Consider the following 56,841-nt stretch of genomic DNA (forward strand, 5'->3'; position numbering starts at 1 on the left):
GGAACGCCGCGCTGAACCATTTGTATTTCATTGCGTCCCTCCTAGAACCGGAAATAAATAAAGGGGTTGAACGTGCCCGCCGACAGGTTCAGCATACACAGCAAAAGCAGCGCCAATGCGCCGGCAAAGCTCCATTTTCCCCATTTTTCTTCAAACCTTTTGACCACGGGAGCACAGAGAATCAAGGCGAAAATCAGTGAAAATACGAACGCAGGCGTTAAAAATGAACAGACAGTCGCTGTTCCCAGCCATGCCGTGCCTCCCGTGAACATTGCCGCCAGCATCGCGCCCGCCTGCGGCAGTGTGTCAGCGCGAAACAGCACAAACCCCAGAACGACGACCAGCATCGTGTAGAGCCTGCCATACCATTTACCGCGCAGCTTGTCCGCCGGAATGGCCCCGCAATCCTCGAGCACGGAAAACAGCCCGTGCCACAGGCCCCAGAGTACAAAATTCCAGCTCGCGCCGTGCCACAGGCCGGTCAGGAAAAAGACGAGAAAACGGTTTGCCCAAGTGCGGGCCGCGCCTTTCCGGTTGCCGCCCAACGGGATATACAGGTAATCGCGAAACCACGTGGAAAGCGAAATGTGCCATTTGCGCCAAAACTCCTTGATGGTGGTCGCGGTATAGGGATAATTGAAATTTTCCCGGAAATGAAAGCCGAACATTCTGCCCAGACCGATCGCCATATCGCTGTAGCCGGAAAAATCGAAATAGATCTGCAGGGTGTAGCAAATTGCGCCTGTCCATGCGGCAAACGCGCCGATCCCGCCCGCCGGGAGCGCAAACACCGCGTCAGCCATCTGCCCTACAGCATTGGAAAGCAGCAGCTTCTTCGCAAGGCCGCAGATAAACCGGCGGATGCCCAGCGCCGTACCCTCGGGCGTAGCCGTGCGGTTATCGATCTCGTGCGCGATATCGTGATATTTCACGATCGGGCCCGCGATGAGCTGCGGGAAAAACGAGATATAGAGCAGCACCTTGGAAAACGAACGCGACGCCAGCGTGCGATCGCGATAAACGTCGATCACATAGGAAAGCCCCTGAAAGGTAAAAAAGGAAATGCCGATCGGCAGTGCGATCCCGGAAAGCGGCAGCGACAGGCCAAATGCCTGATTGACTGTTGCCAGCACGAAATCCGTATACTTAAATACGCTGAGCAATGCCAAATTTCCGGTGACCGCCAGTGCCACACCCACTTTGCGCCGCCTGCCCGCGGCCAGTAATCCACAGCCGAAATTCAGGCCGACCGAGACGAGCAGCAGCGCCAAGTAGGCCGGCTGGCCAAACGCATAGAAAATCAGGCTGGCTGTGAGCAGCAGCGCGTTTTTCGCTTTCTGTCCCTTGATGCACCGATCCAGTAGCAGAATGGCCGGCAGAAAGAAAAACAGAAAAATTGCCGAACTGAATACCATGGTTTTGATTCCTTTTTCTCTTTATTATGCCAGTATTTATCCGGTTTTACTCGCTTTTGTATAGTTTGCCGCCGCGATGCCGCCGCTGACCAGCACCAGCGCGGCCAGATTGCGCAGCGTAAACACCTGCTCGCCAAGCACCAGCGCGGAAAACAGCGCTCCGAAGATCGGGATGCAGAAGCCGAACAGCGCAACCTGGCCGACCGGGAACTTGCCTAAAAGCGCCGTCCAGACCGTGAATGCGGTCGCCGACAGCACAACCATATAGGCGAGCAGTGCTACACCGCCGGGTGTGACCGCGCCAAGAGCGCCGCCCCGCAGCGTCGCGCCGATGAGCAACAGCGCACCGCCGCCTGCAAGCTGCCAGCCCGTAAGCAGCATCGGGTCACGCCCGGGCGTGACAATGCGCGACACCAGCGCGCCCGCGCCCGCCGAAACCGCCGAAACGAGCACCAGCGCGTCGCCCCATGAAAAGCCTCCCAGCCCGCTGCTGTTCAGGTTCAAAACCAGCACTCCCGCAAAGCCGAGTGCACACCCGGCGGCTTTTCCTTTGGTAATTTTATCGTCTTTCAGCAGAAAATGAGCCAGCAGCACAGAAAAAAACGTCTGCGTGCCCGACAGCACCGACCCTTTGACCCCGGTGGTCTGCGACAATCCGATATAGTAGCAGATATACTGGATAACCGTCTGAAACATACTGAGCCCTGCGATCGGCACCAGTTCATCCCGCCGCGGCAGGATTCGGCGGCCTTTTATCCGTGCGGCAACCAGCACCAGCAGGCCTGCGAGCAGAAACCGCCAGCCCGCAAAAACGAGCTGTGCATAATAGTCCCCCGCGGCGACAGCAAACAGCCGGTATCCGGTTTTCACGCACGGCGCCGCACTGCCCCATAAGGCTGTGCACAAAAGCGCCGGGATATATAATTGACGTGCAAGATGGGTTTTCCGTTCCGTCATTTCCCTGTTCCCCCTTTATTTCACTGTGCGAATTATATCATTTTTTCTCTCCCCCCGCAACAGAGAGGTTTATGGGACAGTAAATCCGGTATGATACAAGCAAGAGGTGATAAATATGATCTATACCTGCATGCAAAAAGGCTGCCACTATACATTTATCGGCAGTGAACGCATCCGCCGCTGCCCGGATTGCGGCAAAAAACACGTCCGCCCGGCGACCCATGCCGAACGCGCCGATTATTTCCGCTACCAGACTGATGCGGTGCGCAAGCGTTCGGGCTGAGACACAGCAAAAGGCCTTCCGATTCCCGGAAGGCCTTTCACATGCTGGATTCACTTGTCATTTCCATACTCCTTCAGGCAGGCAGGGCTGCCGTAATTTCAACATTACTTGGCAGCGCGGCGCGCCTTCTTGGAAACATTCGACTTGACACGGCCCGCGTCCAGATCCATCATACGGGCGGCAACCAGTTCGTCAAAGAAACCCTTAAACATGTTATCATCTCCTTTCCGTATTTGAGGCTTTCCTTTGCCTCTGTCATTATCATACACGGAATAGTAGGAGATAGCAAGCGGCAGGTTTTATGAATCTGTCACAATATACATCAGATTATTTTGTGCATATTCAACATCGCTCATTTACACTTTGTACATATATAAACATCTCAATATGGATATTATGCACAGCGTTTCATCGATATTCTGCCGCCAATCTTTCAAACAGCGGCAGCGCGCGGCGGATGGTATCGGTTTGCACGCAATATGAGATGCGCATATGCCCGGGCGCACCGAAATCCGAGCCGGGCACGACCAGCAGATCGTATTTCTTCGCGCGCTCGGAAAACGCCGTGTCGTCTGCCTCCAGCGTACGGGGGAACAGATAGAACGCCCCGTCCGATTTGACGCAGGTGTAGCCCATCGCGGTCAGGCCATCATAGAGCAGCCTGCGATTCTCCGCATAAACGCTGAGGTCGGCCGTCTGTCCGGCGCATTTGGCCGCCACCTGTTGGAACAGGCTGGGTGCGCACACATAGCCGAGCACTCGTCCCGCGCCGCAGACCGCTGCATATAGGTCGGCGCTGTCAGTCGCTTCCGACGGCACCAAAATATACCCAATGCGCTCACCGGGCAGCGAGAGCGATTTGGAATAGGAATAGCAAACGATAGTGTCCTGATAAAAATGCGGCACAAACGGTACTGTTAAGCCGTCATAGACGATCTCCCGGTAGGGCTCGTCAGAAACCAGATAGATCGGATGGCCGAACGTCTTGCTCTTTTGTTCGAGCATCGCGGCGAGCGCACGCAACGTGCCCTCAGAGTATACCGCGCCCGACGGATTGTTTGGCGAATTGATCACGACCGCCTTGGTGTGTACGGTCAAGCGCGCCTCGAGCGCGTCAAAATCAATCTGGAAATCCTCGATGCGCGGCGGCACGACCACGCATTTTGCCCCCGCCCCGCTCTCGATAAAACAGCGGTATTCCGGAAAATACGGCGCGAACAGCACAAATTCATCGCCCGGACAGCTCAGCGCCTTGAACACAGCCGACAGTGCGGCCGCCGCGCCAGCCGTCAGATATAGGCAGTCCGCCGTATACCGCGTGCCAAAACGCCGGTTCAGCGAATCGGCCAGCGCGGCGCGCGCAGCCGCGTCTCCCTGCGCGGAGGTGTATCCATGCAGTCGCACCGGATCCTCGTCCACTAGCTCGAGCAGCGCCTGCCGCACCGCGTCCGGCGCAGGCACGTTCGGATTGCCAATCGAAAAATCGAAAACATTTTCCCGCCCAACCTCAGCCGCGCGGCGGTTTCCATATTCAAACAATTCCCGGATGGTCGAGCGCCGTTTGCCCAGCGCCGCCATGCTTTCTGACAGCATATTGTAAAACCTCCCATCGATTTGTTTATTATAGCACACCGGCAAAGCGCTTCGCAACCACGGCAGCAGAAAACCCGCTGTCGCAAAAGCGACAGCGGGTTCATTTTTTCTCATTTTGTGCTGAATGCTGCCGAAGCAGAGAAGTTTTTAGTAGTTTTCAGCCTTTACCTGGAAATATGCCTGCGGATGCGCGCAAACCGGGCAAACCTCAGGAGCCTGCTTGCCAACCACGATATGACCGCAGTTCGAGCACTGCCAGACCGCGTCGCCGTCCTTGGAGAAGACCAGCTTGTTCTCCACATTCGAGAGCAGCTTAAGGTAGCGCGCCTCGTGCTCCTTCTCAATCTCGGCGACCTGCTCAAACAGGAACGCAATGTCCTCAAAGCCTTCCTCATGCGCTTCCTTGGCAAAGGTCGCGTACATATCGGTCCACTCGTAGTTCTCGCCCTCGGCAGCCGCCTTCAGGTTGGTCGCCGTGTCGTCGATCCCGCCGTTGAGCAGTTTAAACCAGATTTTGGCGTGCTCTTTTTCGTTTGCAGCGGTCTCCTCAAAAATGTTGGCGATCTGGACGTAGCCATCCTTACGCGCCTTGGATGCAAAATACGTGTACTTATTGCGGGCCATGGATTCGCCTGCGAACGCGGTCTGGAGGTTTGCTTCGGTCTTGCTGCCCTTTAAATTTGCCATAATACATTCTCCTCACAAAATAGAATTTCAAAGACGGCGTCGGCCGTCTGGTTGACAGGTTACTTGCCGCGGCACGCCGCGCACACGCCCTCAAATAGAATCTCATACCGCTCGACCAACACGCCCGAAGCGTCCTCGACCTGGTCGATCAAATCGGAGAGATATGGCATCTGCACATCGTATACCGCGCCGCAGTGGGTACAACGAACATGATAGTGCTGCTCCAGGTTAAAATCAAAACGATCCGCGCTGTTCGGAATCGGCACGCGCTGAATCACCCCCTGCGCAGCCAACTGGTTCAGGTTGCGGTAAACCGTCGCCTTGCTGATCGAGGGATGCTCGCCCGCCACCGCTTCATAAACGGTTTCCGCGGTCGGATGATCGTGCATACTCTGCACCGCGCGCAGCACGATCTGACGCTGGACAGTATTACGGGTCTGCATAATCTCACCCACTTTCTAATTAGGAAGTTTTATTAATTGAGATTATACCCTCTTTTCCCTACCTTGTCAAGTATTCCCCGAAAAAAACTAAAAAAACCGTCTCCGCAGCATTGGAGACGGTTTTTTATCATGAATTTGCCGTAGCGTCCATCCAGCATTCCTGCAGACGGGACCAAAGCTCCCGATCGTCCACTGCCTCCGGATTATAACGGATGCGCAGCATCGGCGTTTTTCCCTTGATCAGGTTGAGCTCAATATCCGCGCCGCTGTTCTCTGTCATTAGATTGGCGAACAGTACCTCGGACAGCCTGGGCGTCCGGTAGCCGACAAACCGAATGCCCGCCTTTTCCTGATGGCGCGCCAACTCGGCGAGCTGGCTAATCGTTTCGCCGTGGCTGTTATCGTCCGCGATCGCGACGAGCACCACCCCATCTGCGCGGGCAATCAAACGGCTATCCGGCCACATTTCGCCCATGCGGCGCAGCACCGTTTTGGCAAAGCGGCCTTCGCCCTCGCCATCCCCCAGAATGACGGCAGCCGACATCCCCTCCAGCAGCGCGGTCATGGCGCGCGCCATCACACAGCTCGTTTCCTCATTATAAATCCGTGCCGACAGGACATATTCAGCTTCGCTGCCCGCGTCCAGCGTGCGCCACAGGTGCCACCCCTCACGCGTATCAGTCGTAATTTCCCATTCATTTTTTATCTGTATCGCTTGGCTCACAACGAACACTTCCTTTTCCCCAAGGGTTCCCAACATGGCATTTCCCAAAATGTTTCGTTCATTTTATCACAATTTTCCAACATTCTTCAATGCCTCTTGGGTACTTTTGGTAAGTTCGTCCTTTCTTTTTCAGCCAATGCCCTAAATATGGAAATTTTATTGTGCATCTTTGCCACTGCCTTGCGGTTTTTTCTCACGCTGATAGGATGTTTTTATCCGGTATGCGCCCTTCCTTTGTGGATTCTGCCGCCCCAAATACAAGGCGGCAATTGAAAGCGACCGCCAAACGCTAGCGGCCGCTCCTGTTCAAATTACATAAAGAAAGACCATGAGGTAATGGCACACACTGCCCGCGATCACGAATAAATGGAACAGCTCGTGAAAGCCGAGTGTTGCGCCCAGGTTGGGTCTTTTTGCAATATAGATGATGCCGCCCAGCGTATAGGCCACGCCGCCCGCCGCCAAAAGCGCGATTGCCGGCGTGGGCATCGACAGCACCACGTTGAAATCCGCCACAATCGCCCAGCCCAGCAGCAGGTATAAGACCGTGCCGAGAAAACGCGGCGCGTCGATCCAGAGCAGCTTGATCGCAATACCTGCCAACGCGATCACCCAGATAACGCCAATGAACACATATGCGCGCGGGTGCTGCATAAAGCGCAGGATAATCGGCGTGTAGCTGCCCGCGATGAGCACATAGATCATGCTGTGATCCAGCTTTTTCAGCCGCTTTACGATGGCGTCCCCCCTGCCGGAAAAATGATACACGCTGCTGGCGGAATACAGCGCGATCAGCGACAGGCAGAACACAACGGCCGCCGCGGCCATCTGGCCAGATACCGTGCTGTCGCACAGCAGACGCACCAGCATGAGCAGCAGGCCAATGCCGGACAGCACTGCACCGACAAAGTGCGAATAACTGGAAAACGGCTCTCGGGCTTTCAAAAACGCGCGGGGCATATCGATTTCCTCCTCAGATCATCAGAAGTGGTTTTCAAAACTACTTTATATCATCTATCATACTACATTCCCCATATATTGCAAGAGGGAATTTGTAAATTTATTGTTGCCAAGTTTACAAAAAAATACACCCGCCTTAAAGGCGGGTGCAGAAAATGCTTATGCCGTGACCTGCACGGTCTGCGATGACGGGTCCCAGTCCACGCGGAAGCCGCAGAGGTCGCCCAGACTGCGCAGTTTATAAAAGGTGCTGCCGTCGATGTTGAACGCCGCGACCATGCTGGCCTGATAATCGGCCACGGTTGGTTCGGTGACCGACTGCACCTGCTTGCTGCCCGCCGGGAGCGGTGCAAGCTCATTGCCGCGCGGAGTATAGGCGGAGAACGAAATCAGCTCGACCCGTCCCGCCTCGGAATTCCAATTGACCGAAAATTCGCTCGTCGTGCCAGCAAGCAGCTTCGCCACGTCGCGCACGCGCACATAGTTGTTGCCGTTAATATTATAGGCCGGCAAGCTGGCCTCCGCGCCGTTCACTGAAACGCGCGCGAGTGCAGGCGCCGCACGTTCGCTCTGCCGCAGCAGAGACGACACCGGGTTGTCCATCATGATCCGGTAGCGCGGCAGGCGGTGCAGGCCGTTTGAGATATCGGCCACCGCGCCGTTGGTCAGCGTACTGACGCGCACGCCGTTCTGATTTAAAAGCTGCTCCATCCATGCGTCGTAAGCGCCGAACGGATAGGAGAAATAATTCACCGTCTGCTGCCCTGTATACTGCCGGATCATCGTCAGCGCGTTAGTCAGATCTGCGCCGACGCGGGCATTGTACGCGCTCTGCGTTTCGCCCCGCAGACGCATCACGCCGTTGACGCCGTCGGGGGCACCGTTGCCGCCGTATTGCGGGTTATGCAGGTTATAGGTATGCGAGCCGATCTCTATAATGCCGCTGTTCGCCATTTCATAGATCTCGTCCCATGTGAGTGAGTGACGATCGTCCGACGCGAAAGAGCTTGGCTGCATATTGTAGGCGACGACCGAGATCACCGCCTTCATGCCGGTCTGCTGCAGCGTCGGGTAGGCGTAATCGTAGTTCGAGCGATAGCCGTCATCAAAGGTAATCATCACCGGCTTGTCCGGCATCTCCCGGGCGCCGCTCTGGATATCGATCAGGTCGGCAGGCAGCAGCGCGGTGTATCCAAACTGCTGTAAAAACTCCATGTCCCAGCGGAAACGCTCAGCGGTGATCGTCATGCTGTTCGTCGCCGCCGCATCGTCGGTCAGGTCATGGTACATCAGCACGGGCACCTTGCCGCCTGCCGCCTGTGCGGCGCAGGAGGCGGCCATCACCCCACAGCACAGCACCGCGCAGATTATTTTTCGCAGTTTACATCTCATTGAAAATCTGTCCCCTTTTCATTGCTTTACAGTATAACACCGTTTGCCCTTTCTGTCCACCCGCTTGCGCCTGTCCGGCCGATAGGGTATAATGTGTAAGAAACGAGGTGAACGTTATGCCCCTCAAGGCTTTGATCGACGAAGTGTTTTCCGACCGGGACATCGCCCCCGGCGACGTGCCACGGCTCGACCTTTATATGGATCAGGTGCTCGCGCTGTTTGAGGACGGCTTTTCGGATGAAAAGCGCGCGCCCGAGGACAAGCTCTTGACCAAAACCATGGTGCACAATTATGTCAAAGAAGGCCTGCTCACGCCCGCCAAGGGTAAAAAATACACGCGCCAGCAGATCATGCAGCTGCTGTGCGTCTACCATCTCAAGCAAGCGCTGCCGCTCAGCGATGTAAAAGCGCTTACCGGGCGCAGCGATGTGGATTTTGAAGCTTGTTACGGACGGCTTCTGTTTGCCAAGGCGCGCACACGCGAGCTGATCCCGCCGCTGCTGCTCGAGCACCTGCCGGATGACCCGGCGGGCGATCCTGACGCGCGGCTGTCCATCTGCCTCGCGCTCTCCGCGATCTCGACCTATATGCGCCGCCTTTGCGAACAGCTCATCGACCACGCGCAGCCCTGATATTTCGCCACTGTTTTGGAGGGAACCCGCTATGTCTTTGGAAAAAGCAAAAAAGCATCTGGCCGCGTTTGGCGCGGAAAGCCGGATCCTTGAATTTTCCGTTTCGTCCGCGACCGTCGAGCTCGCCGCCGAAGCCGCCGGGTGCGAGCCCGCCCGCATTGCCAAAACGCTCTCGTTCCAGACTGAGGGCGGCCCCATCCTGATCGTTGCCGCGGGCGACGCCAAGGTGGATAATCAGAAATATAAGGCGCGCTTTGCCTGCAAGGCCAAAATGCTGCCTGCCGCTGAGGTCGAATCCCAGATCGGCCACGCCGTCGGCGGGGTCTGCCCATTTGGCGTGAACGAGGGTGTGACCGTCTATCTCGATCAGTCGCTGCGCCGCTATGAGACCGTGTTCCCCGCCTGCGGCACGTCCAACTCCGCCATCGAGCTGACGATCGGGGAGCTGGAGCGTTTTTCGGGTTTTGCCGGCTGGGTCGACGTATGCAAGGGCTGGGAATAAATGCTTATCTCGATCGCACAGTTTGCCGCCGCCGCGGATAATACGCAAAATCTTGCCGTGATCGCGCGGCTCGTGCAAAAGGCCGCGCAAAGTGGCGCGCGCATGCTGCTGCTGCCGGAATACAGCATGTTTTATGCCGTTTCCGGCCAAAAAGCGCGGTTTTCTGCCGCCGCAGAGCCGCTCGACGGCCCCTTTGCTGCCGCGCTTTCTCAGCTCGCGCAGCAGCATGGCGTCTGGCTCGCTGCGGGGCTGTTCGAGCGCGCGGACGCAGGTCTCCCTTATAACACCGTTGTACTGTTCGACGATACCGGAACGCTCTGCGCGCAGTACCGCAAGCGTCGCCTGTTTGACAAGGGTGTGATCCGCGAATCGGACGCATGCCGCGCGGGAGAACAACCGTTTGCGCCGGTCGAGACCCCGGCTGGAAAGCTCGGCATACTGACCTGCTACGAACTGCGTTTCCCCGAAGACGCCCGCCTGCAAGCGTTAGACGGCGCGGCGCTTTTATATGTTCCAGCCGCCTGGTTCGACGGGCCGCACAAAGCGCTGCAATGGCGTACCCTGCTCGCCGCGCGCGCCATTGAAAACCGCATCCCGGTTTTCGGCGTCACGCAGAACACCCCCGGCCTGTTCACAGGCTGCTCGGCTGCCTTTTCGCCCACAGGCGAAACGCTGGGCGACCTTGGACGGGATGGAACGCTACTCACCATCAAGCTTTGAAAGAGGAAATTATGATGCAATTCGACCCCACCCTATATGTCATCACCGACAGCACCTACCACACGGCGGACAGTCTTCTGGACACGGTCGCTGGCGCGTGCGAAGGCGGTGCGACGCTCGTCCAGCTGCGCGAGAAAGATGCAGGCGGCCGCGCGTATCTGGAGCTTGCGCAGCGCGTCAAGGCTGTGACCGACCGCCACGGCGTGCCGCTCCTCATCGACGACCGCGTCGACGTCGCGCTGGCGTGCGGCGCGGCGGGCGTGCATGTCGGCGCGGACGATCTGCCGGTCGCCGCCGTGCGCAGGCTGCTCGGTCCGGACAAGATCGTCGGAGCAACAGCCAAGACGGTTAATGCGGCTTTGGCCGCATGGAAAGACGGCGCATCCTATCTCGGCACGGGCGCGATCTTTCCGACCACCACCCACGTAACGACCAAGATCACGCCGGTATCGACGCTGAACGAAATCTGCGCGGCCGTGCCCATCCCGGTCGTCGCTATCGGCGGGCTGAACGCGGACAACCTTTCTGTGCTGCACGACAGCCCTATTGCGGGCATTGCCGTCGTATCCGCCGTGATGAAAGCGGACGAACCGTGCCTCGCCGCACGCCAGCTCCGCGAGCAGGTGCTGGCGATGAGAAAGAGGTAATCCCACATAGGGGAACTGTCGGACGCCAGAGCCATGCTTACAGATTCTTGCAATTCCCACAAGCTATCAAAAAGAGCCAGCCCCCAAAAGGGCTGGCTCTTTTCTCTGGCTTTCTCAGGAGGTATAACCCATTTCGAGCGGGCTGTCGTATACCTCATGCCCGCTTTCGAGCGGGTTCCCGTCCACATTAATCTGCACCTTGTCCACGCCGCGCGCCTGTGCAAACGTGTTGACCAGCGCGTAGACCAGCATGGTCTCGCCCGCCGTGCCGCTTGAACGCACAGCGTTGCCGTAGACCGCGTTCATATCGAGCGTCAGCACGCCGTCGGCCTCGCCCGACGACTGCACCTCGACGCCTGCCGGCAGCGCGCCCATTTCGATCAGCGCGTCGACCAATGCTTGGTCGGAATCGTCCTTTGCCTGCGCACCGACTGGCGTGAGCGTTTCGCCCTGTTCGTCAGGCACGTAAACGACGACCGGCTGCGGTTCCTCCTGCCCTGGCTGTGGCTCGGTGACCGGCGGGTTCGGCTCGGGCGGTGTGTCCGGCTCAGACGGGCGGGTCGCAAAATACACGCCAACACAGGCAGCTATGGCCAGCAGTATGGCAACAAGAATGATCCAAATGCGTTTATTCATGGCAGACGCCTCCTTTTGCTACCCTATTCTACCATATCTGACGGGTTTGATACAAGTGTTGTTCCCGACTCTGCTTGACATCCGCACCCTGCACGCGATAAGATACCAGTGTACAGTCGTAACACCTACATATGGACGGAGGGCTTTTATGAACTATGAAATCAAAGGCGGTGTGTTCCCGGTCGTCGTCTGCCAGCTGGCGGATGGGGAAAGCATGATCACTGAAAAAGGGTCGATGGTCTGGATGTCGCCCAACATGGAAATGACCACGACCGGCGGCGGCATCGGCAAGATGTTCTCCAAGGCGCTTTCAGGCGAAAGCATGTTCCAAAATATTTACACCGCGCATGGCGCGGGCTTTATCGCGTTCGGTTCGAGCTTTCCCGGCAAGATCCTGCCGCTGCAGATCACACCCGGGCACGAAATGATCCTGCAGAAAAACGCGTTCCTCGCGTCCGAGTCCGGCATTGAGCTTTCCATCCATTTCAATAAAAAGCTGGGCGCGGGCGTTTTCGGCGGCGAGGGCTTTATCATGCAGCGCCTTTCCGGTTCGGGCACGGCGTTTGCGGAGATCGACGGTGAGCTGGTCGAATACGAGCTTTCCGCCGGGCAAAAGCTGATCGTTGACACCGGCAACGTCGCAGGCTTTGAAACCGGCGTACAGATTGATATTCAGCAGGTGCCCGGCATCAAAAACAAACTGCTCGGCGGCGAGGGCCTGTTCAACACCGTGCTCACCGGCCCGGGCAAGATATGGCTTCAGACCATGCCGATCTCCGGCGTTGCCGGCGCCATCCGTCCCTACATTCCCACAGGAAACGGCTGATCCTACGAAAAAAGCTCCCGCCAAACGGCGGGGGCTTTTCTTTTTTTACCGCAGCGCGTCTTTCATGCGCCGCACATATGCGGCTACCTGCGGTACGCAGTCCGCGCCATATTCCCCGCACAGCTTAACAATCGCCGAACCGACGATCGCGCCGTCCGAAACAGCCGCCATTTCTGCCGCCTGCTCCGGGGTCGAAATGCCGAAGCCGACCGCGCACGGGATATCGGTCGACTGCCGCACCAGCCCAACCATCGCGCCGATATCGGTGGTGATGCTGGAGCGCACGCCGGTCACGCCGAGCGAGGACACGCAGTAGACGAACCCGCTCGCCTCACGGGCGATCATTGCAATGCGTTCGTGTGAGGTCGGCGCGATCAGCGAAATCAGATCCAACCCATGCGCCTTGCACAGCGGATCAAATTCGCCTTTTTCCTCGAAGGGCAGGTCGGGCAGGATCAGGCCGTCCATGCCAATCTCCGCCGCGGTCGAAATAAACTTTTCCGCGCCGTAGGAAAATATAACGTTCACATAGGTCATAAACACCATTGGAATGTCGGTATTCTTTCGGATGCGGCGTACCATATCGAAAATCCTGTCGGTCGTTGCGCCGCCTGCGAGCGCGCGCACGTTCGCCGCTTGTATGACCGGCCCTTCGGCGGTCGGGTCGGAAAACGGGATGCCCAGTTCGATCAGGTCGGCTCCCGCATCCGCCATGGCATAGACGAGCTGTTCTGTCACGTCGAGCGACGGGTCGCCGCAGGTGATGAACGGGATGAACGCTTTGCCGTTCGCAAAGGCTTGCTGGATGTTACTCATGGATTTCCTCCCCCCGGTAGCGCGCGATCGCTGCACAGTCCTTATCGCCGCGGCCCGAAATATTGATCACAATGATCTGGTCTTTTCCCATCTGCGGAGCGAGCTTCATGGCGTGCGCGACCGCATGTGCCGATTCGATCGCCGGAATAATGCCTTCGGTGCGGCTGAGGTACTCGAACGCCTCCACCGCCTCGTCATCCGTGACGGCCACATATTCCGCGCGGCCGATGTCGTGCAGGTGCGCGTGCTCAGGGCCGATGCCGGGATAATCGAGGCCCGCCGAAATTGAGTAAACCGGCGCGATCTGGCCGTACTCATCCTGGCAGAAATAGCTTTTCATCCCATGGAAGATGCCGAGCCGCCCGGTCGCAATGGTCGCGGCGGTCTCCGCAGTGTGAACGCCGCGGCCCGCAGCCTCACAGCCGATCAGCCGCACCCTCTTATCCCCGATAAAGTTGTAAAACGCGCCGATGGCGTTGGAGCCGCCGCCCACGCAGGCCATGACCACGTCGGGCAGCCGCCCCTCCTTTTCCATACACTGCTCCTTGATCTCCCTCGAGATGACCGACTGGAAATCGCGCACGATCGTTGGGAACGGATGCGGCCCCATGCACGAACCAAGCACATAATGCGTGTCTTCGATGCGCGAAGTCCACTCGCGCATGGTTTCCGAGACCGCATCCTTGAGCGTGCCCGTGCCGCTGTCCACCGGATGCACCTCGGCGCCCAGCAGCTTCATGCGGTATACGTTGAGCGCCTGCCGCACCGTGTCCTCGCGTCCCATAAACACCTCGCACGAAAGCCCCATCAGCGCGGCCGCCGTCGCCGTCGCCACACCGTGCTGCCCCGCGCCGGTCTCCGCGATGACGCGCGTCTTTCCCATTTTTTTGGCCAGCAGCACCTGTCCGAGCACGTTGTTGATCTTGTGTGAGCCTGTGTGGTTGAGATCCTCGCGCTTGAAATAAATTTTCGCGCCGCCGAGATCGGCGGTCATATGCGCTGCGTAATATAGGCGCGAGGGGCGTCCCGCGTATTCATCCAGCAGCTCTGCCAGTTCCCGGTTGAAATCCGGGTCGTTTTTATACCGGTCATAGGCCTGTTCCAGCTCAATGACCGCGTTCATCAGCGTTTCGGGCATGTATTGTCCGCCGTGCACGCCAAAGCGTCCTTTACTCATTTGTTGTCTCTCCTTACCAGTTCTGCAATGCGGCGCATTTTGACAGGATCCTTGACCCCATCCGTTTCGATGCCGCTTGATAGATCGAGCGCGTATGCGCCTGTCTGAAGCGCCCGTCCGATATTGTCCTCGTTTATGCCTCCCGCGAGAAAAAACGGCTTGCCGACCTTGCCGATCAGCGACCAATCGAACTGCCGGCCGCTGCCGCCGTAAGCGCGTCCGGCACAGGCGTCGAGCAGCAGAAAGTCCGCGGGCAGTGCTTCCGCCCGCTCGATATCGGCTCTGGTGCGCACGCGCGCCGCCTTGCCGATGGGCGCGTCCGTCAGCACTCGCAGACGCGTGATATAGGCTGCATCCTCGTCGCCGTGCAGCTGGATCATCTGAATGATGCCGTCCCGCGTGAGCGCGGCAATATGCGCAGGATCATCGTTCACAAACACGCCGACCGTTTGAATTTGGGGGACGAGCCGCGCCCGCAGCCGCGCCGCCTCCCGGTCAGACACGCGGCGGCGGCTCTCCGCGAACACGAATCCGATATAATCGGGCAGCGTTTCATTCGCGGCGGCTATGTCCTCCTCCCGCGTCAAGCCGCAGAATTTCAGCTTCATCCCGCCGCCTCCCGCAGTTTTGCAAGCGCTGCTTCTTTATCGTGCGACCGCATCAAATACTCCCCGACCAGCACCGCGTCCGCGCCCGCGGCCCGCAGCGCTTTTACGTCCTCTGGAGAAGACACGCCGCTCTCCGCGACGAAAACCGTGCCCGCGGGCGCGTTTGCCCGCAGCCGCGCCGCGTTTGATAAATCGACCGAAAAATCCTTCAGGTTCCGGTTGTTCACTCCGATCAACCGCGCGCCCGCTTCGACCGCCGAGCCAATCTCGCCTGCGTCGTGCGCTTCGACCAGCGCGGACAGACCGAGCGTTTCGCAAATGGCGAGGAATTCTTTGAGCTTTTCCGTATCCAGCAGCGCGCAGATCAGCAGCACCGCGTCCGCGCCCATCGTTTTGGCTTCGTAAATCTGATACGGGTCGACCGTGAAATCCTTACGCAGCATGGGCACATCAACCATCAGGCGAATTGCGCGAAAAATCTCATCCGAACCGAGAAACCATTTTGGCTCGGTCAGCACAGAAATACAGTCCGCGCCCGCCTCCTCATACTGCATAGCCGCAGCAAGGTAGTCGCAGTGCGGGTCGATGATCCCCTTGGAGGGCGAAGCTTTTTTGACCTCGCAAATAAATGAAAGCCGCTTACCCGCGAGCGCTTTCTCAAACCGGAAATCGCCGCGCGGCAAAGCCTCCGCTCTTGTCCGGAGCGCTGCCAGCGGTTCCTTTTCCTTGGCCACCGCGACGCGCTCCCGCGCATAGTTTGCCAGATCGTCCAAAATCATTGGGACACCTCCTGCGTCGCCCGGATAAACTGCGTGAGTTTTTCATAAGCCGCGCCGCTGTCGATCAGCTCGGCCGCGCGCGCGATACCGTCCGAGAGTTCATAGCCGTCGATGCCGAGATAGAGCGCCAGACCCGCGTTCAGCAGAATGATATCCCGCTTGGCTCCCTGCTCTCTGCCCACCAGCACATCGCGCGTGATCTGCGCGTTTTCCGCCGGGCTGCCGCCGCGCAGGTCGTCCACCGTGCAGGGCGAGAGACCGATATCCGCGGCGGTAAATTCATATTCGTGCAGCTTGCCAAACCGGATTTCGCAAGCTTTGTTGGTTCCGGAAAGGCTGGCCTCGTCCATGCCGCCTCCACAGACCACCATGCCGCGCGTCACGCCGAGGTTTGCGAGCACCTGCGCCATCGGCCTGACAAGCTTTGGATCATACACGCCCAAAAGCTGCATGGTCGCCCGTGCCGGGTTGGACAGCGGGCCAAGCATGTTGAACAGCGTGCGTTCGCCCATGCCCTTGCGCACAGGCGCAACATTTTTCATCGACTTATGGTATCCCTGCGCGAACAGAAAGCAGATGCCGGTGTCGCGCAGCACAATCTCATTTTGTTCTGGGGTCAGGTTCAGCACAACGCCCAGTTCCTCCAGCACGTCCGCCGCGCCCGACTTGGAGGACACCGAACGGTTGCCGTGCTTGGCGACCGGCACGCCGCCTGCCGCCGCGACGAATGCCGCGGTCGTAGAAATATTGAACGAACCGACCTCGTCCCCGCCTGTGCCGACAATGTCCATCACCGCGCCCCTGGGCTCGATGTGCGCGCCTTTTTCGCGCATGACCTCGGCGCAGGCCGTGATCTCGGTGATGGTCTCGCCTTTCATGCGGAGGGCGGTCAAAAGCGTCGCCATTTCAACCTCGCTCGCCGTGCCCTCCATCATCTGTTCCATGGCCGCGCGGGCGGTCTGATAATCCAGATCGCGGCCATTAATGGCCTCGTGTATCGCTGTATGCATCATATATGTTTCCTCCTCAAAGGCTCAAAAAGTTTCGCAAGATCACACCGCCCTGCGGCGTCAGGATAGATTCGGGGTGGAACTGCACGCCGTAAACAGGCTTTTCGCGGTGCCGCACGGCCATGACTGCGCCACCTTCGTCCTCCGCCAGCACACGCAGACAGGCGGGCAGCGTATCCACCTTCGCGGCCAGCGAATGATACCGCGCAGCGGTGATCGTTCCCGGCAGCCCGGTAAACAGCGGGTCGGTGTTGTTCACCCGAAGCAGACTGGCCTTACCGTGCATCAGCCGCTCCGCGTGCACGATCTCCGCTCCATAGGCCTCGCAGACCGCCTGGTGTCCGAGGCACACGCCCAAAATCGGGATAAAGCCGCCCAGTTTCCGGACGATCTCCTCACAAATACCCGCGTCTTTCGGATATCCCGGCCCGGGCGAGAGCAGGATGTGCGAGGGGTTCAGCCCATCGATCTGCCCGATGGTCAGCGTGTCGTTGCGCGCCACGCGGATATCCGGCTCGACAGCAGCCGCCTGCTGGTACAGGTTGTAGGAAAAGCTGTCATAGTTATCAATCAAAAGTACCATCAGCCGTCCACCTCCGAGGCGCGCTCAATCGCATCGATCACGGCGCGCGCTTTGTTCGCGCTCTCCTGATATTCGGTCGCAGGCACCGAATCTGCCACGATGCCGCCGCCCGCCTGCACAGTCACCGCGCCGTTCTTCCTAGCCGCCATGCGGATGGCGATGCAGGTGTCCATGTTTCCCGCCAAATCGAGATAGCCGAGCGCGCCGCCGTACACACCGCGCGGCGAAGGCTCCAGCTCCTCGATGATCTCACCCGCCCGGATTTTAGGCGCGCCAGACAGCGTGCCCGCAGGCAGCACCGCCTCAATGGCGGATAGCGCGTCGCAGTCCTTGCGGATGTCGCCCTCCACCTGCGAGCAGATGTGCATGATCTTGGAGTAACGGTGGATCATCATATATTCGGTTACCCCGACCGAGCCGACCTTAGAGACGCGCCCCAAGTCGTTCCGTCCGAGATCGACCAGCATGTTGTGCTCGCTCAATTCCTTTTCGTCTTGCAGCAATTCTTCCTCCAGCGCCTTATCCTCGGCGGGCGTCGTGCCACGCGGGCGCGAGCCCGCGACCGGGAAAGTCGTCAGCTTGCCATCCTGCAAGCGCACCAGCGTTTCGGGAGACGAACACATGATTTCATCCCCGTCCGCCGAAAAAAACACCATGTACGGAGAGGGGTTGGTCGTGCGCAGCACGCGGTAAGCAGAAAGCAGGCTGCTTTCATACGGCGCGGTGAACTGCCGCGACTGCACGGCCTGGAAAATATCGCCGTCGTAAATATGCGTCCGCGTTTTCTCCACAATGTCCGCATACTGTGCCTCGGTCATATTGCAGGTGAACTGCGGGTTTTCGTCCGCTTTCAGCGGCGGCAGCGTGCTTTGGTCCGAGACAAGCGCGGCCATGGCTTCCAACTCGGCGCACGCTCTGCCGTAATTTTCAAGCACGTTATCTGTCTTCATGTTGACGATGAGCACGATCTTCTGTTTGAGATGATCGAACACGATCACCTTATCGAAAAGCATCAGGTCGAAATCATCCCAGCCGTTCCGCTTGATGGAAAGCGACGGCTCGGCGTATTCGAGCATCGCGTAGGCGAAATAGCCGACAAACCCGCCCGTGAACGGCGGCAGACCCTCGATACGCGGCGAATGGTACCGCGCGAGCACCTCGCGCAGCACGTCCAGCGGCTTTTTGGTCTCCACCGTGCGGTTTTCCGCACCTTCGAGCGTCACTCTGTCGTTTTTGCAGGTGGCACGCAGAACCGGGTCAAATCCCAGAAAGGAATACCGCGCCCATTTTTCGCCGCCCTCGACGCTTTCGAGCAGGAAAAACCGGCTCGACTTGGCTTGCAGCCGGCGAAGCAGCCGGATCGGGGTCGTCCCGTCGGCATATACCTCACGGCTGACCGGAATGACCGGATAGGCTTTGGAAAGCGATAAAATCGTGTCCGTATCTGGCGTTATCATATGTATTCCCTCCAAAAAAGCAACAAAAAAAAGCTCTTGCCCTCACGATGAAACATTCATCATGGGACAAAAGCCGAAACTTCTGCGGTACCACCCAAATTGGCGCGAAAAACGCCCGCTCTGCAGCACGCTAACACGCGCCCTCCCTTGGTAACGGCGGGAACCCCGTCAGCGCCTACTTCCCGGAAAGCCGGATTTCGGGCTGCCCTCACAAGTCCATTCGGAACGTCTTTCGCGGCCATCCTCTCACCAGCCGGACGGCTCTCTGAACGCGCGGTGCTCGTTCTTACTTACTCTTGCTCTGCGGTTTTTCTTGTTCTGTTGGTAGTATATGCCGTGTTTAAGAATTTGTCAAGATGTTTCTTTTGTAATTTTTCTCGCAATGAGAATCACTCATCTTTCACGCGGCCCTTTTTGCGCTTTTTGACAGCTTCCGTCAACAAAAATTCGATCTGCCCGTTGACCGAGCGGAAATCATCCTCGGCCCAACGGGCGATCTCATCATACAGAGAGGCGGAAAGCCGCAGCGGCACCTGCTTTTTTGCTTTTTCCTTGTCCGCCATGGCGCTCCGCCTCCTTTCTTTTTCTTATTTTAATAGATACTGCCCGAGTTTACAATAGGTTGCGCTTCCTTATTCGCGCAAAGCACGACCATCAGGTTGGACACCATCTGCGCGCGGCGTTCGTCGTCGAGCTCGCACACCTCTTTTTCCGAAAGCTGGCCGAGCGCCATCTCCACCATGCCGACCGCGCCTTCGACAATCATCTTGCGCGCGTCGATCACCGCAGACGCCTGCTGGCGCTGCAGCATGGCCGCCGCGATTTCGGGAGCGTAGGCCAGCGTCGTGATGCGCGCTTCCTCAATTTTCAGACCAGCGCACGAAACACGCTGCTGGATCTCCTCGGCCAGCACTGCCGCGATCTCCTGCGAAGATCCGCGCAGGCTCTTTTCGTCGCCTGACTCGGATACGTCATATGGGTACAAGCGCACAGTGTTTCGCAGCGCCGCGTCGCTCTGGATGGATAGGAACTCGCGGTAGTTATCGACCGCAAACACGGCCTTAGCCGTATCCTCGATGCGCCAAATGACCGCGATGCCGATGATGATGGGATTGCCGAGAAGATCGTTGATCTTCTGCTTGTCGTTGTTGAGCGTCATGGTTTTGAGCGACAGCTTTTTGCCCATTGCAGCAACCTTCATCGCTTTGCTGGCCGCACCCTTTTCCTCACGTGCAACCGCGTCGCTTGCAACAGCGTTTGCTACCTCGGCCGCCGGGTTTACCGCCGAACAGAACGGGTTGACAAAAAAGATGCCCTCGCCCTTGAGCGTGCCGACGTACTTACCGAACAGCGTCAGCACCAGCGCTTCGTTGGGTTTTAATACCTTAACGCCCGCAAACAGCAGCCAGCACGGCAGGCACCAATAGAAAATGCATACCACTAGCAATGCAACGCCCAATCCGACCGTCTGCCCGCCGTCGACTAAAAAAGCGCCCCAGACGATGCCCGCCACCGCCGCGATCATCAGCAGAATATTCAGCATCAGCACCGCCAGGCCGTTTGGCGCTTTCAGGAGTCTCTCCTGATACAGCACTTCGTTCTTCTCCATGATTTATCCCTCACATTCATATCAATTTGATATCATCATAATACATCCTCCCTACCCCTTTGTCAACAACTATTTTTGAAAAAAAGAACGCCCCTCCCGGAGCGTCTGTGCTATTGAAAAATGTCCGGCAGTAGCAAATCGTGCCGCGGCACACGATCCCACGAAAAACCGCCGATCAATTCGCGCGCCGGAACCGGCTCCGGCCTGTCCGTCAGTCCGGCGGCGCACGCCAGCGCGCCAACAATTCGCTCCGGGGAAAAGCGCTCCCGCAAAAGGCCCAGATCAAGATCCTCATCCCGTTTGGAGAGCCGCCTGCCGTCATGCCCGCACAGCAGCGGGATATGGATATAATCCGGCGGCGTAAATCCCAAAAGCCGGTGAAGCCAGATTTGCCGCGGCGTGGACGAAAGAAGATCGCTGCCGCGCACCACCTCGGTTACGCCCGAAAGCGCGTCGTCCACCACGACCGCGAGCTGATACGCAAACACCCCATCCGACCGGCGGATGATAAAATCACCGCACTCCCGTGCGAGATTTTCCCGGTACGCTCCGAACACACCGTCCGTGAACACGATTTCCTCATCTGGAACGCGCAGACGTGTGGCGGGCGCGCGAACCTTTTTCTTTTCGGCTGCTTCGTCCGGCGTAAGATCCCGGCATGTGCCCGCATAAACCACCCGGCCGTCTGACAGGTGCGGCGCGGAGGCCGCGTGCAATGCCGCGCGCGAGCAAAAGCACGGATACAGCAGCCCTATTTCACGTAAAACCGCCTCATATCGTTCATACAACGCTGTGCGCTCAGACTGGTAGGGTACTTCCCCGTCCCAGTCGAGGCCGAGCCACCGCAGATCGTCCAGTATCAGCCCTGCAAAACTGCGGGGACAGCGCATCTCATCCAGATCCTCAATGCGCAGCAGGTACCGCCCACCCTGCTTCCGCGCGCTCAACCACGCCAGCAGCGCACACAGCACGTTGCCCAGATGCATGCGCCCGCTCGGGCTGGGCGCAAACCGTCCGACCGCCGCGTTTCCCATGCCAAACACTCCTTTTCATTGGCGTTCGCTTATAGTATACTATAAAAGACAACGAAAGGGGAGAACTTTCCATGAAAAAAAGAATCGTCTGCCTGCTGTTTGCGTGCCTGCTTACCGCCTCGGCATGCGGCAAGCAGCCGGCGGCGTTACCGGATGCGCCTTCTGATTCCGCGCCGCAAACGGCGCCTGAAGAGCCGCCCGCCGAACCCACGCCCGACCCGGCAGAAACCTACGTGGATGACCTGACGCTCGAGGAGCAGATCGCGCAGATGTTTTTTGCGCGCTGCCCCGAAACAGACGCGGCCGCGCTCGCTGGTCAGTACAACATCGGCGGATATATTTTGTTCGGCCGCGATTTTGAGGGGCAAACGCCCGATTCCGTGCGGGAAACCATCGCCTCCTATCAGGCCGCCGCTAAAACGCCCATGCTGATCGGCGTGGACGAGGAGGGCGGAACGGTCGTGCGCGTCAGCTCCAACCCGAATTTCCGCGCGGCCAAATTCCATTCCCCGCAAAGCCTATATGCCGAGGGCGGTATGGAACTTGTTGTCAGCGATACCAAGGAAAAGGATGAACTGCTCAGCAGCATCGGCGTCAACGTCAACCTCGCGCCCGTGTGCGACGTATCGACCGACGCGGGCGACTTCATTTTCGACCGCTCGTTCGGGCAGGATGCGGCTTCGACCAGCGAGTATGTCCGCGCAGTCGTCATCCAGATGTCGGAGGACAACATGGGCGCGGTACTCAAGCACTTCCCCGGCTACGGGAACAATATCGATACGCATACCGGTATCGCGGTCGATGACCGACCGCTCGAAACGTTCCGCGAAAACGATTTTAAGCCGTTTCAGGCGGGCTTCGGCGCGGGCGCGGGGTCGGTGCTGGTCTGCCATAATATCATGACCGCGGTCGACCCCGACCTGCCGGCCTCGCTCTCCCCCGCCGTGCATGAGCTTCTGCGCGGCGAGCTGGGCTATCAGGGCGTGGTGATGACCGACGACCTCATCATGGACGCGATCACCGAATATACCGACGGGGCGGACGCCGCCGTGCTCGCTGTGCAGGCCGGAAACGATATGCTGATCTCCAGCGATTTCGTCACGCAGTATCAGGCTGTGCTGGACGCGGTGTACAGCGGCTCGCTCTCCAAGGAGCAGATCCGCGAGTCCGCCGTGCGCGTCGTGCGCTGGAAAATGGTTTTGGGGCTGCTGTAAACTTTTTTTGAAACCGCTGCAACCAATCGGCCGCGTCCTGCGTAATGGATAGTGTATAGGCAAATGCGCAAAGCCTGTGCGGCAACAGAAAGGGGGGCGGCGGCCGGTATGAATGAAGCAAAGCTTGTGCGCGATTTGAAGCGCAAGCAGCGCGGCGCTTTGGATCGGGCGATCGACCGGTACAGCGGCTATGTCGGCGCCGTCGCCCGCAGTGTATTGGGATCCCGCGCAACGCGGGAGGACCTGGAGGAGATCGTTTCCGATTCGTTTCTCGCGCTCTGGCGCGTATCCGAACGGCTGGACGAAACGCGCGGCGGGTTCAAAAGCTATCTTTCCGCCATCGCGCGCAATTTGTCGGTCGACCGCCTGCGCAAATCGCGTCCGGCCGAGCCCCTGCCCGAAGGCGACCTGCTGGCCGCGGACGAAGCGCAGGGGCCGGAGCAGACCGTATTGCGGCGCGAACAAGCGCAGACGCTTCGCGCGGTACTGGAGGAACTGGCGGCGGACGACTGCGAAATCTTCGTCCGTTTCTACTACTACCGGCAAACCGTGCGCGAGATCGCCGAAACGCTCGATATGAACGAATCGACGGTTAAGGCACGCTTGGCGCGCGGCCGCTCAAAGCTCCGGGACAAACTCACAAAGGAGGTGGACGGCTATGCGTATCTCTGAGCTGTTTGACGAGCTCGACCCAATCGAACTAGATTCCCTGCTGGCCGAGCCGCTTCCCAAAGATGAGCCGGATCTCTCCTCCCGCGGTCTCCGCCGGCGCGTCAACGACGCGCTCGACGAGGATCCCGCCGAAAGGAGACGGCATATGAAGCAGCTATTCAAAAAAGGCGTGGCCGCGGCGCTTATCGCGGCGAGTCTGATCACGGCCTCGGTCGCGGCTTATCAGGCGGACTTCTGGAAAGCATGGTTTGAGGGCGGGACGGGTGATCTCGAGGTCAACACCGAAAAGCAGTCCATCGACAACGGCGATATCCGCTTGACGCTCGAGCAGTCGCTCGCGGACAGCAACATGACCTTTGTTGTGTACTCGCTGACCGCGCTGACCGATCAGGGCAAGACCCTGCTGTATGATGAAAACTATGTGGAAGGGATTGACTGCGCAGTATCCGCCAGCTATAAATCCTCGGATGAGGTAATCAGCTATTCAATGGGCGCTTTCCCGGAGCAGGACACGCCCGAGCAGCGGTTTTATTCGCTCAGCACCTCAGATTACGCAGGCCCGGTCACACTGCATCTGCGCGGAAGCGCGGAGGTGATCACCGTACCGCGCACGGACAGCCTGCAGCCTGTTAAAGTCGATCTGAAAAACGCAAAGCTCGAAACGCCGGACGGCGCGCGGTATACCCTGCATTCCCTCGAGCTGACTGCCATGACCTACCAGCTCCATTATACCTGCACGTATCTGCCGGAATTCGACGGCTGGTTTGAGCCGGAGGACTTCCTCTGCTTCGCGATGAAAGACGGCACAATGAAAACCGTAGGACAGTTCGGCCTGGAGCATCGGAGCGGTGGTGACGAAAGCAGTGGCGTCAGCACCGGCTATTTCAGCCCAGTCTGTGATCCCGCCAGCCTCGAAGGAATCGTGGTTGATGGCACGGAATACTTTGTCGACGGCCGCGCCGGCGCCGCCTATCCGATGCCGTATGATATCCGTCCGATCGAGATGCCGACCATCCGCATCGACATTGACGGCAAGGAATTCCTCGGTACGCCGCTCCGCCCGCTCATCGAACGCCTAGGCGGAACGGTCACGTGGGATTCCAAAACGCAGAGCGCGTCCGTCGTTTACCGCGGCGTGACCTGCGTGCTGACCGACGGCAGCACCGGCGTTACGCGCGATGGAAAACGTGTAGACGGGAAATACAGCTCGATGGCTGCTAAGGTCATCGGCGGCACGATGTATGTTGAAAGCAACGCGCTGGAAAACGGCCTTGATATTTCAGTGATCAGCTACCGCCTGCGAAACGCGGGCTTCGATTATTTCCACGCGGAGGACGGCGATTCGACCATCTGGTATGTCGTCCCGTAAAGCAAAAGAGCTGTGCATCAAGCACAGCTCTTTCTTTTTTCCTCATTCACCGACCAACGGGGTCGACAGGTAGCGGTCGCCCGTGTCGGGCAGCAGGACGACGATGGTCTTGCCCGCGTTTTCCGGACGCCCAGCCAACTCGAGCGCCGCCCACAGCGCCGCGCCCGACGAAACGCCGACGAACAGGCCCTCGCTGTGCGTGAAATCGCGCGCGGTGGCAAACGAATTCTCGTTTGTGACCTGGATGATCTCGTCGTACACCTTGGTATCCAGCACGCTCGGCACAAAGCCCGCGCCGATGCCCTGGATCTTATGCGGGCCGGGCTTGCCGCCCGACAGCACGGGCGAATCCGCCGGCTCGACCGCGACGATTTTGATATCCGGGTTCTTTTCCTTAAGATATCCGCCCGCGCCCGTGATCGTGCCGCCCGTACCGATGCCTGAAACAAAAATGTCCACCTTGCCGCCGGATTGCTCCCAGATCTCCGGCCCGGTCGTGGCGCGGTGCGCGGCCGGGTTCGCGCTGTTGTCAAACTGTCCGGGGATAAAGCTGTTCGGGATCTCCTTTTGCAGTTCCTCCGCTTTGGCGATCGCGCCCGTCATGCCCTTGGCGCCGTCGGTCAGCACAAGCTCCGCGCCATAGGCTTTGAGCATGTTGCGGCGCTCGACCGACATGGTCTCCGGCATCGTCAGGATAATACGGTAGCCCTTGCTTGCCGCGACTGCCGCGAGGCCGATGCCCGTATTGCCACTCGTGGGCTCGATAATGGTCGCGCCCGGCTTCAGCGCGCCGCGCTGTTCTGCATCCGCGATCATCGCATTTGCCACACGGTCCTTAACCGAGCCCGCCGGATTGAAATATTCAAGCTTTGCCAGAATCTCGGCTTTCGCACCGTGCTTCTGCGCCAGCTTTTCCGCCGCATACAGCGGAGTGCCTCCGATGAGGTCTGCAAAACTTCTCTTGATATCAGACATGTTGGGTAACCGCCTTTCATTCATTTCACATAATTCATAGGTGTTTTATATGAATTAAGCATACGGCATGTTTTCACATTTGTCAAGCCCTATTTTATAAAAAGAAAAACCCTCCCAAAAGGGAGGGTTTTAGCGATATCTTAATTTAATAAGTAAACATCTGCGTCCAGTACGGCGTGCCGTTCACAACCGTATATCCGACGCCGATCGTCGTAAACTCGGCTTTCAGGATGTTCGCGCGATGTCCGGGCGAGTTCATCCAATCCTGCATGACCGCCGCCGGGGTTCGCTGGCCATAGGCGATATTTTCACCCGCGCCGCGATAGTTCACGCCAGCCTCGGAAAGTGCGGTAAAGGCCGTAGAGCCATTCGGGCGCGTATGCGAGAACGACTGCTTGAGTTCACCCGCGCGGGTCTGCGCCGCCGCTTGTACGCTGCCTGATACCGTCAGCGCAGACAGGCCGTTCTTGGCGCGCTCGGCGTTCACCAGCCGGACGACCTCGGCCGCATAGCTGCTCTGCGACGTGCCGTTGTCCGTGTTCGGCTTGTCCTCCGGCTTTTCGTCCGGAGTCTGCTCGGGCTTTTCCTCGGGCTTTGTATCCGGGGTCTGCTCGGGTTTTTCCTCAGGCTTGACATCCGGCTTCTGCTCGGGCTTCTCTTCCGGTTTAACGTCCGGCTTCTGCTCAGGTTTTGTATCCGGCTTTTGGTCCGGTTTATTCTCAGGCTTGGTTTCAGGCTTGATAACCGGGCAGTTCTGCTGCTGTCCGCAAAGCGTGAAACCGTACTGCTCACACAGCTTCTGTACGATCTGCTGCTGTGCCTGTGATACAATCACCTGCACATTCTGGCGGTTCACGTTCGGGCGGAACGCCGCCCCTGCGGTCGAGGTCGCGGCGACGGTCAGCGCCAGCGCGATCGGAATCATCTTCTTCATAGCTTAAAAACCTCCTTGGTATTCGTTTGACGGCAAAACTGGTTTGTTTTGCTCCACGTACCGAATGATAGCACCGTTTGTAACCGTTTTGCAATGGAAATACCCGCCTCCCCGCCCAAGATACAGAAAAACCCGGCCGGAGTTACCACATTCCGGCCGGGTTTGCAATATTTAATCGAGCTTCTGGATGTTGTAGAGCTGGTTCAGCACCAGCCAAAGCTGCGGAAAATACCGCATGATGTTCCAGATGCTGACGCCGCGCAGGCCGAACTCGCTTGCGAGCGCGAGCTTGGCGCGGATGCTCCGCGCATCCTCGAACCATACCTCGTGTTCGGCGCGCTCGCGCCAATAATTGTAATGCGGCGTCTGCGCAGTCTCATCAAACTGGATAGGCGCGCCCACCTGAATCGCCTGTTCGACCGCCTGCACATTGCCAAGGCTTCGTGCGCGCGACTGCCCCTGTACATACGGCAGCGTCCAGTCATACCCATAATTGGGAATGCCCATAAAAATCTTGTCAGCCGGGACGACCGAGACCGCAAAATTCAGCACTTGCGCCACCTTATCGACCGGCGCGACCGCCATTGGCGCGGATAGGGTATAGCCCCATTCATACGTCATCAACAGCACGTCGTCCGCCGCCATGCCAAGCGCCCGGTAATCGTGCGCCTCATACAGCAGGCCGCGCTGCAAAGCCGAGGTTTTGGGTGCAAGCGCCACCATTACGGTCAGCCCCTCAGGGGTCAGCTTTGCGCGCAGTTCGCTGATGAAAGAAGCGTAGGCTTCCGCGTCCTCCGGCGGGATGTACTCAAAATCCACGTCCACACCTGCAAACCCGTGGCCTTGCAGCGTTTGCAGCAGGCTTTCCATCAGCGTCTGCCGCGCCGCCGGATTCCGGAGCAGCGCGTGCGCACGCTCGCCGGAGAATTGCCCGTCCTCGCCGAGCGTCGTAAGCACCAAAAGCGGTTTTACCTGATACTGCCGCGCCATTTTGGTCAGCAGGTCGGCGTTCTGCGGGATGATGCGCCCCGCCGTGTCAAAGCCATAGGAAAACACCGATAAGTAGGTCAGATACGGCAGCGTGCGGCGCAGCACGCGCAGGTCGATGTTCGGGTACGCATAGCCGTTGACCGCGAGCGTGCCCAGCTTATCGCCCTCAAATGACAGGACGAGCGATTGCCCCGGATAGATCCGGTCGGCGCCGCCAAGCTGCGGGTTGTTCTGCCAGATCGACATGACGCTCGTGCCATGCTGCGCAGCGATATTTCCGAGCGTATCGCCCCGCTTAACCGTATAGGTCTCCCTGGGCTGCGGCACGACGATCGTCTGTCCCGGCGTCAAACGGTTTGGCTCGCGAAGCTCATTCTGCTGGATCAGATACTGCACGGGCACGTTGTACTGCTGTGCAATCCGGTAAAGCGATTCCCCCGGCTGCACGACATGAATGACCATAAAGATACCACCTTTCTCTGGCAGTCTATGCAGAGAAAGGCGGCAAGGTTATTTGCAGTGGATACAGCCGGGCACGTCATACCACTTGACCGGGTAGCCCGCGCCCTTTTTGCAGAAGATCGAGGTGGACGTGTTTTCGGTATCGCGTACACGGTCATAACCGATGGCGGCGACCACTTCTTCCTGGTTTTTGACAGGCTCATAGCCGTCAAATGTCAGCCGCAGGCGGCCGGTGCCGCCCGTTTCCGCGGCAAAGTCCACCGCGTAATCCACGAACGCGGCCACCGGGCCGCGCCCGCGCGCAGCAAAGCGGCCCTCCTCCGCGTCAGCGGGCGTGAATTCACAGCCCATGCGCTGCAGTGAACCGAGCACGCGCCCGGCATAGTCCGCCGCACAGACGGCTTCAAACGCATAATACGGCTCCAGCAGCACATTCTGTGCCTGCTCCAGTCCCTGCCGCACCGCTCGCCATGTCGCTTCACGGAAGTCGCCGCCCTCGGTATGCTTTTCGTGCGCGCGCCCTGTCAAAAGCGTAATACGCACGTCGGTCAGCGGAGAGCAGGTCAGCACGCCGCGGTGCTGTTTTTCAAAAATGTGGTGCTGGACAAGGTTTTGCCAGTTCTTTGCGAGCACATCGACCGGGCAGGCGCTCTCAAACGTGACGCCGCTGCCGCGCGGCGCGGGCTCGAGCCGCAAATGCACTTCGGCATAGTGCCGCAGCGGCTCGAAATGCCCGTAGCCGACGACCGGCGCCGCAATCGTTTCCCGGTACAGCGGCATGCCCTTGCCGAACGACGCCTCGATACCAAAGCGGGTCAGCAGCACTTGCTGGAGCACCTCCAACTGGATCGTGCCCATGGCCTGCACCTGAAATTTGCCCAGATCCTCGCGCCAATGCGCTGCAAGCAGCGGATCCTCGTCCGACAGCAGCTCGAGCGCACGGCGTGTTTGTTCGCGGTCGGCCGCGGTTTCAACGGTCACGGTCAGCACCGGCTGAACCCGCCCTGAGACTGGCAGCGCGAGCGAAAGCCCGACCGCCGCGCAGACCCCACCGTCCTCGACGGCCTGCACGCTTTGATATTTTTCCCCGTTGTACACGCGCAGTTCGTTGATCTTCTCGCCACAGACCAGTTCTTTTGCCGCCAGCGTGCCGCCCGTAACACGGAGAAACGTCAACCGCGCGCCCGCTGCATCGTGCCGGATGCGAAACGGTGTGACGGTACGCTCTTCCGGCTCTTTTGCCCGGACAAACGCCGCCAGCACCCCCAGCAGTTCCTCCACGCCCTCGCCCTGCAAGGCCGCGCCGCACAGCGCGGGACAAAAACGGTTTTCGCGGAACAGGCGCGCCGCGGTGGGCTCGATCTCAAAGCCTCCCTGCTCCAGATATTGCTCCAGCAGCGTATCGTCCAGCCCGGCGAGGAACTCGGCGCAGGGCTCGTCCTGCCCATAGAGGCAGACGGGCGCGCGCAGTTCAGTCTGTAACTGCCGGACGACCCGTTCCGCGTCCGCACCCGGACGGTCGGTCTTATTGAGGAAAAACAGGATAGGCACTCCGCTTTCGCGCAGCAGATGGTACACGGCTTCGGTCTGCGCCTGCACGCCCTCGACCGCGCTGACCACGACGACTGCCGCGTCCATGACCGCGATGGCGCGTTCAGTTTCTGCAGAGAAATCGGCGTGTCCCGGCGTATCGAGCAGGGTGAACGCCTGCCCTGCATGAGTAAAAGAGACCAGCCCGAGATAAATCGAGATGCCGCGCTGCCGTTCGAGCGCGTCCGCGTCAAGCAGCGCGCTGCCCTCATCGACGCGCCCTGCCGTGCGGCGCGCGCCCGTGCGGAACAATATCTGCTCGGACAGCGTGGTCTTGCCCGCGTCCGCGTGGGCTAAAATTCCGATCGTTTTCATAATTTTTTCGGTGGTGTCATGTCATTTGTACGGCCTAGCAAATAATCCACAGAAGTTTTATAAAAATCTGCCAATTGAATTAATACTGCGCTTGGGTAATCATGCGCCCCAGTTTCATAGCCGCTATAAGTAGTTTGTGCAATTCCCAGCATATTTGCTATCTGTTTTTGAGATAAATCTTTATCTTCACGCAAGGCGCGTATATGTTCATATACCATGTTATCACCTCAAAAGCATTTTAGCATAACGAGAAATTCGCTATTGACTTATAACGAGTTTCTCGTTATTATGTTGTTGAGGTGATAGCATTGAACTCCCAAACCTGCGGTTCCTGCAAGCATTTCCGCTTCCACTATGTCCGTTATGGCTACCGCTATAACCGGATACATGACGGCCACTGCGTCTATCCGCGCGTAAAGCGCCGAGAAAGCGAAACGCCAGCCTGCCCGCATTACAAACAGCGCGAAGAAGCGCAGCCCGGTTAACCGGACTGCGCTTCTTTCCGATCCAATTGTACAATAGTCTCCACATGGCTCGTGCGCGGGAACATATCAAACGCCCGCGCTTTTTGCAGCATATAGCCAGCGGCGGTCAATTCTTTGACATCCCGCGCGAGCGTCGCCGGATCGCACGAAACATAAACGATACGCGCCGGCTTCATTTTCATGATAGCATCGCGCGCGAGCTCATCCAGCCCCTTGCGCGGCGGATCGACCACCAACACGTCCGGCCGTTCGCCCTGTGCTGCAAGCATCGAAGCCGTCTTCCCCGCGTCCGCGCAGAGAAATTCGACGTTTCGCACCCCGTTCCTCTCCGCGTTTTGCTTGGCGTTTTCAACCGCCTCCGGCACGATTTCCACGCCGATCACCCGCGCGGCTTGCGCCGCCGCCGTCAGCGTGATGGTGCCCGCGCCGCAGTATAGGTCAAGCACTGTTTCCGTGCCCGTAAGCCCTGCGTATGCAAGCGCGCAGGCGTATAGGTTTTCGGTCTGTGCATGATTTACTTGATAGAACGCATAAGGCGACAAAAGATATGAATTTCCGCACAAATGGTCCTCTAATTGCATTTCTCCCCAAATAACGACCGTACGGTCGCCCAAAATGACATTGTCGTCCCGCCGATTGATATTCAGCAGCACGCCGGTCAGCCCGGGCACGGTTTCCCGCAGCGCCGCAACCAGCCGGTCGAGCGCGGGCACACGCCGTGCCGCCGAAACCAGCGTCACCTGCGCTTCGCCGCTCGCCTCGCCGACCCGCACATAAATGTGGCGGATCATGCCGCCTTGAACGCCGGGCACATATGGCGGAATGCTGTTTTCCTGCATCCAGCCGCGCACAACGGCAGCGGCTTTATCGGCAGTTTCCGACTGGATCAGGCACGTTTCAATCGGCACGATATCATGACTGCGCGGGCGGTAAAACCCGGTGATGACCCTGCCGTCCCCATCCTGGCCGACAGGGTACTGCGCCTTGTTGCGGTAACGTTCTGTGCCGGGCGCGCCTGTGATGCCAGTGAGCTTGCCGCCATCCTGCCCTCCGATGCGTTCGAGCGCATCGCGCACTTTCTTTTCCTTGGCGCGCAGTTCTTCCTCATACGCGATATGCTGGAAACAGCAGCCGCCGCACACGCCGCCCTTGGGGCATGCCGGTTCGATCCGGTGCTTCGACGGCACGACCAGTTCTTCCAGCCGTCCAAAAGCAACGGTTTTCCCCACCTTTGTGATGCGGATATCGCACTGGTCGCCCACCGCTGTGCGCGGAACGAACACCGCCCGTCCGCCAACGCGGGCCACGCCTGTGCCGTCTGCCGTATAGTCGATGATCTGCGCGCGGTAAATTTTATTTTTTAAAAGCTCCATAGAATGCCGAGCTCCTTTTTTCAGTGTTTATTGGTATTATACCATGTATGCGGCGCATACTGCAATTGAAAGGAGCGGTGACACATGGATAAAAAAGAAGTCTCCGGCGAGATCCCCTTTGAATTTCTTCATGAAATGGGCCATAACACCCGCGCAATGGACCGTTTCTTCTCGCTTTCCGACGAGGAACGGGAAAACCTGATGGACAGTGTGTCCACATCTGGCGATCCGGACGAGCGTGCCGAACAGGCGCTCAAATCGCTTGCCCACGGCGGCGAAGGGTATTTCGAGCAATATTAAAAAAAGCGCCCCGATCGGGGCGCTTTTCTTTTTCTCATTCAGCGGTGCCAAACAGCTTTGGCATCATTTTATACAGCAGCAGCGCGACAACGACCGTGATAATGGATTCCGGCAGCATAAAGCTGTTGTAACCCACCGAATAAATCAGCGCACCGGTGCCTTCGGGCGCATAATAGCTCCAGATGAGCGCGCCGGAACCAAAGTGACACAGGAACCGGATGATGCACACGATCACCGTGCCGCCGGCGATCCCAAGCGCACGGTGCGGGAAAGGCTTTGCAAACAACGCTGCCAAGCCCAAGAGCGTAAACGGCAGCACATAGTCTAAAATGACGACCAGTGCATAGTTGAGCGCTGTGCCGACCGGCGGCGCCCAGAAGCCTGTCAGCATTTGCAGCAGCGAGCAGGCGAAGCCCGCGAGCAGACCCCATTTTGTTCCGTGCCGGAACGCAATGATGATAAAGGGCAACATGGATGCGAACGTCACCGACCCTCCCTGTGGCAATTCAAACAGTTTCAGGCTCATCAGCACAAAGCCAACCGCGACCATGACCGCACATTCCACAAGGATATGTATTCGGTTCATATTTTTTGTTTCACTCATTTTTAGATTCCCCCAATCGATTCCTTTGCAAGACCAAAAAACGCCTCCGGCTTACATGCCGGAGGCGTTCAAAAGCGAATTCCCACGCGCCTCTGCGGGCGCGCTTCCCGTATTTGACTCCCTCCGCCGGCATGACCCGGATCAGGTTCCTAGGGTATTTCTCAGCCCCGCGCGGGGCACCCCTGTCTTGTTGTAGGTTCAGTATAGCAGAGAGGGAAAGCAAAGTCAAGCGTCCTGTCCCGCGAGGCGGCGCAGGATGCGCACCGCATCCGCACGGGTAATCGCGTTTTCCGGACGGAACGTACCGTCCCCCTCGCCTTTCAAGATGCCCTGTGCCGCCATGCGCGACACCACGCCGTAAGCCCAGTAGCCAGCCGGCACGTCGGAAAACGCCGGTGCGCCCTCCCCTGCGCCGCTCACCGCGAGCGCATCTGCGATCACGCAAAATTCCGCGCGGGTGATGGGTGCATCTGGGTGGAACGTACCGTCCGCGTAGCCGCGCAGCAGGCCGCGGTCGAAAAGCTTTGCCAGCGCGTCTGCCTGTCCGCCGCCCGGCAGAACGTCGGAAAACCGCGCAAGCTCCGGCCGCTCAGGTTCGCTTTGGTCAATAAGGCTGGCCGCCAGCAATTCCGCCATGCCGCCGCGGGTCAACGGCGTCTGGTCGTCGGATGCCGCGATATCCGCTTTGAGCCGCGGCGTGATGCGCCCGGTATCCGCATCCACACGGCACGCAAATGGGAACCGGATGCCCGCTTCGTTTGATTTACTGATGTTAGCGAACACGCGTCCCTGTTTAAGTGCCTCGTCCAGCAGCGGCGCGCAGGCTTTCAGATCGTCCAGCGTGACGGCTAGAATCGCCTGCCGCTCGCGGGTAAAGTCCGCCTGTGTCCTTCCCGCGCGTTCAACGCCAGCGGCGCTGCCGCGCGACCATCCCGCCTCCTCGTCAAACTCGCCGAGCGCCCGGATGGCATACCCGTTGAGCTCGCGACCAGTCAGCGACAGGCCGCGCAGCCAGTCTGCCGCGCCCTGATAGACCTCGATCACCTGATCCACCGGCACACCGCCCGCGCAGGAAAACGTGACGTCCGTTTCGGAAAAACTCACGTTCGTGCCATATGCGCCGCGCTTATCGCGCAGCTCAGGAAGGGCGTATTTGGCCGACAATACCGAACCCAGCACGCGAAGGGCCGCTGTGTTTTCCGGCATGTCGAAGCTGCCGGTCAGCATAACGTGGTTGGAATCCTGCGTGCCGGAGGATACCACAAGCGCGCTCGGCCAGCCGCCCGGCAAAAATTCACACGAGGATGTGCCGTTCCCTGCGGGCAGCGCCGCAAGCACGGGCTTCACCGCGTTTTGAAACGCGCGGTAATCTGCCTTGCTCCCGCTGAAATCAGCCAGAATACCGCCGCGCCGGACAGCGTTGTCCCACAAATCAGACAGTTCCTTACAGAGCGCCGCTTGATCCTGCTGCTGGAGCGCACGGTCTATAAAATCGCGGTAAACGGTCGACGAGCCGACAAACCCTGCGGGCGCACCGAACAGGAAACGATTTGCCTGGCTGTTTGAACGCAGCATCATGCCATATTCGGTATAAAAGGGGTTGGAATAGAGTGCTTTCAGCGCGTTTTTCCGCTCCGCAAGGAACGCGCGCAGCGCGGATGCATCAATCGCGGGCGGCTCTTTCAGCAAGGCCGCAAGTTTTGCGGCTTGTTCGCCCGCCTTGCCAGCCTCCGCCGAACCGCACGCACGCAATGTGGGCGATAAGGTCTCCGGATCGTCATACCGCGCGCCCGCGTCAAGCGCCAGATACCCGCTAAACCCGTTCTTTTCCATTTGGTCACTCAAATATTCCACGAGCAGGCACCATTTTGGCAGGTCGTCCCACTTGGCTTCGATGGGAAAATATAGGGAGAACGACGCCTCTTGCGCTTTCTCGTCCTCCGTGCGGTACCAGACCGCCTCGTCCGTGGTCTCGCTCGTCTGCGCAAGGCTGAACGGGTCTTCCGAAAAGTCCTCCGCCCCAAGCTGCGGCAGCGTGGCGATCGCCTGTGCGGAATCCGGCGTTTTCACCCATTGATTAAAGTCCTCTGTTTCGCGTTTTACCTGCTCAAGCTCCGATGCGGTCAGCTTCGGGGTTGGCACGCTCGGTTTTTCCGCGCCGTTTCCCACGATCACGACGGTTTGATAGCTGGTGTCGCGCCATTCGGCAGCCAGTGTTTGGAAATACGCGTTCTCGTTTTTCAGCGCGTCGATCGTTTGCGCGCGTCCAATGCACGCAAACGGATCGCCCCCGTAGGCAAAGCCGTTGAATATCTCCTCTCGGCCAAACTGCTGCGCGTTTTTCTGATCCTCCAGCAGCTCATCCCGTTTTTCCGCCGGAATGCCGTTTTTCACCGCGTCCGCGAGCAGCGCATCAAACGCCTTGACCGCCTCGTCCTTTTGCGCCGCCGGCACGCCCGACAGCATCACGCCGACATTGTAAACGCCGCCGCTCGTTCCGCCGACCGTATAGGCCAGCGCGTCGGGAAACTTGTCGCGCAGGCCGCCCTGCAGATACGCGACCAGCGCCCCCCATGCCTCGGCCTTCTTGAGATCGAGCACGTCAGGCCCATGCGCCATCCAGCCGATATCGACCGTTTTAGTCGCGCTTGTCATCCGGTATTCCTGCACCCGCTTGGCAGGGATTCGCGGGGCGTTGTCCATGGAGATCTCCGGCACGGCGGTTTTCTCCTTTTTAGACAAATATCCATGCAGCATTTTAAGCGTTTTGCTGATATCCTGCTTGCCCGAAAGATAAATCAACATGTTGGAGGGCTTATAATATGTTTCGTAAACGCGCATCACATCTTTATAGGTCAAATCGAGAATGTCCGGGATTGCGCCGCCCGCGCTCAGCGTCGGCGCGCCGTTCCCATATAAGTTGCGGTACATCTGTTCGCTGACAAACTCGATTGAATTTTCATCTGTATCCAGACTGCGCAGCTTTAGCTCGCTGAACACGATGCCGTTATACTGTGCTTTGCCGTCTGCGTACTCGGTGCGGATGCCCTGCTGCTTAAAAATGTTCGGTTCGGTGCGCACGAGCGGGTTGAGCACCGCGTCCATATACACGTCGGACAGGTTGTAAAAATCCGCCTCGTTTTGGGTGCGCACCACATAGCAGGTGTAATCGTCGGACGTGTAGGCGTTGAGCTCCTTCGCGACCGAGCTGTTTACCAGAATATGCATCAATTCCCGCACCGGATATTTCTCGCTGCCGCACAGCAGCGCGTGCTCCAGTACGTGGTTTGCACCCTTGGAGTCCTCGGGCGGCGTGCGGAACCCGGCGGCAAAAGAGCGCTCCTCCGCGTCGTTTTCCAGCCAAACGACCTGCGCGCCGCTCTTTTCGTGCCGCAGCAAATGATAAGTCCCCTCGTCTGTTTTTTTGGTCTTTTCTTCAGCAAAGCCGTAGGGTTCATAGCGTCCGGCCGCCCCGGCCGGCGCTGGGAACAGCGGAACGAGCAGCGCGGCGGCCGCCAAAAACGCGATCAGCCTTTTTTTCATGGAAAGCACCTCATTTTCTCCGGTTCATGAAACAAAAGGCCCTGCACATTGACAGGGCCTTTCTGTAAATCGGTTTATGCGCCGATGATCTCCTGCGCCATCTGGAAGAAATCGTCTTCGGTCAGGCTGCCGGGGTCGGTCGTGTAAATCGAGTAGGACATATCGTCCTCGATCCAGCAGACCCTATAAAACGTGTTTTCCTCCCGCTGGTCCGAGCCGTAGCCGATATTGATCTCACCCGCGTCGCGCTTGGCCTGCTCCTCGGCGGTCGGCTTTTCGCTGCCGTCGGGCGGCAGGAAGATCTGGTGCATTTCACGGTAGTGCACTTCCAGCCCGCCGATTTCGCGCACCGTGTCAAACGGCGAGAAATACGTGGCGTCCTCCTGCAGCGGATCGACGTCCAGCGACACAACCGCGCCGTCCTTCTGATAATTCAGAATAATACCGGTAAACGTTTCCACCGCATGGTTGCTTTCATCGTTTTTGGCGGTCGTGTTTTCCCAGCCCTTGTCGAACGTATAGCCGTTTTCAAACGACTCGACGTATTTCATGCCCGGCACATATTTCTGCACCGAGCTTGCCGTCCTGTCGAAATCCGACCATTTTTGATCGAGATACGAGTGGGACGACCAGCTCACGATTCTGCCGCCGGCGAGCGCGCCGGTCACGACCACGGCGAATACTGCACAGAGCGCGACCGCGGTGCGCTTCCATGAGCGCATCTTGCGGCGCGGAGCGGCATTCCGCGCAAAATCCACGCGGACCTTCATTTCCGCAGGCGCGTGCAGGCTGTCGCCTACCGTGTGCAGCGTTTCCGAAATCGCGCGGTTCAAATTCTTGTCATCCATGTGTGGGTGCCTCCCTTGTTTGCGGTTCTCTTTCGGTCAGCGCCCGGCGCAGCATGCGGCGGGCGGAAAACAGGCGGGACTTGACCGTGCCCTCCAGCACGCCGGTCGCCTGTGCGATCTCCCGGACGGACAGCTCGTTGAAATAATAAAGCACAACCACCGTGCGGCGGTTTTCATCGAGCTGCTGCATGGCGGCGTACAGCCGCCGCTGCTCCTCCGTGCGCAAAACAGACGACAGGGCGGACTCGCCCTCCCCGGTTTCAAACAATTCGGCCACCGGCTGTTCACGCCGTTTCTTATTACAGTATTTCCAGGCCGAACGCGTCAGCGTTCTGAGCAGCCACGAGCGGAATTTCGCGCCGTCCCGCAGGCTGCCGATCGACTGCGCGCAGATCACAAACGCCTCTTGCGCCAGATCCTCTCCGTCCGCGCGGGTGCCTGTGATCAGGCAGGCAACGCGGAACGCATCGTCCTTATAGCGTTCGTACAGCGCGTCAAACGCCTGCATGTCGCCGGCTTTCCAGTCTCGGACGAGTTCTTCGTCGGTCATATGGCCCCTCCTTTCCGGTTTTCGGTGCACCTGTCTATAAGAGCGCTTCGGCGTTCGTTCGGTTCACGGGTTTTAAAAAAATATTGGACAATGACGCGGCCGATTGTCGGTTGCGCTTACGCCGCGCCGCCTTTATAATAAGCATAACACATCCCGGTACAAAGCGGGGGAGGAATGAAATGAACAGGCAGGATTTTTTTGATGGCCGCATATTCGACGCCTACCGGTATTTCGGCGCGCATATTGTGGAGCATGGCGTTGTTTTCCGGGTTTTTGCGCCAAACGCGGCAAAAGTCACACTCACCGGCGCGTTTAACAGCTGGGGCGAGGACGAGCTTTCGCGCGACGGCACGGGCGGTTTCTTTACGCACACCGTACCCAGCGCCAAGGCGGGGCAGTTTTACAAATATCGCATATACACGCGGGACGGGCGTGTTGTCGAGCACTGCGACCCCTACGGCTTTGCCATGGAACGGCGGCCAGGCTGCTGTTCTGTCATCACTGATCTTGACGCCTACCGGTTTTCCGACGGCGAGTGGATGGCGGCGCGCACGGCAAGCACCGATCTGCCGCTGAATATTTATGAGATGCATCCGGGCTCATGGCGGCGCAACCCTGAAGACAAGGAAAACGGCTGGTACCGCTATGACGAGCTGGCCGACCTGCTCATTCCCTATCTGCGGGAACACGGATTTACACATGTGGAATTCCTTCCGCTGTCCGAGCACCCGTTCGACGGCTCTTGGGGCTATCAAAATACCGGATTTTTTGCGCCCACCTCGCGCTACGGAACGCCTGACCAGCTTAAAATTCTGATCGACCGTCTGCACCAGGCCGGCATCGGCGCAATATTGGACTTTGTACCCGTGCATTTCGCAGTCGATTCCTATGGGCTTGCCCAGTTCGACGGCACGCATTTATATGAGTATCCGCACGCGGCGGTCGGCGAAAGCGAGTGGGGCAGCTTTAATTTCATCCATTCGCGGCGCGAAACGCGCTGCTTTTTGCAGTCCGCCGCCAACTATTGGCTAAGCGAGTTCCATTTCGACGGTCTGCGCATGGATGCGGTCTCCCGACTGATTTACTGGCAGGGCGACGAGACGCGCGGCGTCAACGGCGACGCGCTTGACTTCCTGAAAACCATGAACGCCGGACTGAAAGAGCGCCATCCGTCCGTGCTGCTGGTCGCAGAGGATTCGACAGCGTTCGCAGGCGTCACCCGTCCGGTCTCAGAGCGCGGCCTGGGTTTCGACTACAAATGGGATCTCGGCTGGATGCACGACACGCTCGAATATTTTCAGACTCAGCCCGATCTGCGCCCGCGCGACCGGCATAAGCTGACGTTTTCCATGGAATATTTTGCAAACGAACGGTATTTGCTGCCGTTTTCGCACGACGAGGTCGTGCACGGCAAAGCGTCGATCGTGCAGAAGATGTACGGTGCCGATCCCGCGCAGAAATTCGCGCAGGCGCGCGCACTCTATTTATATATGTTCGCGCATCCGGGCAAAAAGCTCAATTTTATGGGCGCTGAGCTCGGCATGCTGCGCGAGTGGGACGACGCGGGCGAGCTCGATTGGTCGCTTGACAGCGCCCCGCAGCATCAGGCGTTCCACACGTTTTTCCGCGCACTCTGCCAGTTGTACCGCGCCCATCCCGCGCTTTGCGCCGATTATGCCCCGGGGAATTTCTCTTGGTTAGACAGCCCGGAAGAGGCTCCCTGTGTCTTCGCTTTCACGCGTTCCAACGCGGACGAACGCCTTGCCGCCGTATTCAACCTGTCCGACGAGCCATGCACGGATTGCACGCTGCCCATTGGTTCCGCCGCCGTGCTGCTGTCGACCGAAAACGTGAGCTTCGGAGGGGCAGCAAAAGAAACCGCGTGTTCTTTTTTGTCAAATTCGGACGAAACCACGCTGAATCTGCCGCCATACAGCGGTTTGCTTCTGCAAATTGGATAAAGAAAAATCGCGCCGGTTTCCGGCGCGATTTTCTTTTTATACCTTGAGCATCCGGTATCCCACCCCGACGTGGGTCTGGATATATAGGGGCGAGGATGGGTCTTTCTCGATTTTCTTGCGCAGCGTCGCCATGAACACCCGCAGTGAGGCCACATCGTTCTCCCATGAGCTGCCCCAGATCTCGCGCGTGATAAACGCATGGGTCAGCACTTTGCCGGCGTTTCGCGCGAGCAGGCAGAGCAGCTTGTACTCTATGGGAGTCAGGTGCAGCTCCTGTCCGTCCAGAAACGCGCAGCCCGCCGCATAATCGATTTTGAGCGCGCCGTTTTGGAAGACCGACGAATCGCCCTGCGCCGCCGTACCATGCAGCCGCCGGAAGGTCACGCGCAGACGCGCGAGCAGCTCCTCAACAGAAAACGGTTTGGTCAGGTAATCGTCCGCGCCCGCGTCAAGCGCTTCGATCTTGTCCGTATCCTCGCTACGCGCGCTGATAACGATAATCGGCATTCCGGACCAAGAGCGGATCTTGCGGATCACGTCCACGCCGTCCATATCGGGCAGCCCGAGGTCAAGCAGCACCACGTCCGGGTTATGGGACGCAGCCTCTAAAACCGCAGCCTCCCCAGTCGGCGCGGTGTGGTATTTATAGCCATGCGTCTCGAGCGTGGTCGAAATCAGGTTTCGTACCGCGCTGTCGTCCTCCACGACCAGTATCATCGGCTTATTCATGCAGCGTTACCTCCTCAAGCGGTAAAGTGAAACGGAAGACCGCGCCGTGCGGCCGGTTATCGGAAACTGTAATATCGCCGCCGTGCGCGTTAATAATGGATTTGCACAGCGCGAGACCCAGCCCTAAGCTGCGGCGGCTGTCTGATGCGCCGGAATGTGCTGTGTAAAACATATCAAAAATATGCGGTTTTGCGTCATCCGGAATGCCGGGGCCATGATCTGACACGCTGACGAACGCCTTTCCATCCCGCACGCCGCTGAGCACTTCGATCTGCGCGTCGGCCGGCGTATACTTGAGCGCGTTGTCAATCAGATTGATGACAACCTGGACAATCAGCCGCGCATCCATGCGCGCAAGGATATAGTCTCCCTGCTGGCGGACTTCGATATGGCGCCCCCCCCGGCGGCGATTCACATGCCGCATTGCCTCCGCGATGACCTCATCCATCAGCTCAGCGGTTGGACGCAGTTGCATGGTGCCGTCCTCGATCCGTGTGACCGACAGCAGGTTTTCGACCAGATTGATCAGCCACAGCGCGTCGTCATAAATATCGGCGTATAGGCGCGCGCGCTTTTCGCTGTCCAGCGCCTCCCCGCTTGCGAGCAGGATACCCGCGTTGCCGGAAATCGCGGTCAGCGGCGTGCGAAGATCGTGTGAGATCGAGCGCAGCAGGTTTGCACGGAGCTGCTCGTTTTTTGCCAGCACAGCCGCCTGCTCCCGCTCGCGCTGGGTCGCTTCGTTTTGCAGCGCGAGCGCACACTCGCCCAGCATGGAAAGCATAATGCTGTTTTCAAATGCATCGAGCGGCTCGCTGCCAATAGCCACGCCCGCAACGCCGTATACCGCGTCCCCGATGCGAACAGCCAGATAAAGGCATTTTGCACTGCCCAACGTACCCGTCGTCGCGCCCGCGCGTTTATTGTTCTGAAACACCCATCCGGCGACGGCGCGCTCATTATCGTTTGTGTATGCGCCGGCATCGCCCTGTTCTCCGAAAAAAAACACGGCGGGCTCGCTCAGCGTTTTTCCATCCGCCCGGTAAAACACGATATCACGGCGCAGAAGCTTTGCAAGCTGCTGGGATACTGCGCCGGCGATCCCGTCCCGGCTGCGCGTTTTTTGCAGAAGCTGGTTGGTCTCAAGCAGCACCTTGGTGCGGAACGCCGTCGCCGCCGCCTGCCGCGCCTGCTGCTTGAGGCGCACCGCCAATGTGCCGGTCAGAAACGCCGCGACAAACATAATCAGAAAAGTCGCGGGGTAGCCCTTGTCGTAAGCCGCGAGCGTATAGCGCGGGATGGTAAAGAAGTAATTAAACGTCAGCACGCTGATGACCGACAGCACCAGGCTGTACCCACGCCGCTCGGTGATGACCGCGGTCAGCAGCACGCTCAGGATATAGACTGTGATGATATTGGCCTCGGAAAAGCCCAGCTTATCAAATGCAAAACCGATGAGCGTCGCCAGCGCCAGCATAGCTGCGCTTTTGGCCACATCGCGCAGAGACACGGCCGAACCCTGCCGGCGCGCAGCCGCGGGCATGTGCCGGGCGCGCTGGTCTGGGATAATATAAATATCCAGATTAGGCGCGAGCGCGTTGAGACGCTCGGGCAGCGTCGGCTTGCTCCAGATATATTTGCGCTGGGCGACCGACCGCCCTAGCACGATCTTGGAAACGCCGCTGAGACGCGCGAACTCCGAAATCTGCAAAGGGATGTCCTCGCCATATACCGTTTCGATTGCCGCGCCGAGCTGCTCCGCCAGCCGCATATTCTGCCGCAGGCGGCGGCGGTCGTCCTCGGACATGCGCGCGGATGCGGGCGTTTCCACAAACAGCGCGCTGAACCCGCCCCGGAACGCGCCCGCCATGCGCGCGGCCGTGCGAATGATCTTAGGATTGGTCGGCGAGGCGGATAGGCAGACGAGGATGTGCTCATCGGTGTAGTAGCCAGCCGGCTGCGCCTGCCGCGCGCGCTCCGCCATCCGGTTGACACGGTCGGCACAGCGGCGCAGGGCCAGTTCGCGCAGCGCGGCCAGGTTTTTCACATCAAAAAAGCTGCCGAGCGCCTGCTCGGCCTGCGCTTTCCGGTATACCTTACCCGCGCGCAGCCGCTCCATCAGCTCTTCCGGCTCGATATCGACCAACTCAACCTGATCGGCATTATCGAACACGTGATCAGGGATGCGTTCCCGCACGGTCACGCCGGTCACCGAAGCCACCATGTCGTTTAAGCTCTCGATATGCTGCACGTTGACCGTGGTATACACGTCAATGCCCGCTTTCAGCAGTTCTTCCACGTCCTGATAGCGCTTCTGGTGGCGGCAGCCGTCCGCGTTGGTGTGCGCCAGCTCGTCGACCAGCGCAAGGCGCGGCGCACGGGCGATCGTCCCGTCCAGGTCAAATTCGCGCAGCGTGATGCCCTGGTGCGCGACCGCAAGCGGCGGCACCTGCTCCAGGCCGCCAAGCAGCGCGCGCGTTTCCGGGCGGGCGTGCGGCTCGATATAGCCGGCGACTACGTCGATCCCGCGCCGCTTTGCCGCGTGCGCGGCCTGCAGCATGGCATAGGTCTTGCCGACTCCGGCAGCGTAACCGAAAAAGATCTTGAGACGGCCCCGCCCCCGTGCTTTTTCCTCCGTCCGGATCGCCTTGAGCAGTTCCTCCGGATTTCTCCGCGCTTCTTCGTCCACATTTCCGCCCCCTTTCGTAAACAGTATTATATCATAAATACCCTTAGCGCGGTATAAACGCCGCACTAAGGGTATGGACGAAGAATTAAGATTTTATAAAGACGCTTACAAGATACCCTCCAGCATTAGGTTCACCTGAAGAACATTGACTGTTTCTTCCCCGAACACGCCGAGGAATTTACCGTCCGTGCAGGCGGCGATGATCTGGCGTACCTCATCCTCGCTCAGACCGTTTTCCCGCGCCAGCCGCGGCACTTGGTACGCGGCGGCGGCGGGTGAGATGTGTGGATCAAGACCGCTGCCCGAAGCGGTCACCAGATCGACCGGCACCGGCGTATCACCCATTTCCGGGTTGGCTTCACGCTGCCGCTGCACGCGCGCAGCAACCTGCGCTTCCAGTTCCCCGCCCGCGGGGCTGAGGTTGCTCGGCGCGGCATAAAGCAGCGCGTTGCCGTTTTCGTCTGTATAGGTGCTCACGTCGGCGTTCGCCGGACGGCCCCACATATGATTGGGTGCCGCATATTGCTGCCCCATCAGCGCGCTGCCGTATTTCACGCCGTCCACCTCGATGATGCTGCCGTTCGCCTGATGCGGAAACAGCAGTTGTGCCAACCCGGTCACCGCGCCCGTATACAGAACCCCGCACACCAGAATCGACAGGCCGAGTAGCCCCAATGCGCGCGGCAGTATGGTTTTCATTGCTTTCATTATTCGGTTCCTCCTCAGACCAGCCCCGCCGAACACAGCAGCAGGTCGATCAGCTTGATGCAGACAAACGGTACGATGATACCGCCCAGCCCATACACGAGCAGGTTGTGGCACAGCAGGCTGCCCGCGGGCAGTTCGCGGTATTTCACGCCTTTGAGCGCCAGGGGGATCAGCGCAATAATAATGAGCGCATTGTAGATAATTGCGGACAGCACCGCGCTCTGCGGCGAATGCAGCTGCATAATATTGAGTGCGGCCAAGCCGGGATATAGACCCATAAACAGCGCCGGGATGATTGCAAAGTATTTGGCCACATCGTTGGCAATGGAGAAGGTGGTCAGCGAACCGCGCGTCATCAAAAGCTGCTTGCCGATGCGGACAATATCGATCAGTTTGGTGGGCGACGAATCCAAATCGACCATATTGCCCGCTTCCTTGGCTGCCTGCGTGCCCGTGTTCATGGCGACCGCCACGTCGGCTTGCGCGAGCGCGGGCGCGTCGTTAGTGCCGTCGCCGGTCATAGCGACCAGATGCCCTTTGGCCTGGTAATCACGGATCATCTGAAGTTTGCCCTCGGGCGTTGCCTCGGCCAGGAAATCATCAACGCCCGCTTCGGCGGCGATCGCGGCCGCCGTCAGCGGATTATCGCCCGTGATCATGATGGTTTTAATACCCATTTTACGCAGATCGGCAAATCTTTCCTGTACACCTTCTTTCATAATATCCTTCAGGTGAATCACGCCGAGGATCTTGTGATTTTTCGCCACCACGAGCGGTGTACCGCCTTGTTCCGCAATTCCCTTGACAACGTTCTCACATTCCTCGCTATATGTCCCTCCGTTTGCGAGCACATATGCTTTGATCGAATCCGCCGCGCCCTTGCGGATCTCTTTACCGCCAAAGTCAACGCCCGAAACGCGCGTCTTTGCGGAAAAAGGCACAAAGTGCGCGTCTTGATCGGATAAGGTGCGTCCGCGAAGGCCAAACTTCTCCTTGGCAAACACGACCACGCTGCGTCCTTCAGGTGTTTCATCCGCGAGTGAAGAAAGCTGCGCCGCATCGGCTAGCTCGTCGGCTTGCACCCCGTCTACCGGGATAAATGCCGCCGCTTCACGGTTGCCCAGCGTGATGGTGCCGGTCTTATCCAGCAGCAGCACGTCGACGTCGCCCGCCGCCTCGATGGCGCGGCCGCTCATGGCGAGCACATTGGCCTGATTGAGTCGGCTCATGCCCGCAATGCCGATGGCCGACAGCAGCGCGCCGATGGTCGTCGGCGCAAGGCAGACCAGCAGGGCGACCAGCGTCGTCACCGAGGTCGGATTTTCGATGCCGGCCTGCTTTGCGGAAAAGAGCGAATAGGTATACAGCGACAGCGTGACCAGAATAAAGATGATGGACAGCGCGACCAAAAAAATCTGGAGCGCAATTTCGTTCGGCGTTTTTTTGCGCGCCGCGCCTTCGACCATTGCGATCATCTTGTCCAGAAAGCTGTTTCCCGCCTCGCTGGTGACACGCACGATGATCCAATCGGACAACACGGTCGTGCCGCCCGTGACCGCCGAGCGGTCGCCGCCCGCCTCGCGGATGACCGGCGCGGATTCGCCCGTAATCGCAGATTCATCGACCGAAGCCGCGCCCTCGACCACCTCGCCGTCTGCCGGGACCTGCTCGCCAGCGCGAACGATGACCAGATCGTCTTTTCGCAGCAGCGCCGATGGAACGGCAGTCACCTGCTCCTTTTCTTCCATGGACGGAATCTTATTCGCCTGCACGTCGCGGCGTGAAGCACGCAGTGTATCCGCCTGCGCTTTGCCGCGTCCTTCTGCAATCGCCTCGGCAAAATTGGCAAACAGCACTGTCAGCCACAGGATCGCCGCGACGGCAAAGGTAAAGCCGGAGGACGCGTCGCGGACGCCAAACAGGGACGCGGCCCACAAAACGCTTGTCAGGATGGCCGCCACATAGACCAGCAGCATGACTGGATTTTCCGCCTGCTTGCGAGGGGCAAGCTTTTGGAACGCGTCGCCCGCCGCGCGCAGCAGCATTCTGCGGCTAACCGCCGCATTTTTTATGTTCGACATGGTTGATCCTCCTTTCCGTTAACCCATAAAGCTGAAGAACTCAGCAAGCGGTCCGAGCGCCAGCGCTGGAAAGAAGCTAAGCGCGCCCACCAGCAGCACAACGGCAATCAGTAAAAAGACGAACATACCATTGGTCGTTGACAGCGTGCCCGCTGTGACCGCAATCTTCTTTTTCTTCGCGAGGCTGCCCGCGATCGCCAGCGTGCCGGCCACCGGCAGAAAACGCGCAAACAGCATGACCAGCCCGAGCGACACATTAAGGAAGACCGTGTTGGCGTTAAAGCCCGCGAATGCAGAACCGTTGTTGCCGCCGCAGGACGAATACGCATACAGCACCTCGGAGAGTCCGTGCGGACCCGGATTATTGAGGCTGTCCGCCACGGCGGGCACCGCCGCGGCAAGGCCGCTGCCGGCCAAAATGGCGATCGGCGTAGCCAAGCAGACGAGCACGGCCCACTTCATTTCAAACGGCTCAATTTTCTTTCCTAAAAACTCGGGCGTACGGCCGACCATCAGCCCGGCGATGAATACCGCCAGAATGGCAAACGCCAGCATACCGTATAAGCCGCAGCCCGTGCCGCCGAACACGACCTCGCCCAGCATCATCAGAAGCATCGGCACCATGCCGCCGAGCGGCGTATAGCTGTCGTGCATGGAGTTCACCGAACCATTCGAGGCCGCAGTTGTATAGCCCGCCCATACGGACGAGGACACGATGCCGAAACGCGTCTCCTTGCCCTCCATGTTGCCGCCAGCCTGCCCGTCCATTGCAAGATCGACCGCGCCGCTCTGCGCAAGCTGCGGCGTGCCCATCTGTTCGCTCACGCCAATGGCGCCAAGAGCCAGCACCAGCAGAATGAACATGGCGAGGAAAATCGCGACTCCCTGCTTTTTGTTCTGCACATTGCGTCCAAATGTGAAACACAGCGCGACCGGGATCAGCAGAATGGCAATGACCTCAAGCAGATTGGTGAACGCATTGGGGTTTTCCAGCGGATGCGCTGAATTTACCCCATTGTAGCCGCCGCCGTTCGTGCCCGACTGCTTGACCGCGATCTGGCTTGCCGCCGGTCCCATGGGCACAAACTGCTCGGTTATAATGTCGGCATCCGGCACTGGCACGCCGTCCACCGTGACCGTATCTGCGGCAAGGTCGATTTCGGCGTTTTCCAGAATTTCGCCGTCCGCCGACACTGCGACCGGTTCGAGCAGGCGCACGGTTTCAGCGGGCTTGAGATTCTGCACCACGCCGCCGCCGACCAGACACAGAGAAAGCACCAAATTGAGAGGCAGCAGAATATACAGCACGATGCGCGTCATATCGACCCAGAAGCTGCCGAGGCCGTCTGTTTTCACGCGAATCAGGCCACGGATCAACGCAAACAGCACTGCGATGCCGGTCGCTGCTGAAACAAAGTTCTGTACGGTCAGCCCAAGCGCCTGCGTCAGATAGCTGAGCGTCGATTCGCCGCTGTACGCCTGCCAGTTGGTATTGGTGACAAAGCTGACCGCCGTATTGAACGACAGATCCCATTTGACACCCGGCAGTCCCTGCGGGTTTCCGGGAAGCACGCCTTGCAGCAGTTGCAGCAGAAACAGAACAGCCAGTCCACCCGCTGAGAACAGCAGTACGCTTACCGTGTACTGCTTCCAGTTCATTTGGTCATCGCTGTCAATATGCAGCACGCGGTATACCCCGCGCTCACATGGGCCGAGCGCCCGCGACAAAATGGTCTTTTCCCCGTTCATCACCTTGCCAATGTATGCGCCGAGCGGAATGCCCAGCAAAACCAGCACGGCAAGATACAGTGCATATTGCACGATCGAAGCCATCACGTCCTATCCCCCCGCATCAAAATCACAAAATAGTAAACAAGCATCAGTGCCGCGGCCACTCCAGCCACGCCGGTAAGTATCGCCATGGTTTTCCCTCCTTGCGTATCTCAGTGTACTGCCAATGGGTTTAAAAGCGTATTAACGCCTTTGCCGCAGAATTAAGATTTCACAAAGGTTTTATAGCCAGCCCATCAGCCAGCAGACCGGTAGCGTGACTGTGCAGACCGCTAGGCCGACAAGGCATAGAATCGCTGCGGGCACCAGCAGCAGTACGCCGATACCATAAATAAGCGGATGGCGTTCATAAAGCGTTTTAGCCATCATAAGGATCCCTTCTTTCCACGCTTTCATCATAGGCGCGAATGCGTTAAAAGAGCGAAAAGAATGAAAATGTCCGGGTTAAATCGGCATAAAGAAGCGCCGCAGAATGCGTCTGCGGCGCAAAAAGCCCCGGCGGAGGATTCCGCCGGGGTTTGTCCTGTTTACAGCTTGGGGAACAATTCCTGATCGATCACCGCTTCGAGCGGCATGCCCGAGAAGCCGACCGCCGCGAGGCCGTCGATAAACCGAACGACCGACGCGAGCACCAGCGAAATGTTGTCCGCGATCAGCCGCACGTTTTTCTCCAGTTCGAGCGAACCGTCGAGCAGCGTGGTATGCTTGAGAAACAGCTGCCCCGCCTGCGGGAAAAAACCGAACGCGCCGAGCGCGCAAAAATCGTTGCAGTATTCGCATGCGCGGCGAAGCGTCGCCCCATGCTCCTCAGGCACGTTCTGGAACAGGGTGGCGAACAACTGCAGCAGCCCCATTTCCTCTCCCGGCAGCGGCATCGGGATAAAGCAGCATTCGATGACCACATCTTTGGCCACCTTGCCCTGCCGCATCGCCTCGCAGCGCAGGAGCGTCGGCGCGTTCTCTTGCTGCTGGAGCTCCGCGCGGAAGCCGTTTTGATTCAAAACGTCGGCCATGCAGCCCAGAAGCTGCTTCTGCTGTTCTGTCTTCATGGCTTCACCCCGATATCGGTGCGGTAATGCGCGCCGTCAAAATGGATTTTCTTCACGTCCGCATAAGCTTTGACGATCGCTTCATCCAGCGTGGGAGCGACCGCGGTCACACCGAGCACACGGCCGCCGCTCGTCACCAGATCGCCGTTTTGCAGCTTCGTGCCCGCGTGGTAGACGAACGAATCGCGCACCGCGTCCAGACCGTCGATCTTCTTGCCCTTTTCATAGGCTTTCGGATAGCCGCCCGACGCCATGCACACGCAGCACGCCGCGCTGTCCGACCACTTGATGTCGATCTCATCGAGCTTTTCGTCAATAACGGCATTAAAAATATCGTATAGGTCGCTGTCCAGCCGGGACAGCACGGCCTGTGTCTCCGGATCGCCGAAACGCGCGTTGTACTCGATCACCTTGGGGCCTTTTGGCGTCAGCATCAGGCCGAAATATAAAACGCCCTTAAACGGCCGTCCCTCCTTGGCCATCGCCTCTACCGTGGGCTTGAAAATGGTCTCCATGCACTGTGCGGCGATCTCCTCGGTGTAAAAACGGGAGGGCGAAAACGCGCCCATGCCGCCAGTGTTCGGGCCCTTGTCGTGGTCGTACACACGCTTGTGATCCTGCGCGGACGGCATGGTTTTGAGCGTCTTGCCGTCGACAAACGCGAGCACTGAAACCTCCGGCCCGGTCAGGAATTCCTCGATGACGACACGGGCGCCGGCGCCGCCGAACGCGCCGCCGTCAATCGCGTCCTTGACCGCGTCAATGGCCTCCTCCTCGGTCTCGGCCACCGTCACGCCCTTGCCGAGCGCCAGCCCGTCCGCCTTGACTACGATCGGCGCGCCCTGCGCCTTAATATAGGCGATCGCGTCCGCCGAATTTTCAAACACCGCGTAGCCCGCGGTCGGGATATGGTATTTCTGCATCAGATCCTTGGCAAACGACTTGCTGCCCTCGATCACGGCCGCGTTTTTCCGCGGGCCGAATGCGCGCATACCAGCTTCCTCGAGCGCGTCCACCATGCCGAGCGCGAGCGGATCGTCTGGCGCGACCATAACAAGATCGGGTTTGTTCGCTTTAGCAAAGGCGACTACGCCTTCGATGTCGGTCGCTTTCAAGTCGATGCACTCGGCGACCGAAGCGATGCCGCCGTTTCCGGGCGCGCACCAGATATGGTCTACCTTCGGGCTTTTGGACAGCGCCACGCAGATTGCGTGCTCCCGGCCGCCGCCGCCGATAACCAGAACTTTCATTGTGAATTTCCTCCTGTGCGGATATATTCTCTCTGTGCGCGGAACAGTTCGACGATCAGCGCGATCAGGCCGACCGGCCGCAGCACCTCGGCGGCTTTCGCCGCGTATGCGAACGTCCACTCATTGAGCAGACCGCCACCGAGTAACAGGAGCAGCGGTAAAATAACGCCCGCGCTCCAAACCACGAGAAGCAGCCATTCCAGTTTGGTGCCCTCCCCCGCCGCGCGGAACTGCTGCGCGGCGCCGAGCAGCAAAAAGCATCCCATCAGCAGATATGGCACGAGTGATACGGTCTCAAGCACCAGATGCACCATGCGGGATGAATCTCCAAACATTGCCACCGCGCCGCGGCCAAGCATTTCCAACACGATCAGCACGTCGGCCGCGATGCTAGCCCACTGGTAGTGGAGCGAAGCGCAGTTCAGCGCAAGCGCGCCGCCTGAAATAAGCGCGTAAGCGACGATGCACAGCATCCAATTCTGCGCGGCAGCCAAGCTCAGGATTAGACCGCCCACGATCAGCAGATAGGCGTAATAGCCCTTAATCTCTTTCATGGCGCGTCTTCCTCCAGCAGGCCGCGGGCGCGCCACAGATAACGCACCATGCACACATAGGACACGAACGCCGCGATCAGCGCCACGATTTCCAAAATGAGCTGTATGCGAAACAGCATGGTAAACTGACCTTGGGCGGTGGAAAGCTCGGCCTGGCCCTCAAAATAGGGCATAAAGCCCAGCATGGACGCGCCGCGCCCAATCAGCAGCGACACCACCCAGCAGCGTCCCAAGGTGAGCGTACCTTGCGACACGTCCGCATCGTACAGCACACGGTCAAACGCGCGCTGCATGGGCAGATACAGAACGATATAAATGAGGTTGACCGCCACGTTTGCGCTCCACGACGGCACCATTGACGCAATCGGCAAAGCCGTGAGCGCCAGCCCTGCCACCGCCGCGACAATAGCAATCTGGCTTTTGAGCAGATAAGCCGCGTAGCCGGTCAGCAGGTAAAAGGCCGCGATCACGGCAAGCGCCGCCGCCTGTCCTCCCGGCACGCCGATAATCAGCGCCCCAAGAAGCTGGCAGCCCAGTCCCACGAGCGCGAGCGTCGCCGCGCGGCGGGCGTTTTTTGCGCTCACCATCAATGATGGAACAGGCGCATGCCGGTGAACGCCATCACGATGCCGTATTTATTGGCAGTTTCGATCACGTTATCGTCCCGAATCGAGCCGCCCGGCTGCACGATATACTGCACGCCCGACTTATGCGCACGCTCGACATTGTCGCCAAACGGGAAAAACGCGTCCGAGCCGACCGTTACGCCGGTGTTGCCCTGGATCCAGACCAGCCGTTCCTCGCGGGTCAAAACGGGCGGCTTTTCCGCAAACGTGTTCTGCCAAACGCCGTCCGCCAGCACATCCTCGTATTCGTCCGAAATATATACGTCGATGGCGTTGTCGCGATCGGGCCGGCGGATGCCGTCCTTAAATTTCAGGCCCAGCACCTTGGGATGTTGGCGCAGGAACCAATTATCTGCTTTCTGACCCGCGAGGCGCGTGCAGTGGATGCGGCTCTGCTGGCCAGCGCCTACGCCGATCGTCTGTCCATCTTTCACATAGCAGACCGAGTTGGACTGCGTATACTTGAGCGTGATGAGCGCGAGGATCATATCGTGCCGGGCTTCCTCGGGAAGCGCCTTGTTTTCAGTCACAATATTGGAAAGCAATGCTTCGCTGATCTCGTAATCATTATAGCCCTGCTCAAAACGCACGCCGAAGATATCGCGCTGCTCGACCGGCTTCGGCGCATAGTCCGGATCGATCCGGACAACGTTATAGCCGCCCTTGCGCTTTGTTTTTAGAATTTCAAGCGCCTCCGCCGAATAAGAGGGCGCAATGATGCCGTCCGATACCTCGGCGGCAAGATAACGCGCGGTGTCCGCATCGCATTCATCGGAGAGCGCGGCCCAGTCGCCGTAGGAGCACAGGCGGTCTGCACCGCGGGCGCGGATATAGGCGCACGCGATGGGCGACAGCTCCTCTCCGCCCTCAACAAAGTAGATCTGCTTTTCCATGGCGGAAAGCGGCTTTCCAAGCGCCGCGCCCGCCGGAGACACATGCTTAAAAGAGGCCGCCGCCGGCAGCCCGGTCGCTTTCTTCAGGCTCTTGACCAGCTGCCAGGCGTTCAGCGCGTCGCAAAAGTTGATATAGCCCGGCCTACCATTCAGCACTTCGATCGGCAGTTCGCCCTCGGTCATAAAAATGCGGGCAGGCTTCTGGTTGGGGTTGCAGCCATATTTCAGTTCCAGTTCTTTCATCGGTTCCTCCCCTTATCTGACGTGCTTGTTTTTGATGACCGTTTCACACGCGCCGGTCTCCAGATTGATATAGCGCACAAACAGCGAGATCTTGTTCTGCTCATCCATCGAGTTCCAAAGCAGGTTGGCAAACTCGTGCACCGGCAGTTCGATGCGGATGCACTTGGGCTCGCCGCGGAACGGGGGCAGCGGGTCACCGTCGCACATATAGGTGTGGATAAAATGGCCGAGACCGGGCACCGGCTTGTCGTACTCGTAGAAAAAGCGCTTGTTCGCCGTACGGTCAGAGGTGAAGTTCTTGAGGATAGACAGGCTGTACGAGCCGTCCTCGTTGACGACGCCCGAAATGCGCGAGGTGTAGTTGGGCGCGTCCGGCTCAAACGCGCGGGTGCGCAGCGCGGCTGTATAATCCTTGCCCTGCTTCAGATATTCGCAGATGGTATCGGTCTGGTCGCCGTTGGTGACGACCGTCTTGCCGCAGCACACCCGGACCGGATGATAGATAATGAGCGACGGGTCAGTCATCTTGGACGGGTCGAACGCCTCGGTGCGGATGCCGTCCTCGGTTTCAACGAACACGCGGTTGCGGCTGTTTTCCGAGCGGCCCATGATGAAGTACGCGATCACATCATGCTTATTGTCCGGCGTGCGGCCTAGGATGATGCCGCGGCCCGGATAAACGTTGGAAATCAGCTCTTCGCTGATATTGAATACATTCTTTCCCATGGAAAACTCTCCTTATCGAACTTTGACCACCGCGCCGTCCACTGTGAGGCGGCCGGCACAGAAATCGGACACGGCGTGGGGCAGCAATACCCACTCGGCCTCGGTCATCACGCGCTTTTGCAGCGTTTCGGGGGTATCGTCCGGCAAAACCGCGACCGCTTTCTGCGCGATGATCGGCCCGCCGTCCACCACGCCGGAAACGAAATGCACCGTCGCCCCCGACACCTTGACGCCCTTTTTGAGCGCGGCCTCGTGGACATGCAGCCCGTAAAACCCCTCCCCGCAGAACGAGGGGATGAGCGACGGATGCACATTGATGATGCGGTTTTCATAGGCCTTGCAGAAGCTGTCCGGCAGCACGGTCATAAACCCGGCGAGGACGACAAGGCCGATCTGCCTTTCTGCCAGCAGCGCGGAAAGTTCCGCCCCGTATTCTTCGGCCGAGGCATAATCCCGCCTGCGCATTACGGCGGTCTCCACGCCCGCCTTTTGCGCCCTTATGAGCGCGAACGCCTCCGGGTTGGACGAAACGACGAGCGCGAGCCTGCCGTCCTCTATCCCGCCCGCCTGCTGCGCGTCGATCAACGCCTGCAGGTTGGTGCCGCCGCCCGAAACCAGAACTGCGATATTCACCATTATACCAGCTCCACGCCCTTATCGCCCGCGGTGACCTCGCCGATCACATAGGCCTTTTCGCCCGCAGCCGAAATCGCGGCGACCGCGCGGTCGGCGTCCTCCGCTGCGACCGCCAGCACCAGCCCCGCGCCCATGTTGAACGTGTTATACATGTCGCGCTCGGGGATCTTGCCCGTTTTAGCGATCAGGTCGAACACCGGCGGCACCGGCATCGCGGCCTTTTCGATGACCGCGCGCACGCCGTCGTGCAGCATACGGGGAACATTTTCATAAAAGCCGCCGCCCGTGATGTGGCTGATCGCCTTGACATCGACTGTTGCGATGAGCGACTGGATGGCCTTGACGTAGATCTTGGTCGGCGTGAGCAGCTCTTCGCCAAGCGTCTTGCCGAACTCGTCGATATAACGGCGGACGGATTTTTCATTGATGCCCAGCGTCTTGCGCACGAGCGAATACCCGTTCGAGTGCACGCCCGACGAGGCCACGCCAATCAGCACGTCGCCCGTCTTGAGAGCCGAACCGTCGATCATTTTCTGCTTGTCCACCATGCCGACCGAGAAGCCGGCCATATCATATTCGTCTTCGGGATAGAACCCGGGCATTTCGGCGGTCTCGCCGCCGATGAGCGCGCAGCCCGCCTGACGGCAGCCCTCCGCGATACCCGAGACCATCGACGCGACACGCTCAGGTTTATTCTTGCCCACCGCGACGTAATCGAGGAAAAACAGCGGCTGCGCGCCACAGCACGCGATGTCGTTCACGCACATGGCGACGCAATCGATGCCGACCGTGTCGTGCTTGTCCATCAGAAACGCCAGCTTGAGCTTGGTGCCGACGCCATCGGTGCCCGAAACCAGAATCGGCTCGCGCATACCTGCAAAATCGGGCTGGAACAGGCCGCCGAAGCCGCCGAGCGTGCCCAACACGCCCTTAGTAAACGTCGATTCGACCATCGGCTTCATCAGTTTGACGGCCTCATAGCCTGCGGTTACATCCACGCCTGCCGCCTTATAGCTTTCAGAACGGCTTTCACTCATAATAAAACTCCTCCGTCATTTCGATCGCGGCACAGCCGCAATCAAATTTTTTTACTCTTTACCGCTCCAGCAGTAGGTGCAGACCTTATCGCGGTCAATGCCGATCGCCTCTAAGAGGCCGTCGAGCGATTGATAGCCGAGCGAGCTGAAGCCGAACTTTTCGCAGATTGTTCCCAGCATACACTGGCCGCGCTCGGTATCGGCGTCCGCATATTCCTCCAGATGCTTCTGGCCCTCGTCGCCCTCCAGTTCCTGCACGGTGCGGCGGGCCAGCAGCTCCATATCGGAGTTGCTGGACGAAAAGTTTAAGTACTTGCAACCATACATGATCGGCGGGCAGGCCGAGCGCATGTGCACTTCCTTCGCACCAGATGCATATAGGAAATCGATCGTCTCATGCAGCTGGGTGCCGCGAACGATCGAATCGTCCACGAACAAAAGCCGTTTGCCCTCGATCAGCTCAGGCACCGGGATCTGCTTCATCTTGGCGACCTGGTTGCGGATCTTCTGGTTGGCCGGCATAAACGAGCGCGGCCAGGTGGGCGTGTATTTGATGAACGGGCGGGCGAACGGCGCGCTGCCCGCGTTGGCATAGCCGATCGCGTGCGGAACGCCCGAATCGGGCACGCCCGCAACATAGTCGAGCTCGCTGTCAAACCCGCGCTTCTTGTCCTCGCGCGCCAAAATCTGGCCGTTGCGGTAGCGCATCAGCTCGACGTTTACGCCCTCGTAATTGGAGTTTGGATAACCGTAATACGTCCACAGGAAAGCGCAGATCTTCATGTCCTTGCCCGCGGGCGCGAGCGTTTCAAACCCGCCGGCCGTCACCTTGACGATCTCGCGCGGGCCGAGTTCATACGCGTCCTCATAGCCCAGCTTGTGATAGGCGAAAGACTCGAACGATACGCAGTGCCCATCCTCGCTCTTGCCGATCAGCACGGGCAGACGGCCCAGCCGGTCGCGCGCCGCGATGATGCTGCCGTCCCCGGTCAGCACGAGCAGGGTCATCGAGCCGTTGATCATCTCCTGCGCGTGCAGGATGCCGGACACCAAGTCGTCCTTTTGGTTGATCAGCGCGGCGACCAGCTCGGTCTGGTTGACCTTGCCCGAGCCCATGGCCATGAACTGGTGGCCATGGTCGGAAAAATAGCGGGTGACAAGGTCTTCCGCATTGTTGACGATGCCGACCGTGGTCAGCGCATATAGGCCAAGGTGCGAACGCACCAGAAGCGGCTGCGGGTCGGTGTCGCTGATGCAGCCGATGCCGCTGCAGCCCTGGAAATCGATCAGGTCCTTTTCAAATTTGGTGCGAAACGGGGTATTTTCGATGTTGTGAATCTGGCGCTGGAAGCCGTGCTCCCTGTCGTACATGATCATGCCGCCGCGGCGCGTGCCCAGATGGGAATGGTAGTCCACGCCGAAGAAAATATCCAGCACACAGTCCCGCTCCGAGACTGCGCCGAAGAATCCTCCCATAAGCTCTCCTTACTAATTTTGTCCTATCTGCCTGCGGGTCATTTTTTATCAGGCAGTTCGTTTTCAAATACATTTTTAGCAGTCTGTTCGGGCACCGGCACCGGATAATCCCCGGAAAAGCAGGCGTCGCAAAAACCCAGCCTGCAGCCGACCGCGATCTTGCGCGTCGCTTCGATCGACAGGAAGCCGAGCGAATCGACCCCGATGATCCTGCGCATCTCCTCGACCGTCCGCCCGTGCGCCAAAAGCTGGCTGCGCTCCGGGATATCCGTGCCGAAGAAGCAGGGATGCCGGAACGGCGGCGCGGAGATGCGCATGTGCACCTCTTTCGCGCCCGCGTCGCGCAGAAGCTTCACCAGCCGCGCGCAGGTCGTGCCGCGGACGATCGAATCGTCCACCATGATGACGCGCTTGCCGTCCACCGCGGTGCGCAGGGCGTTGAGTTTGAGGCGCACCGAGCGTTCGCGCCCCTCCTGCCCGGGCTGGATGAAAGTGCGCGCGATATAACGGTTTTTAATCAGGCCCACGCCATAGGGAATACCCGAATATTTGGCATAGCCGATGGCCGCCGGGATGCCCGAATCGGGCACGCCGATGACCACGTCCGCCCCGACCGGGTGTTCGATCGAAAGATACTTGCCCGCCTCCTGACGTGCAAGCTCAACGCTCGCGCCGTCGATC

General features: G+C 58.9%; 56 protein-coding genes, 1 riboswitch and 1 other annotated feature (1 of these 58 only partly in view). Of the genes, 11 read left to right on the top strand and 45 right to left on the bottom strand.

The genetic code is table 11. The annotated features are described in order from the left end of the window. Positions 1–41 precede the first annotated feature (41 nt). Complete coding sequence (locus SO058_RS10210; RefSeq protein ID WP_320842895.1) at positions 42–1,415, bottom strand: MBOAT family O-acyltransferase; 1,374 nt, start codon at positions 1,413–1,415, stop codon at positions 42–44. A gap of 36 nt (positions 1,416–1,451) precedes the next feature. Continuing rightward, positions 1,452–2,372, bottom strand: a complete 921-nt coding sequence (locus SO058_RS10215; RefSeq protein WP_320842896.1) for a DMT family transporter — start codon at positions 2,370–2,372, stop codon at positions 1,452–1,454. Positions 2,373–2,487: 115 nt separating this feature from the next. On the opposite strand from SO058_RS10215, the gene SO058_RS10220 reads away from it, so the two are divergent. After that, positions 2,488–2,655, top strand: coding sequence for a hypothetical protein (locus SO058_RS10220; protein WP_320842897.1), 168 nt, complete (start codon positions 2,488–2,490; stop codon positions 2,653–2,655). A 408-nt stretch (positions 2,656–3,063) separates the two neighbouring features. Here the strand turns inward: SO058_RS10220 and SO058_RS10225 are convergent, their stop codons facing one another. The 6 genes from SO058_RS10225 to SO058_RS10250 all read right to left on the bottom strand — a co-directional run bounded on the left by SO058_RS10225 (position 3,064) and on the right by SO058_RS10250 (position 8,454). Then, the gene (locus tag SO058_RS10225; protein WP_320842898.1) at positions 3,064–4,248 is read right to left on the bottom strand and encodes a pyridoxal phosphate-dependent aminotransferase; all 1,185 of its coding nucleotides are present in this window, start codon (positions 4,246–4,248) and stop codon (positions 3,064–3,066) included. A 147-nt stretch (positions 4,249–4,395) separates the two neighbouring features. Continuing rightward, the gene (rbr, locus tag SO058_RS10230) at positions 4,396–4,935 is read right to left on the bottom strand and encodes a rubrerythrin (RefSeq protein WP_320842899.1); all 540 of its coding nucleotides are present in this window, start codon (positions 4,933–4,935) and stop codon (positions 4,396–4,398) included. Positions 4,936–4,994: 59 nt separating this feature from the next. Further along, positions 4,995–5,378 carry a Fur family transcriptional regulator gene (locus SO058_RS10235; RefSeq protein WP_320842900.1) on the bottom strand — a complete coding sequence of 128 codons (384 nt, stop codon included), beginning with the start codon at positions 5,376–5,378 and terminating at the stop codon, positions 4,995–4,997. A gap of 127 nt (positions 5,379–5,505) precedes the next feature. Next, entirely contained in the window at positions 5,506–6,102 is a 597-nt protein-coding gene (locus tag SO058_RS10240; protein ID WP_320842901.1) for a hypothetical protein, read from the bottom strand. Positions 6,103–6,408: 306 nt separating this feature from the next. Continuing rightward, positions 6,409–7,062: a PAQR family membrane homeostasis protein TrhA gene (gene trhA, locus SO058_RS10245; RefSeq protein ID WP_320842902.1), complete on the bottom strand. Its 654-nt coding sequence runs from the start codon at positions 7,060–7,062 to the stop codon at positions 6,409–6,411. A 159-nt stretch (positions 7,063–7,221) separates the two neighbouring features. Continuing rightward, positions 7,222–8,454 carry a polysaccharide deacetylase family protein gene (locus tag SO058_RS10250; RefSeq protein ID WP_320842903.1) on the bottom strand — a complete coding sequence of 411 codons (1,233 nt, stop codon included), beginning with the start codon at positions 8,452–8,454 and terminating at the stop codon, positions 7,222–7,224. 116 nt (positions 8,455–8,570) lie between these two features. Between SO058_RS10250 and SO058_RS10255 the strand changes: the two genes are divergently transcribed. From SO058_RS10255 to thiE, 4 genes are read left to right on the top strand one after another with little or no spacing between them, the layout of a single operon-like run. Further along, complete coding sequence (locus SO058_RS10255; RefSeq protein ID WP_320842904.1) at positions 8,571–9,086, top strand: DUF1836 domain-containing protein; 516 nt, start codon at positions 8,571–8,573, stop codon at positions 9,084–9,086. A gap of 31 nt (positions 9,087–9,117) precedes the next feature. After that, a complete protein-coding gene (locus tag SO058_RS10260; protein ID WP_320842905.1) occupies positions 9,118–9,588 on the top strand; it encodes a YbaK/EbsC family protein in 471 nt (156 codons plus the stop codon). Beyond that, entirely contained in the window at positions 9,589–10,308 is a 720-nt protein-coding gene (locus tag SO058_RS10265; RefSeq protein WP_320842906.1) for a nitrilase-related carbon-nitrogen hydrolase, read from the top strand. A gap of 11 nt (positions 10,309–10,319) precedes the next feature. Further along, positions 10,320–10,955, top strand: a complete 636-nt coding sequence (thiE, locus tag SO058_RS10270) for a thiamine phosphate synthase (RefSeq protein ID WP_320842907.1) — start codon at positions 10,320–10,322, stop codon at positions 10,953–10,955. A gap of 114 nt (positions 10,956–11,069) precedes the next feature. On the opposite strand, the gene SO058_RS10275 is transcribed toward thiE, so the two are convergent. Beyond that, positions 11,070–11,591, bottom strand: coding sequence for a GerMN domain-containing protein (locus tag SO058_RS10275; RefSeq protein WP_320842908.1), 522 nt, complete (start codon positions 11,589–11,591; stop codon positions 11,070–11,072). Positions 11,592–11,739: 148 nt separating this feature from the next. Between SO058_RS10275 and SO058_RS10280 the strand changes: the two genes are divergently transcribed. Further along, entirely contained in the window at positions 11,740–12,417 is a 678-nt protein-coding gene (locus SO058_RS10280) for a TIGR00266 family protein (RefSeq protein WP_320842909.1), read from the top strand. A 45-nt stretch (positions 12,418–12,462) separates the two neighbouring features. Here SO058_RS10280 and trpA read toward each other — a convergent pair whose 3' ends face one another. The 10 genes from trpA to gluQRS all read right to left on the bottom strand — a co-directional run bounded on the left by trpA (position 12,463) and on the right by gluQRS (position 21,490). Next, positions 12,463–13,233 (bottom strand): tryptophan synthase subunit alpha, encoded by a 771-nt coding sequence (trpA, locus tag SO058_RS10285; RefSeq protein WP_320842910.1) that lies wholly within the window; start codon positions 13,231–13,233, stop codon positions 12,463–12,465. Then, positions 13,226–14,410, bottom strand: coding sequence for a tryptophan synthase subunit beta (trpB, locus tag SO058_RS10290; RefSeq protein ID WP_320842911.1), 1,185 nt, complete (start codon positions 14,408–14,410; stop codon positions 13,226–13,228). The genes trpA and trpB overlap by 8 nt, the downstream gene beginning before the upstream one ends. Further along, positions 14,407–15,018, bottom strand: a complete 612-nt coding sequence (locus SO058_RS10295) for a phosphoribosylanthranilate isomerase (protein ID WP_320842912.1) — start codon at positions 15,016–15,018, stop codon at positions 14,407–14,409. The genes trpB and SO058_RS10295 overlap by 4 nt, the downstream gene beginning before the upstream one ends. After that, positions 15,015–15,797 carry an indole-3-glycerol phosphate synthase TrpC gene (trpC, locus tag SO058_RS10300; protein ID WP_320842913.1) on the bottom strand — a complete coding sequence of 261 codons (783 nt, stop codon included), beginning with the start codon at positions 15,795–15,797 and terminating at the stop codon, positions 15,015–15,017. Before trpC ends, SO058_RS10295 begins: the two co-directional genes overlap by 4 nt. Beyond that, positions 15,794–16,810 carry an anthranilate phosphoribosyltransferase gene (gene trpD / locus SO058_RS10305; RefSeq protein ID WP_320842914.1) on the bottom strand — a complete coding sequence of 339 codons (1,017 nt, stop codon included), beginning with the start codon at positions 16,808–16,810 and terminating at the stop codon, positions 15,794–15,796. The genes trpC and trpD overlap by 4 nt, the downstream gene beginning before the upstream one ends. Before the next feature lie 13 nt (positions 16,811–16,823). Beyond that, entirely contained in the window at positions 16,824–17,390 is a 567-nt protein-coding gene (locus tag SO058_RS10310) for an anthranilate synthase component II (protein WP_320842915.1), read from the bottom strand. After that, a complete protein-coding gene (locus SO058_RS10315) occupies positions 17,390–18,847 on the bottom strand; it encodes an anthranilate synthase component I family protein (RefSeq protein ID WP_320842916.1) in 1,458 nt (485 codons plus the stop codon). Before SO058_RS10315 ends, SO058_RS10310 begins: the two co-directional genes overlap by 1 nt. A 59-nt stretch (positions 18,848–18,906) precedes the next feature. Next, positions 18,907–19,160, bottom strand: a binding site (T-box leader). A gap of 76 nt (positions 19,161–19,236) precedes the next feature. Further along, positions 19,237–19,410, bottom strand: a complete 174-nt coding sequence (locus tag SO058_RS10320) for a ribbon-helix-helix domain-containing protein (RefSeq protein ID WP_320842917.1) — start codon at positions 19,408–19,410, stop codon at positions 19,237–19,239. A 29-nt stretch (positions 19,411–19,439) separates the two neighbouring features. Then, positions 19,440–20,456, bottom strand: coding sequence for an SPFH domain-containing protein (locus tag SO058_RS10325; RefSeq protein WP_320842918.1), 1,017 nt, complete (start codon positions 20,454–20,456; stop codon positions 19,440–19,442). 110 nt (positions 20,457–20,566) lie between these two features. Beyond that, the gene (gluQRS, locus tag SO058_RS10330) at positions 20,567–21,490 is read right to left on the bottom strand and encodes a tRNA glutamyl-Q(34) synthetase GluQRS (RefSeq protein WP_320842919.1); all 924 of its coding nucleotides are present in this window, start codon (positions 21,488–21,490) and stop codon (positions 20,567–20,569) included. Positions 21,491–21,561: 71 nt separating this feature from the next. Here gluQRS and SO058_RS10335 point away from each other — a divergent pair, with 71 nt between their 5' ends. The 3 genes from SO058_RS10335 (at position 21,562) to SO058_RS10345 (ending at position 24,745) form a co-directional block, all read left to right on the top strand. Then, positions 21,562–22,704: a glycoside hydrolase family 3 N-terminal domain-containing protein gene (locus tag SO058_RS10335; protein ID WP_320842920.1), complete on the top strand. Its 1,143-nt coding sequence runs from the start codon at positions 21,562–21,564 to the stop codon at positions 22,702–22,704. Positions 22,705–22,812: 108 nt separating this feature from the next. Then, positions 22,813–23,376, top strand: coding sequence for an RNA polymerase sigma factor (locus tag SO058_RS10340; protein ID WP_320842921.1), 564 nt, complete (start codon positions 22,813–22,815; stop codon positions 23,374–23,376). Next, positions 23,363–24,745, top strand: a complete 1,383-nt coding sequence (locus SO058_RS10345) for a copper amine oxidase N-terminal domain-containing protein (RefSeq protein WP_320842922.1) — start codon at positions 23,363–23,365, stop codon at positions 24,743–24,745. Before SO058_RS10340 ends, SO058_RS10345 begins: the two co-directional genes overlap by 14 nt. A 42-nt stretch (positions 24,746–24,787) precedes the next feature. On the opposite strand, the gene cysK is transcribed toward SO058_RS10345, so the two are convergent. The 6 genes from cysK to rlmD form a co-directional block, all read right to left on the bottom strand. Further along, complete coding sequence (gene cysK / locus SO058_RS10350) at positions 24,788–25,720, bottom strand: cysteine synthase A (RefSeq protein ID WP_320842923.1); 933 nt, start codon at positions 25,718–25,720, stop codon at positions 24,788–24,790. 145 nt (positions 25,721–25,865) lie between these two features. Next, complete coding sequence (locus SO058_RS10355; RefSeq protein ID WP_320842924.1) at positions 25,866–26,654, bottom strand: CAP domain-containing protein; 789 nt, start codon at positions 26,652–26,654, stop codon at positions 25,866–25,868. Positions 26,655–26,825: 171 nt separating this feature from the next. Next, the gene (locus SO058_RS10360) at positions 26,826–28,106 is read right to left on the bottom strand and encodes a LysM peptidoglycan-binding domain-containing protein (RefSeq protein ID WP_320842925.1); all 1,281 of its coding nucleotides are present in this window, start codon (positions 28,104–28,106) and stop codon (positions 26,826–26,828) included. Between the two features lie 48 nt (positions 28,107–28,154). Next, a complete protein-coding gene (locus SO058_RS10365) occupies positions 28,155–30,011 on the bottom strand; it encodes a translation factor GTPase family protein (RefSeq protein ID WP_320842926.1) in 1,857 nt (618 codons plus the stop codon). Beyond that, positions 30,008–30,229 carry a helix-turn-helix domain-containing protein gene (locus SO058_RS10370; RefSeq protein ID WP_320842927.1) on the bottom strand — a complete coding sequence of 74 codons (222 nt, stop codon included), beginning with the start codon at positions 30,227–30,229 and terminating at the stop codon, positions 30,008–30,010. Before SO058_RS10370 ends, SO058_RS10365 begins: the two co-directional genes overlap by 4 nt. A gap of 263 nt (positions 30,230–30,492) precedes the next feature. Beyond that, positions 30,493–31,869 carry a 23S rRNA (uracil(1939)-C(5))-methyltransferase RlmD gene (rlmD, locus tag SO058_RS10375; protein WP_320842928.1) on the bottom strand — a complete coding sequence of 459 codons (1,377 nt, stop codon included), beginning with the start codon at positions 31,867–31,869 and terminating at the stop codon, positions 30,493–30,495. A gap of 84 nt (positions 31,870–31,953) precedes the next feature. On the opposite strand from rlmD, the gene SO058_RS10380 reads away from it, so the two are divergent. After that, positions 31,954–32,169, top strand: coding sequence for a hypothetical protein (locus SO058_RS10380; protein ID WP_320842929.1), 216 nt, complete (start codon positions 31,954–31,956; stop codon positions 32,167–32,169). A 34-nt stretch (positions 32,170–32,203) separates the two neighbouring features. On the opposite strand, the gene thiT is transcribed toward SO058_RS10380, so the two are convergent. From thiT to SO058_RS10400, 4 genes are all read right to left on the bottom strand, one after another. Next, positions 32,204–32,773 carry an energy-coupled thiamine transporter ThiT gene (gene thiT, locus SO058_RS10385; RefSeq protein ID WP_320842930.1) on the bottom strand — a complete coding sequence of 190 codons (570 nt, stop codon included), beginning with the start codon at positions 32,771–32,773 and terminating at the stop codon, positions 32,204–32,206. A 101-nt stretch (positions 32,774–32,874) separates the two neighbouring features. Further along, a riboswitch (TPP riboswitch) is annotated at positions 32,875–32,967 on the bottom strand. Positions 32,968–32,998: 31 nt separating this feature from the next. After that, complete coding sequence (locus SO058_RS10390; RefSeq protein WP_320842931.1) at positions 32,999–36,316, bottom strand: S-layer homology domain-containing protein; 3,318 nt, start codon at positions 36,314–36,316, stop codon at positions 32,999–33,001. A gap of 74 nt (positions 36,317–36,390) precedes the next feature. Further along, the gene (locus SO058_RS10395) at positions 36,391–37,164 is read right to left on the bottom strand and encodes a hypothetical protein (RefSeq protein WP_320842932.1); all 774 of its coding nucleotides are present in this window, start codon (positions 37,162–37,164) and stop codon (positions 36,391–36,393) included. Next, entirely contained in the window at positions 37,157–37,714 is a 558-nt protein-coding gene (locus SO058_RS10400; RefSeq protein ID WP_320842933.1) for an RNA polymerase sigma factor, read from the bottom strand. The genes SO058_RS10395 and SO058_RS10400 overlap by 8 nt, the downstream gene beginning before the upstream one ends. A 179-nt stretch (positions 37,715–37,893) precedes the next feature. Here SO058_RS10400 and glgB point away from each other — a divergent pair, with 179 nt between their 5' ends. Further along, positions 37,894–39,675 carry a 1,4-alpha-glucan branching protein GlgB gene (glgB, locus tag SO058_RS10405; protein ID WP_320842934.1) on the top strand — a complete coding sequence of 594 codons (1,782 nt, stop codon included), beginning with the start codon at positions 37,894–37,896 and terminating at the stop codon, positions 39,673–39,675. 36 nt (positions 39,676–39,711) lie between these two features. On the opposite strand, the gene SO058_RS10410 is transcribed toward glgB, so the two are convergent. From SO058_RS10410 to purF, 16 genes are all read right to left on the bottom strand, one after another. Further along, positions 39,712–40,404: a response regulator transcription factor gene (locus SO058_RS10410; protein WP_320842935.1), complete on the bottom strand. Its 693-nt coding sequence runs from the start codon at positions 40,402–40,404 to the stop codon at positions 39,712–39,714. Continuing rightward, a complete protein-coding gene (locus tag SO058_RS10415) occupies positions 40,397–43,090 on the bottom strand; it encodes a sensor histidine kinase KdpD (protein WP_320842936.1) in 2,694 nt (897 codons plus the stop codon). The genes SO058_RS10410 and SO058_RS10415 overlap by 8 nt, the downstream gene beginning before the upstream one ends. A gap of 105 nt (positions 43,091–43,195) precedes the next feature. Beyond that, positions 43,196–43,798 carry a potassium-transporting ATPase subunit KdpC gene (gene kdpC / locus SO058_RS10420; RefSeq protein ID WP_320842937.1) on the bottom strand — a complete coding sequence of 201 codons (603 nt, stop codon included), beginning with the start codon at positions 43,796–43,798 and terminating at the stop codon, positions 43,196–43,198. A gap of 14 nt (positions 43,799–43,812) precedes the next feature. Then, on the bottom strand, positions 43,813–45,879 hold the full coding sequence (kdpB, locus tag SO058_RS10425; protein WP_320842938.1) for a potassium-transporting ATPase subunit KdpB: 2,067 nt from the start codon (positions 45,877–45,879) through the stop codon (positions 43,813–43,815). An 18-nt stretch (positions 45,880–45,897) separates the two neighbouring features. Next, a complete protein-coding gene (gene kdpA, locus SO058_RS10430; protein ID WP_320842939.1) occupies positions 45,898–47,712 on the bottom strand; it encodes a potassium-transporting ATPase subunit KdpA in 1,815 nt (604 codons plus the stop codon). A gap of 180 nt (positions 47,713–47,892) precedes the next feature. Further along, the gene (locus SO058_RS10435) at positions 47,893–48,039 is read right to left on the bottom strand and encodes a hypothetical protein (protein WP_320842940.1); all 147 of its coding nucleotides are present in this window, start codon (positions 48,037–48,039) and stop codon (positions 47,893–47,895) included. Positions 48,040–48,197: 158 nt separating this feature from the next. Beyond that, the gene (locus SO058_RS10440) at positions 48,198–48,719 is read right to left on the bottom strand and encodes a hypothetical protein (RefSeq protein WP_320842941.1); all 522 of its coding nucleotides are present in this window, start codon (positions 48,717–48,719) and stop codon (positions 48,198–48,200) included. Beyond that, entirely contained in the window at positions 48,716–49,969 is a 1,254-nt protein-coding gene (gene purD, locus SO058_RS10445) for a phosphoribosylamine--glycine ligase (RefSeq protein ID WP_320842942.1), read from the bottom strand. Before purD ends, SO058_RS10440 begins: the two co-directional genes overlap by 4 nt. Then, the gene (locus SO058_RS10450; RefSeq protein WP_320842943.1) at positions 49,966–50,523 is read right to left on the bottom strand and encodes a hypothetical protein; all 558 of its coding nucleotides are present in this window, start codon (positions 50,521–50,523) and stop codon (positions 49,966–49,968) included. Before SO058_RS10450 ends, purD begins: the two co-directional genes overlap by 4 nt. Further along, entirely contained in the window at positions 50,520–51,110 is a 591-nt protein-coding gene (locus tag SO058_RS10455; protein WP_320842944.1) for a hypothetical protein, read from the bottom strand. The genes SO058_RS10450 and SO058_RS10455 overlap by 4 nt, the downstream gene beginning before the upstream one ends. Beyond that, complete coding sequence (locus tag SO058_RS10460; protein ID WP_320842945.1) at positions 51,110–52,285, bottom strand: phosphoribosylaminoimidazolecarboxamide formyltransferase; 1,176 nt, start codon at positions 52,283–52,285, stop codon at positions 51,110–51,112. The genes SO058_RS10455 and SO058_RS10460 overlap by 1 nt, the downstream gene beginning before the upstream one ends. A 12-nt stretch (positions 52,286–52,297) precedes the next feature. Further along, the gene (locus tag SO058_RS10465) at positions 52,298–53,011 is read right to left on the bottom strand and encodes an IMP cyclohydrolase (RefSeq protein ID WP_320842946.1); all 714 of its coding nucleotides are present in this window, start codon (positions 53,009–53,011) and stop codon (positions 52,298–52,300) included. Between the two features lie 12 nt (positions 53,012–53,023). Further along, positions 53,024–53,647, bottom strand: coding sequence for a phosphoribosylglycinamide formyltransferase (gene purN, locus SO058_RS10470; RefSeq protein WP_320842947.1), 624 nt, complete (start codon positions 53,645–53,647; stop codon positions 53,024–53,026). After that, on the bottom strand, positions 53,647–54,684 hold the full coding sequence (purM, locus tag SO058_RS10475) for a phosphoribosylformylglycinamidine cyclo-ligase (protein WP_320842948.1): 1,038 nt from the start codon (positions 54,682–54,684) through the stop codon (positions 53,647–53,649). The genes purN and purM overlap by 1 nt, the downstream gene beginning before the upstream one ends. Before the next feature lie 51 nt (positions 54,685–54,735). Beyond that, the gene (locus SO058_RS10480; RefSeq protein WP_320842949.1) at positions 54,736–56,160 is read right to left on the bottom strand and encodes an amidophosphoribosyltransferase; all 1,425 of its coding nucleotides are present in this window, start codon (positions 56,158–56,160) and stop codon (positions 54,736–54,738) included. 38 nt (positions 56,161–56,198) lie between these two features. Beyond that, positions 56,199–56,841 carry the 3' end of an amidophosphoribosyltransferase gene (purF, locus tag SO058_RS10485; protein WP_320842950.1) on the bottom strand. Its footprint extends 818 nt past the window's final position, so only the last 643 of its 1,461 coding nucleotides appear in the window; its start codon lies beyond the right edge, outside the window; the stop codon is at positions 56,199–56,201.

The organism is Agathobaculum sp. (genome assembly GCF_034098985.1).
In the GTDB taxonomy this organism is placed as follows: Bacteria; Bacillota; Clostridia; order Oscillospirales; family Butyricicoccaceae; genus Agathobaculum.

Coding starts and splice junctions, on each gene's coding strand:
- SO058_RS10210 (WP_320842895.1), bottom strand. CDS start 1,415: ATGGTATTCAGTTCGGCAATTTTTCTGTTTTTCTTTCTGCCGGCCATT.
- SO058_RS10215 (WP_320842896.1), bottom strand. CDS start 2,372: ATGACGGAACGGAAAACCCATCTTGCACGTCAATTATATATCCCGGCG.
- SO058_RS10220 (WP_320842897.1), top strand. CDS start 2,488: ATGATCTATACCTGCATGCAAAAAGGCTGCCACTATACATTTATCGGC.
- SO058_RS10225 (WP_320842898.1), bottom strand. CDS start 4,248: ATGCTGTCAGAAAGCATGGCGGCGCTGGGCAAACGGCGCTCGACCATC.
- rbr (WP_320842899.1), bottom strand. CDS start 4,935: ATGGCAAATTTAAAGGGCAGCAAGACCGAAGCAAACCTCCAGACCGCG.
- SO058_RS10235 (WP_320842900.1), bottom strand. CDS start 5,378: ATGCAGACCCGTAATACTGTCCAGCGTCAGATCGTGCTGCGCGCGGTG.
- trhA (WP_320842902.1), bottom strand. CDS start 7,062: ATGCCCCGCGCGTTTTTGAAAGCCCGAGAGCCGTTTTCCAGTTATTCG.
- SO058_RS10250 (WP_320842903.1), bottom strand. CDS start 8,454: ATGAGATGTAAACTGCGAAAAATAATCTGCGCGGTGCTGTGCTGTGGG.
- SO058_RS10255 (WP_320842904.1), top strand. CDS start 8,571: ATGCCCCTCAAGGCTTTGATCGACGAAGTGTTTTCCGACCGGGACATC.
- SO058_RS10260 (WP_320842905.1), top strand. CDS start 9,118: ATGTCTTTGGAAAAAGCAAAAAAGCATCTGGCCGCGTTTGGCGCGGAA.
- SO058_RS10265 (WP_320842906.1), top strand. CDS start 9,589: ATGCTTATCTCGATCGCACAGTTTGCCGCCGCCGCGGATAATACGCAA.
- thiE (WP_320842907.1), top strand. CDS start 10,320: ATGATGCAATTCGACCCCACCCTATATGTCATCACCGACAGCACCTAC.
- SO058_RS10275 (WP_320842908.1), bottom strand. CDS start 11,591: ATGAATAAACGCATTTGGATCATTCTTGTTGCCATACTGCTGGCCATA.
- SO058_RS10280 (WP_320842909.1), top strand. CDS start 11,740: ATGAACTATGAAATCAAAGGCGGTGTGTTCCCGGTCGTCGTCTGCCAG.
- trpA (WP_320842910.1), bottom strand. CDS start 13,233: ATGAGTAACATCCAGCAAGCCTTTGCGAACGGCAAAGCGTTCATCCCG.
- trpB (WP_320842911.1), bottom strand. CDS start 14,410: ATGAGTAAAGGACGCTTTGGCGTGCACGGCGGACAATACATGCCCGAA.
- SO058_RS10295 (WP_320842912.1), bottom strand. CDS start 15,018: ATGAAGCTGAAATTCTGCGGCTTGACGCGGGAGGAGGACATAGCCGCC.
- trpC (WP_320842913.1), bottom strand. CDS start 15,797: ATGATTTTGGACGATCTGGCAAACTATGCGCGGGAGCGCGTCGCGGTG.
- trpD (WP_320842914.1), bottom strand. CDS start 16,810: ATGATGCATACAGCGATACACGAGGCCATTAATGGCCGCGATCTGGAT.
- SO058_RS10310 (WP_320842915.1), bottom strand. CDS start 17,390: ATGGTACTTTTGATTGATAACTATGACAGCTTTTCCTACAACCTGTAC.
- SO058_RS10315 (WP_320842916.1), bottom strand. CDS start 18,847: ATGATAACGCCAGATACGGACACGATTTTATCGCTTTCCAAAGCCTAT.
- SO058_RS10320 (WP_320842917.1), bottom strand. CDS start 19,410: ATGGCGGACAAGGAAAAAGCAAAAAAGCAGGTGCCGCTGCGGCTTTCC.
- SO058_RS10325 (WP_320842918.1), bottom strand. CDS start 20,456: ATGGAGAAGAACGAAGTGCTGTATCAGGAGAGACTCCTGAAAGCGCCA.
- gluQRS (WP_320842919.1), bottom strand. CDS start 21,490: ATGGGAAACGCGGCGGTCGGACGGTTTGCGCCCAGCCCGAGCGGGCGC.
- SO058_RS10335 (WP_320842920.1), top strand. CDS start 21,562: ATGAAAAAAAGAATCGTCTGCCTGCTGTTTGCGTGCCTGCTTACCGCC.
- SO058_RS10340 (WP_320842921.1), top strand. CDS start 22,813: ATGAATGAAGCAAAGCTTGTGCGCGATTTGAAGCGCAAGCAGCGCGGC.
- SO058_RS10345 (WP_320842922.1), top strand. CDS start 23,363: ATGCGTATCTCTGAGCTGTTTGACGAGCTCGACCCAATCGAACTAGAT.
- cysK (WP_320842923.1), bottom strand. CDS start 25,720: ATGTCTGATATCAAGAGAAGTTTTGCAGACCTCATCGGAGGCACTCCG.
- SO058_RS10355 (WP_320842924.1), bottom strand. CDS start 26,654: ATGAAGAAGATGATTCCGATCGCGCTGGCGCTGACCGTCGCCGCGACC.
- SO058_RS10360 (WP_320842925.1), bottom strand. CDS start 28,106: ATGGTCATTCATGTCGTGCAGCCGGGGGAATCGCTTTACCGGATTGCA.
- SO058_RS10365 (WP_320842926.1), bottom strand. CDS start 30,011: ATGAAAACGATCGGAATTTTAGCCCACGCGGACGCGGGCAAGACCACG.
- SO058_RS10370 (WP_320842927.1), bottom strand. CDS start 30,229: ATGGTATATGAACATATACGCGCCTTGCGTGAAGATAAAGATTTATCT.
- rlmD (WP_320842928.1), bottom strand. CDS start 31,869: ATGGAGCTTTTAAAAAATAAAATTTACCGCGCGCAGATCATCGACTAT.
- SO058_RS10380 (WP_320842929.1), top strand. CDS start 31,954: ATGGATAAAAAAGAAGTCTCCGGCGAGATCCCCTTTGAATTTCTTCAT.
- thiT (WP_320842930.1), bottom strand. CDS start 32,773: ATGAGTGAAACAAAAAATATGAACCGAATACATATCCTTGTGGAATGT.
- SO058_RS10390 (WP_320842931.1), bottom strand. CDS start 36,316: ATGAAAAAAAGGCTGATCGCGTTTTTGGCGGCCGCCGCGCTGCTCGTT.
- SO058_RS10395 (WP_320842932.1), bottom strand. CDS start 37,164: ATGGATGACAAGAATTTGAACCGCGCGATTTCGGAAACGCTGCACACG.
- SO058_RS10400 (WP_320842933.1), bottom strand. CDS start 37,714: ATGACCGACGAAGAACTCGTCCGAGACTGGAAAGCCGGCGACATGCAG.
- glgB (WP_320842934.1), top strand. CDS start 37,894: ATGAACAGGCAGGATTTTTTTGATGGCCGCATATTCGACGCCTACCGG.
- SO058_RS10410 (WP_320842935.1), bottom strand. CDS start 40,404: ATGAATAAGCCGATGATACTGGTCGTGGAGGACGACAGCGCGGTACGA.
- kdpC (WP_320842937.1), bottom strand. CDS start 43,798: ATGAAAGCAATGAAAACCATACTGCCGCGCGCATTGGGGCTACTCGGC.
- kdpB (WP_320842938.1), bottom strand. CDS start 45,879: ATGTCGAACATAAAAAATGCGGCGGTTAGCCGCAGAATGCTGCTGCGC.
- kdpA (WP_320842939.1), bottom strand. CDS start 47,712: ATGGCTTCGATCGTGCAATATGCACTGTATCTTGCCGTGCTGGTTTTG.
- SO058_RS10435 (WP_320842940.1), bottom strand. CDS start 48,039: ATGATGGCTAAAACGCTTTATGAACGCCATCCGCTTATTTATGGTATC.
- SO058_RS10440 (WP_320842941.1), bottom strand. CDS start 48,719: ATGAAGACAGAACAGCAGAAGCAGCTTCTGGGCTGCATGGCCGACGTT.
- purD (WP_320842942.1), bottom strand. CDS start 49,969: ATGAAAGTTCTGGTTATCGGCGGCGGCGGCCGGGAGCACGCAATCTGC.
- SO058_RS10450 (WP_320842943.1), bottom strand. CDS start 50,523: ATGAAAGAGATTAAGGGCTATTACGCCTATCTGCTGATCGTGGGCGGT.
- SO058_RS10455 (WP_320842944.1), bottom strand. CDS start 51,110: ATGGTGAGCGCAAAAAACGCCCGCCGCGCGGCGACGCTCGCGCTCGTG.
- SO058_RS10460 (WP_320842945.1), bottom strand. CDS start 52,285: ATGAAAGAACTGGAACTGAAATATGGCTGCAACCCCAACCAGAAGCCT.
- SO058_RS10465 (WP_320842946.1), bottom strand. CDS start 53,011: ATGGGAAAGAATGTATTCAATATCAGCGAAGAGCTGATTTCCAACGTT.
- purN (WP_320842947.1), bottom strand. CDS start 53,647: ATGGTGAATATCGCAGTTCTGGTTTCGGGCGGCGGCACCAACCTGCAG.
- purM (WP_320842948.1), bottom strand. CDS start 54,684: ATGAGTGAAAGCCGTTCTGAAAGCTATAAGGCGGCAGGCGTGGATGTA.
- SO058_RS10480 (WP_320842949.1), bottom strand. CDS start 56,160: ATGGGAGGATTCTTCGGCGCAGTCTCGGAGCGGGACTGTGTGCTGGAT.